Genomic DNA, 55868 nt, shown 5'->3' on the forward strand with positions numbered 1-55868 from the left:
CGGGTCGCCGCCAACATCCTGCTCGACCGTATCAGCGGCGGTGACGAGACCAGGAAAATACGGCCGGTCTACCTGCCGACACGGTTCATCCTGCGGCACTCCGGTGCCGCGCCTCGCGCGCCCTGATGGCGCGACGGGCTTCATCTCTACGCCCGGCGAACAACGCCGGCGACGAACGACCAGAACAAAAAATAAAACCCAGGGAGTGAGCAAAATGAAGTTACGCGCGATCGTGCTGTCGCTGCTTGCGCTGTCATGGATGACAGTTTCAGCGCACGCCGAGGAAACTGCCGACTACCCCTCCAAGAAGATCAAAATGCTGTTGCCGTTCGGGGCCGGTGGCGGGGGCGACGTGCTCGGCCGGCTGCTTGCCGACCGGATGGGCAAGCGCCTCGGCCAGACCATCTATGTTGAAAACCGCACCGGCGCCGCTGGCACCATCGGCGCGCAGCAGGCGGCAACCTCTCCGCCCGACGGTTACACCATCACGATCGGCGGCATGACTACCCACGTGCTCGCGCCGGCGGTCTATCCCGCCCTGCCCTATGATCCGATCAAGGATTTCACGACCATCGGTCGGATCGGAACGTCATCCATCCTTCTCATCGCCACGAAGGATTTTCCCGCCAGCGATCTGCGCGGGCTGACCGAGCTCTCGAAAAAGGGAGAACCGATCCAGTATGGCAGCTGGGGCGTCGGCTCGACCGGGCACTTCTGCGGTGAGATTCTCTCCCAGAAAGCGGGCGTCCGCCTGCAGCATGTCCCGTTCAGCGGCGCGGCCAAGCTCGCGAACGACCTGGTGGGCGGGCATATCTCGGTGGGGCTGGTCGACATGGCGACCGGCACGCCGCTGGTGAAGGACGGCAAGCTGAAGGCGCTTGCAGTATGCGGGGGACGATCGCCGAGCCTCCCGGAAGTTGCGAGCTACAAGGAGCAAGGCGTCGATTTTGAGCGCAGCCTGTCCTGGGTGATGTATGCGCCGGCTGGCCTTCCCGTTCCGATCGCGCAGAAAATTGCCGGCGCCTTGAAGGAATCGCTGGCGGAGGCCGACATCGCCGAGAAGCTGCTGGCGCTCGGCATCTCCGTGGACTTCATCGCCGGAGACCAGCAGCGCGACATCAATACGCGTGACATCGAGGCGTGGAAGAAGGTCGCCAGCGACGCAAAGATCGAGGTCAAATAGCGGCCAAATGCAAAAGGAGGGCCGAGCCAATCGGCCCTCCCGCTTTATCCCTCGAACCTCAGTTCGCCTTGCCGAACAGGAATGGCAATTGACGCGGGCCGCGCACGGTGCCTTCCGACCATGTGACCTTGCCGGCCGGATCAAGCCGGAAATCCGGAATCCGCTTCAGCCATTCCTCGATCGCGACCGTCATCTCCATGCGGGCGAGATTGGAGCCGACGCAGCGGTGAATGCCGAGACCGAACGCGGCGTGGCGATTTTCCTTGCGGTCGATCACCACCTTGTCGGCATCGGGGAACATCGCGGGATCGCGATTGGCGGCCGGGAACGACAGCAGCACCATGTTGCCGGACTTGACCGGGCAGCCGCTGACGGTCGTCTCCTTCATCACCTCGCGCGCCATCGTCACCGGCGAATAGGCCCGCAGCAGTTCCTCGACTGCGAGCGGCATCAGCTCCGGCTCCTTGACGAGGCGCTCGCGGTCCGCCGGCGTTTTCGCCAGATGCCACAGCGAGGAGCCGATCGCGCTCCAAGTGGTGTCGATGCCCGCAATCAACAGCAGCCGCAGCGAACCCAGGACGTGCTCGTCCGCCAGCGGATTGCCATCCTTGTCCTTCGCCTTCATCAGCGTCGAGATCAGGTCGTCGGTCGGATTCTGCTTGCGCTGCTCGAGATGGGCGGCGAAATAGCCGGTCATCTCCCTTACCGCTTCCATCAGCGCGTTGTCATCCTTGATGCCGAGTTCGAGGATGCCGTGAATCCACTTGATGAAGAGGTCGCCGTCCTTCTCCGGAATCCCGAGCATATGCGCGATCGCGCGAACCGGAACATGCTTGGTGTAGCGCGCGGCGGCGTCGCATTTGCCGTCGGCGATGAACTCGTCGATCAGCTCGTTGCAGATCGCGCGCACCCGCGGCTCCAGCTTCTTCATCGCGTCCGGCGTGAACGGCGGCAGCAGCAATTGCTTGGCCGGCTTGTGCTCCGGCGGATCGGACGTGATCGGCGGCGCCCGCGCCGTGATCTCCGGCCGTATGTCGCGCACAATGACGCGACGCGAGGAGAAGTGCTCGGTATCGTAGGCGATTTCCTTCACCGCCTGGTAGGTGGTCGGCATATAGCAGCCGAGAAAGCGCTCGGTGTGAACGACGGGCGAAGCCGCGCGCAGTTTTTCCCAGATCGGAAACGGATTTTCCGTCCAGGTCGGATCGGTGTGATCGAAATCGTTGACCCAGTCGGTGACCGGCGGGTGTTCGGGCATGATGCTGGCGGAATCGGACATCGGAGCAATTCCTCTGCTTGGTTCGTTCAGATCGTGATGGATGAAAGATCTCGCGACCGGATTATTCTTCGGTCACGTCGATGGCAATTTCCGGACAGTTACTCTGGGCAAGCCAGGCCTTGTCTTCCAAACCCTCCGGCACCGAGCCGTCGCCGACTTCGTGCGCGTTGCCGAATTCGTCGAGGTCGAACAGTTCGGGTGCCAGTGATTTGCAACGCGCGTGTCCCTGACATTTGTCCTGGTCGACGCGGATCTTCAGCTTTCCGGCCATCGCAGCGTTCCCCTCTTTCTGGTGCGCATTGTCTCGCGCCGCCTTCTTGCGGCATGCCGAGACAAACTCGCCGGCGTGCCGCGAAGTTATATCATATTACATTCGCGTTGCCGTTGTGCTGTCAAGGCAAAAGTTATAGATCATGGAACTGAATGCCGCCTCGACCCGCACGAAAAGCGCTCAATGCCTATCACCATGGGGATCTCCGTGATGCCCTGGTTCAGGCCGCGTTGCATGAGGTCGAGCTCGGCGGTCCCGAAGCAATCAGCATCAGCGCGCTTGCCAAGAAGCTCGGCGTCTCGCAGCCGGCGCCCTACAAGCATTTTGCAGATCGCGAGACGCTGCTGACGGCCGTCACCGCCGAAGCATTCCGCCAGTTCTCAGCCATGATGCGCGCGGCGATCGAAAAGCCGTCAAAGCAGTCGAAGCTGTCGCGCTTCGCCCAGCTCACGCTCGATTTCGGGCTGCGCCGCAACGGCATCTATCGCCTGATGTTCGCGTCGCGAACCATGGCCTGCGCGCCGAAAGGCAGCGAGCTGCAAACCGCGGCCATGGAGACGTTCGAACTCCTGGTGGAAGCGCTGGAGGCACCCGCCGTGGGACTGTTGCGCGAGCGCAGCGCGCTGAAAATCTGGGCCTCGCTGCATGGCGTGGTCATGCTCGCCGAACAGGGACTGCTCACCGGCCAGGTTGCCCATGTCAGCCGGGAAGAGCTGGTCGAGGACATCGTGAAGGAAACCAAGCTCGCGCTGTCCGTCGCAATAGAGGCCAGCGGCAAGACCGGCCAATGACAATCAAGGCTCCGGCATTCGAGGGTCCCGACACACGGGCCTCTATGGCGGCGCCGTTCTCGGTCTGGCCGCCATCGCGGCGCTTGCCGTTGCAAACTCGCCGTTTCGCGGCGCAAACGTGCCACACTGGCGACGAGATCGCAGCATGCGTCATGGCGGCTGCTTGAATTCTGGACCGGCAGGTGATCAGCTTTTCTGCTTCATGGGCATCGCCGGTTGAACAAAAATCCTGTCAAATCCACTGCGCGTCTCCGTCTTGAACTCGCACGACCCTGCTCCGCGAGAAGCGTCGCGTTGGGCGTCTTGGCCTCGCTATGCTTTTTCGGCGCGGCACTTGGAAAGGACGATGGCGACGATGAGGATGCGGCCGCCACCAAGCCGACCCTGCCGAACGTCTACCTCGATATGCGAACCATCTACTCGACGCTGCCTGCCGGCACGCTGTCGATCGGATTTAGCGCCCCGCCTTTGCTGGCGACGCTGGCGAACCTTTCCGCGCTCCGAACCCTTAACTCACCCTCCAGCCAAAGTGTCTCGATCGACCTGCCGTTGACGGTCGATGTCAACGATCAGCTCTCGGTCTATGGCGGCGTCAGTGGCGCTACGTCGCAGGCCGGCACCGATCCCTGGACCGCTTTCTCGATCTTCAGCTTTACGCTCGGATTCCAGGCCGACATCTATCAGCAGAACGGCGGAATGTTTCCGACCATCACCGTTCAATCCAATGTGTCGCGATCGACTTCGGACTCTCCGCTGGCCTCGACGACCTACAACACGATCCTGGAGGCCGGCTACGCGCTGAATGCGGATGAGACGCGAGGGCTGCTCGCGGGAATGCAGTACGCCAAGGTCCTGATCGATACCCCGCTTGCCCGCGTCAGCCCTGACGTCATGGGCTATGTCGGCGGCTATTATCAGTGGGACAACAACTGGAAGTTCACCGGCCGCTTCGGCGTGCAGCACTTCGGCGGCGCGCAGCTTCTGAACCTGACGCCGTTTCCCGCGTTCACGCAGCCGATCCTTCGGCTCGACCTCGACCGCATGGATGACAACGACAATCGGCTGTTCGGCATCACCGCGCAGATCGCTTGGACGCCGAAGCCGTCGTACCAACTAACGCTGCGAACGCCGCTCTACGCGATCAAGAATTAGCGGCCAGATTGCCGCAAGCTCATGCCGGCTGCGAATCCCGCACGGCCGCGCTGTGCAGCAGCTTGCTGATCTCCGGCTTGCACGCACCGCAATTAGTACCAGCCTTCAGACGCCGGCCGACGTCCTCGACGCTGGCTGCCCCTTTTTTGATTTCGGCCGAGATCTGATGCTGCCCGACACCGAAGCACGAGCAGACGATCGGCCCGACGTCCTGACCGGCATCGAGCGGCTGCCCCGTCAGCAGCGACATCCGCGCATTTGGTGACAATGCCTGATCCGCGAACAGGCCGGTCAGCCACGACCGCGATACCAGCTTGTGATCGGGTGCGATGAACACACAACCTTCCAGCCGGCCGTCGCGAACGGCTGCGTAGCGGAAGCGGCCAGCCTTCGGATCGCGATAGGCGATCCACTCGATGTCGTCATCTTCGACACGAAGCTGCGTCCGCGCCCAGTCGCGCCAGCTCGGCGGACGCTCGTCGCCGGCGAGTTCCATTCGCCAGCAGGTCCCCGAAAGCCCGCCGACCCAGTAACCCGCGGTGGGACGTTCGATCTCCTGGCGACTGAGGATGAAGGCGTGCCATTTCGGCGAGTAAGCGGCCGCCTTGACCGGCGTGTGCTTGGATTCAGGCTGTCCGGAAATCGGATCGGTCGCCGGATTGACCAGCGCATTGACCCGGCCGTCGCCGGCATACTCGCCATTCCAGTGCATCGGTACGAACACGCAGCCGCGCCGCTGCTCGGCGGTGACGACAACGCGCGCCACCATCTCGCCCCAGGCACTGGTCAGCCGCACGAGCCCGCCATTCTCGACACCGGCCGCGCGTGCATCGTCGGGATGGAATTCGGCATAGGGCTCGAAAATATGCGCCAGCAGCCGCGGCGATTTCCCGGTTCGCGTCATGGTATGCCATTGATCGCGGACGCGCCCGGTATTGAGCACCAGCGGATAGTCGCGGCTGGTCGCGTTGACGGCAGGGCGCGGCGTCACCGGCACGAAACGAGCCTTGCGGTCGGCGGTGAAGAATTCGCGCGTCTCGAACATCCGCGACGTGCCGGTCGGATATTCCCGCGTCACCGGCCACTGGATCGGGGTCAGCGCATCGTAGGCGCGATCGTCGAGCGTATTCAATGCGGACAGATCGAAGTCGCGCGTGCCCTCATTCTCGAAACTGGAAAGCCTTGCGTGCTCGCGGAAGATCTCGGCTACGCTTGCATAGTCAAATCCCGAATACCCCATGCGTTGCGCGACGTCGCAGATGGTCCGCCAATCCGCCCGTGCGGCGCCGGGCGCCGGCAGGAACGGCCGCTGCCGGGAGATCCGGCGCTCGGAGTTGGTGACGGTGCCGTCCTTTTCGCCCCAGGTCAGCGCGGGCAGCAACACGTGAGCATGACGTGTGGTGTCGGTATGACGCATGCAATCGGAGACGACGACGAGTTCGCAGGCATCGAGCGCGCGGCGCGCGCGGTCGGCATCCGGCAGGCTGACCAGCGGATTGGTCGACATGATCCAGACCGCCTTGATGCGGCGGTCGGCGATCGCGTCGAACATGTCGATCGCCTTGAGGCCCTGCTTGTCCGCGACGACAGGCGATTGCCAGAACCGCTGCACGATGTCGCGATGCCCAGGGTTTTCGATCTCCATATGGGCGGCAAGCTGGTTGGCCAGCCCGCCGACCTCCCGGCCGCCCATGGCGTTGGGTTGTCCGGTCAGCGAGAACGGCCCCATGCCGGGACGCCCGATGCGGCCGGTCAACAAATGACAGTTGATGATCGCATTGACCTTGTCGACGCCGCTGCTCGACTGGTTGATGCCTTGCGAATAGAGCGTGACGACGCGTTCGGTCCTGGCGAACCAGTCGAAGAACAGTGCCACGGCGCCCTCGGAGAGGCCGCAGATATCGGCGGTCTGCGCGACCGACTGGCCGGCGACCTGCTGCAGCGCGGCTTCAGCCCCGGTGGTGAATCCCTCCACGAACGCGCCGTCGGTGGCGTTGCGCGATGCAAGGTAGGCGAGCAATCCGTTGAACAGCACGGAATCGCTGCCCGAGCGAAGCGGCAGGTGCAGATCGGCGCCGTCGCATGTCGCGGTCCGCCGCGGATCGATGACGACGATGCGGCACGCCGGATTGCTGGCCTTGGCGGCCATCATGCGCTGGTAAAGGATCGGATGGCACCAGGCGGCGTTGGAGCCGACGAGAACCAGCAGATCGGCGCTCTCGAGATCCTCGTAGCAGCCCGGGACGGTATCGCTGCCGAACGCGCGCTTGTGGCCCACCACGCTCGAGGCCATGCACAGCCGCGAATTGGTATCGATATTGGCGGTGCCGATGAAACCCTTGGCGAGCTTGTTGACGACGTAATAGTCCTCGGTGAGGATCTGGCCGGAGACATAGAAGGCGACCGCGTCAGGACCATGCTCGCGGACGATTCTGCCAAATCCGTCCGCGACGTAGTCGACCGCCGTATCCCAGTCCGTCTCCTGCCCGTTGACCATGGGCGCGAGCAGCCGTCCCTCGAGGCTGATGGTCTCGGCGAGCGCCGAGCCCTTCCCGCACAGCCGGCCGAAATTGGCGGGATGCAGCGGATCGCCGCGGACGGTCACAGCGCCCGCGACATCCCTGTCAGCAATAACGCCGCAGCCGACCCCGCAATACGGACAGGTTGTTTTCACCGGCACGGGCGATCACCCTCACTCGGCAGGCACGGCCGCCGCCGTCTGGACGCTAAGCCAGACGACGCCATTTTCCACCTTGGTCGGATGCGCGCGTGTGCATCCCTCATCGGGCGCGACCGCCGTGCCGCTCTTCAGTTCGATGACGAAATTGTGCAGCGGACAGGTGACGCGCTTGTTGTGAACGATGCCTTGCGACAACGGTCCGCCCTTGTGCGGACAGCGATCGTCAAGCGCAAACACCTCGTCATCGCTGGTCCGGAACACCGCGATGTCTCCGGATGCCGTCCGCACGACACGCGAACCGAGAACCGGAATATCGTTCAGCGCCCCGATTTCGATCCATTTGGTCATGCGAGTTCCAGCTCCGCCAGGGGGGTGAATTCATTGCGGTCGACGCCGCGCTGGGCACGCGCCGCCCAGGGATCGCTCTGCGAAAATTGCTGCGAATGGGCGAAACGGCTGAACAGCGCCTTGCGGTTGGCGACGTCGTCGACCACCTGCTTGCGGATCGCGTCGAGACCGATCCGGTCGCACCATTTGTACATGCGCTCCAGATACCAGCCCTGCTCGCGATAGAGCTGCGTCAGCGCAGCGATGATCTCGAGCGTCTCCTCCTCCGTCGCCACCTTGGTCAGGAATTCAGTGCCCTTGATGTGCAGGCCGGCGGCGCCGGCGAAATGGATCTCGTAACCGGAATCGACGCAGACGACGCCGACATCCTTGCAGGTCGCCTCCGCGCAGTTGCGCGGACAACCTGATACCGCAAGCTTCACCTTGGCCGGCGTCCACGAGCCCCACATGAACTTTTCGAGCTTGACGCCGAGGCCGGTGGAATCCTGCGTGCCGAAACGGCACCATTCCGAGCCGACGCAGGTCTTCACCGTGCGCAGTCCCTTGGCGTAGGCATGGCCCGACACCATGCCGGCAGCATTGAGATCGGCCCAGACCGCGGGCAGATCTTCCTTCTTCACGCCGAGAAGATCGATGCGCTGTCCGCCGGTCACCTTGACGGTCGGGATATTGAACTTGTCCGCAACGTCGGCGATGGCGCGCAGTTCGTCCGGCGTCGTGACACCGCCCCACATCCGCGGCACAACAGAATAGGTCCCGTCCTTCTGGATATTGGCGTGAACGCGCTCGTTGATGTAGCGCGACTGTTGGTCGTCGCGATACTCGCCGGGCCAGGTCGCGAGCAGGTAATAGTTCAGGGCCGGCCGGCAGGAGTGGCATCCGTTCGGCGTCTTCCAGTCCATGAACTTCATGACGTCGGGAATGGTCTTCAATCCATTCTCGACGATGACGCGGCGCGCGTCATCGTGGCTGTGATCGGTGCAGGCGCACATCGGCTTGACCTTCGGCGCCGCCGAATAGTCGCCGCCGAGCGTGAAGGCCAGAACCTGCTCGACGAGACCGGTGCACGAACCGCACGACGACGATGCCTTGGTGTGGGCCCGCACGTCGTCGATCGTGAACAGCTTCTTTTCGCTGATCGCCTTGACGATGGCGCCCTTGCAGACGCCGTTGCATCCGCAGATTTCCGTCTCGTCGCTCATGGCGGCTACCGAGTTCTTGCCGCTATGGCCGCCGTCGCCGAGATTGGCGGCGCCGAACACCAGCCGCTCGCGCATGTGCGAAACGTCGGTGCCGTCGCGCAGGTGCTGGAAGTACCACGGACCGTCGATGGTATCGCCATAGAGCACGGCGCCGACGATCTTCTTGTCGCGCAGGATGATCCGCTTGTAGACGCCGCGGGAGGCGTCCTGCATCACGATCTCTTCCTTGTCCGCGCCCGGTGCGAAGTCGCCGGCGGAGAACAGGTCGATGCCCGTGACCTTCAGCTTGGTCGAAACCACCGACCCGTCATAGGTCGCAAAACCCTTCATGGCGAGGTGGTTGGCGCAAACCTTGGCCTGGTCGAACAAGGGTGCCACGAGACCGTAGGTCTGGCGCCGGTGCTGCACGCATTCGCCCACGGCATAGATTCGCCCGTCGTAGGTCTGCATGGTGTCGGAAACGACGATGCCGCGCTCGCAATGCAGGCCCGCCTTGCGCGCCAGCTCGACATTCGGGCGGATGCCGACCGCCATCACGACCAGATCGGCGGGGAGTTCCTCACCATCAGCGAAGCGCACGCCGGTCACGCGATCCGTGCCGAGGATCGCCTCCGTCTGTGCGGGCATCTTGAACACCATGCCGCGTTCTTCGAGCGACTTGCGGAGCAATCCGCCTGCGACCTGATCGAGCTGCCGCTCCATCAGCGTGTCGAGCAGATGCACGACGGTGACGTTCATGCCGCGCTTCATCAGGCCGTTGGCGGCTTCGAGGCCGAGCAGGCCGCCGCCGATCACCACCGCATTCTTGTAACTCGTCGACGCATGGACCATATGCTCGACGTCCTGGATGTCGCGAAAGCCGATGACACCAGGAAGATCCTTGCCCGGAAGCGGCAGCATGATCGGGTTCGAGCCCGTGGCGATCAGCAGGCGATCGTAGGGTACCCGCGCGCCTTCCCTCGTCACGACTTCGCAGGTACGCCGATCGATCATCTCGATCATTTCACCCTTGCGCAGCGTGATCCCGTTAGCGTCGTACCACTGCTCCGTGTTGAGCATGATGTCGTCGACGGTCTTTTCGCCGGCAAGCACGGGCGACAGCAGAATTCGGTTGTAGTTGCCGTATGGTTCGGATCCGAACACGGTGATGTCATAGAGATCTGGCGCACGGTCCAGCAGCAATTCCACCGTGCGAATGCCGGCCATGCCGTTGCCGATCACCACCAACTTTGGCTTGTTCACTTTATTGAGCATGCTCTGCCTTCCGATCCAGGTTCCGATGGCCCCGCTCGGCGACGCAGCTCTGCATCGTCGATTGGCAAGAAGTATCGATTGATTGGGATCGCCCATCGGCGGGCAGCGGACCATCGACTCTGACGATCGTGATCTTTCATATTCAAGAGACGTGCCAACGCCGAACCCGTAACTTTTCGGGCCCAATGCGGGGCTGCAGCCAATAAATCGTTAATTGAGCGCACTTGCGCGTGCACCAATGCCCAAAAAATCACCCACTCGGGCTATCCATTGTGCACCGCACGAACCTTCGCCGCCCCGGCGGCAACCGGCTTCCTGGAAACGGCACGATAGGGACCAGCGGATTTTCAGCAGCGCTTTTCCGTTAATATTTCGCACAGCATAATAAAACACCACACTGCACGTTCGAGCGGCTGGTTTTGCCAACGAACGGAGCACCGATCGCATTCGCAGCGCTTTATCCGTACCTGCCAAGGCCCTGCAAATACATGCAAACTAGCGCGCTTGTTTTTCTGGCACACGAATTGCTCACGTTGAGACCTGAAGTGCGTCTCAACGACGAGACGACTCGCTCCCAACATTCCGTCCCTTGTGCCGAGACCACCGCGCGCCGCGCGGTGTCGCGCGCCAATGTTCGAGGCTGCTCGATGAAGTTTGCTGAATTCAAGAAGGCCGGCCACTGGCCCACGCTGCTCGCCGCCTTCCTCTATTTCGACATAAGCTTCATGGCTTGGGTCGCGCTCGGTCCGTTGATCGTCTACATCGCGCACGACATGAACCTTGCCGTCGACGAGAAGTTCACCCTCGTCGCCATCCCGGTGCTGGCCGGCGCGCTGTTGCGGGTTCCGATGGGTCTGCTCGCCGATCTCATCGGCGCCAAGCGAACCGGAGTCATCGCGCAGATCGTCGTCATCCTTGCAACGGCGTGGGTTTGGTACTTCGGCCTCAACAGCAAACTCGCAATCGAGATATTCGGTCTCGCGCTCGGCATCGGCGGCGCGTCGTTTGCGGTAGCGTTGCCGCAGGCGAGCCGCTGGTATCCGCCGCAATATCAGGGCGTGGTGATGGGGATCGCTGGCGCCGGCAATATGGGTGTCGTGCTCGACACGCTGTTCGCCCCGACGATCGCCGAGCATTGGGGCTGGCAGGCCGTGTTCGGTGTGCTGCTGGTTCCGATGCTGCTGATCCTTGCCTACTATGTCTTCGCCGCCAAGGATGCGCCCGGCGAGCGCAAGCCGGTTTCGCTGAAAGGTTACGGCGCCCTGCTGCGCGATCCAGACAGCCGCTGGTTCATGTTCTTCTACTTCATCACCTTCGGCGGTTTCGTCGGGCTGGCCAACGCGTTGCCGCTGTACTTCACCGTGCAGTATCACGTGTCCGGCGTCGCGGCGGGCCTGCTGGTGGGGTTGATCGTCGCTTTCGGCTCGGGCTTCCGCCCCGTCGGCGGACTGATCGCCGATCGCATCGGCGGCATCCGCTCATTGTCGATATTGTTTGGCGTCGTCGTCGCGGCCTATCTCGTCATCGCCTTCATGCCGGAGGGGCCGGCTGCACCGACATCTACCGGCTGGACGTTCATGCAGATGCCGCGCATTGCCTGGATCTCGGTGCTGCTGTTCTCGATCGGAGTTCTGGCGCTCGGCATGGGAAATGGCGCCGTGTTCCAGCTCATTCCCCTGCGCTTCCGTCATGAGATCGGCCTGATGACCGGTCTGGTCGGCTGCGCCGGCGGCATCGGCGGCTTCTTCCTTGCCAAGGCGCTCGGCGTCGCCAAGGGAATGACCGGTGGATTCGGCGCAGGCTTCCTGTTTTTCGGCTTGCTGGCGTTGCTTGGCTTTCTGGGACTTGCCATGGTCAAGGTCCGCTGGCGCACCACATGGGGCGCCGCATCGGGAGCGCGGGTCTGACCACGCGCTGCCCGTAGCGTTTTCAAGCGAAGTGGTTACCGGTTCGCGTAAAGAAAACGCGTCCTAACAAAGGTCCGACAGGCCGCGCGGGTGACGATCGGTTCGCAACGAAATCTCGGGGTACGCGTCGGCTTCGTCAGCGAGACCGGCAAGCGGTCCGCCAATGAGGATTATGTCGGAACCTGTCTCGGCCGGTCCGGCGTAAGCAATCGCGATATCGTCGCCGCGGTTGCCGACGGCGTCGGCGGACACAAGGGCGGACGTGAAGCCGCCGAGCTCGCGATTCGTTGTTTCATCGACGCATACTATTCCCTTCCCGAAACGCTCGGCGTGCGTCGCCGGGCGTCGCGTTCGCTGGAAGCCGCCAATAGCTGGATCTACACCCAAGGCCGGACCGATCCCCGGCTCAGCGGCATGAGTTGCGCCTTCTCCTCGGTCATCCTGTCGCGCCGGCTCTGCCACATCATTCACATCGGCGACACCCGCGCCTACCGCCTGAGCGAGGGACGCCTGGAGCGGCTGACCACCGACCACATCGCCGGTCGCGGTGATCTCGCCCATCTGCTCAACCGCGCGATCGGCTTCGAGGATTTTGCCCGCTTCGATTACGCCACTGTCGGATTGCGCCAGCACGACCGGCTCTTGATCTGCAGCGATGGCGTTCATGGCGTGCTGCCCGATCACCGCCTGCAGGTGCTATTGAGCGCACGCACCTCGCCGGAAGAATCCGCCCGCGCACTCGTCGACGCGGCGCTGAATGCCGGCTCTACCGACAACATGACCGCGCTGGTGCTCGACGTCGTCGACCTGCCGCCCGCCGACCGCGACGAGCTCACCCACTCCATCGCGACGCTGCCGATCCTGGATCTGCCCGAGACCGGCGACGTCGTCGACGATTTCACGCTCGGCGAAATATTGTCGGATGGACGCTACAGCCGGCTGTTCAAGGCGACCGACAAGCGGCAGGGCCGCGAGCTCGTGCTGAAGTTTCCGCATCCGCGCGTCGCCAGCGAGGGCTCCTATCGCCTCGCCTTCGTGCGCGAGGCATGGGTCGCGGCGCGCGTGCGCAGCCTGTGGATTGGTGAAATCATCGAACTGCCCGTCGAGCGGCAGACCCGCCTCTATTCAGTGATGCCGCTTTATGAAGGCGAAACGCTGGAGCAGCGGCTCAACCGCTCGCCGCAGCTTTCGCTGGCCGAAGGCATCGGCATCGCGACCAAGCTGGCACGCGCGGTTGCGACCCTGCATCGGGCCGGCATCATCCATCGCGACATCAAGCCGGACAACGTGATCCTGCTGAAGGGCGGCGGGTTGCGGCTGGTCGATCTCGGCGTTGCGCGCGTGCCGCTGCTGGAGGATTTTCCGGCCGAGGATATTCCGGGCACGGCGAGCTACATGGCGCCCGAGCTGTTCGGCGGACGGCCTGGCGACGAGCTTTCCGATCTCTATGCGCTCGGCGTCACCGTGTACCGGATGTTCACCGCGGCCTATCCCTATGGCGAGATCGAGCCGTTCTCGCGGCCCCGCTTCGGCAAGCCCGCCTACCTCTCGCGCTATCGCCCCGACCTGCCGGCCTGGCTGGATGCTGTGATTGGCAAGGCGCTCAACGTCGATCCGGCGCAGCGCTATGGCGACGTCATCGAATTCTCGCACGAGCTCGAAAACGGCGCGATGTGGGCGAAGCCGGCCGTCACGTCGCGGCGCTCGCTCTATGAGCGCGATCCGCTGGTGTTCTGGAAGAGCCTGTCCGCAGGACTGATCGTGCTCGTCATCCTGCTGCTTGCCTGGATCGTAAAAAATTAGCCCGACGCTCCGGTGGAACGCCGGGCCATATCATGTGAGCGAAGCAAACTGCGTTGGCTTCGCGGCTTGGTTCACACCCCGGTCTGGGTGATGAACTTGGTGTTGAAATAACCTTCCATCGCCTCGATGCCGCCTTCCGAGCCGTAGCCGGAATCCTTGACACCGCCGAACGGCACTTCGGGCAGTGCGAGACCAAAGCTGTTGATCGAGACCATGCCGGCTTCGATAGCAGCGCCGATCGCGGTCGCCGTCTTGGTCGAACTGGTGAAGGCGTAGGACGCCAGACCGAACGGCAGGCGGTTGGCTTCCTCGGCCACCTCGTCGAAGGTCGAGAAGCGCGAGATCAAGGCCAGCGGCCCGAACGGCTCCTCGTTCATGGCGCGCGCATCCTTCGGCACGTCGCTGACGACCGTCGGCTCGAAGAAGTAGCCCTTGTTGCCGACCCGATGACCGCCGGTCTCGAGTTTTGCTCCTTTGCCCACGGCGTCCTGCACCATGCCTTCGATGGCGGTGACGCGGCGCGGATTGGCGAGCGAACCCATTTTCGAGTCAGGATCGAGGCCATTGCCGACCTTCATCGACTTGGCGCCTTCGACGAACTTGTCGACGAATTCGCGGAACACGTCGTCCTGCACCAGCATGCGGGTCGGCGAGATGCAGACCTGGCCGGCATTGCGATACTTCGCCGCCGCCAGAATCTTCGCCGCCGACGTGACGTCCGCGTCCTTGAACACGATGGCCGGCGCGTGGCCGCCCAGCTCCATGGTGGCGCGTTTCATGTGCAGGCCTGCCAACGCAGAGAGCTGCTTGCCCACGACGGTCGATCCGGTGAAGGAAATCTTGCGGATCACCGGATGCGGAATGAGATATTCCGAAATCTCCGACGGCACGCCGTAGACCAGGTTGACCACGCCATCGGGCACGCCCGCATCGACAAATGCCTTGATCAGTTGCGCAGGCGACGCCGGCGTTTCCTCGGGCGCCTTGACGATGATCGAGCAGCCCGCCGCGAGACCCGCGGAGAGCTTTCTGACAACCTGGTTGATCGGGAAATTCCACGGCGTGAAGGCCGCGACCGGGCCGACCGGCTCCTTGACGGCGATCTGGTAGATGCCGGGGCCGCGTGCGGGGATCACCCGGCCATAGGCGCGCTTGGCTTCTTCCGCAAACCACTCGATGACATCAGCGGCCGCCATGGCTTCCATCTTGGCTTCCGCCAAGGTCTTGCCCTGCTCCATCGTCAACAGCGGCGCGATCTCGTCATTGCGCTCGCGCATGATTTGAGCCGCCTTGCGCATGATCCTGCAGCGCTCGAACGGCGCCACCGCCCGCCATACCTTGAAGCCTTTGGCAGCCGCTTCCAGCGCCTCGTCGAGATCGGCACGATCGGCATGGGCCACGGTGCCGATGGTTTCCTCGGTCGCCGGGTTGAGCACGGCGATGGTCCTGCCCGACTGGCTCGGACGCCATTTGCCGTTGATGAAGAGCTGGGTATTCGAATATGCCACGAGACTTTCTCCCTGTCTTGTTGTGGGTCACCGAACGGCGAGCGATCCGGCTAATTTCAGGCGCGCCTTTATGATGGAAGCCCGCCCGGATTGCAAAGCGGATTCAGTTGCGTACGACCGCATGACCAGCGCAAGGCGCTTCCGCCTGTCTCACCGATCAGCTCCGATCCCACGACATCGCCCGTGAATTGCATCGTCACCATCGACGAAGTCGCGCGCGTCCTCGAAGTGTTCGCAGGTCCTGGAAGTTTTCGTCTCAGGCCAAGTGCTGCCGTCGATGTGGGAAGTGCTGGGTGGCGTGAATGCAGGCGGGATCGGATTTGTTGGTAGCAAAAACGCCGCCCCTGATCCCCGAAATATGAATCCCGTACTCGCCATTCAGCATGGCACCGCATCTCCGGACAGTCACTTGCATCTTCAGCACCCGTCCAGCGCTTCCTGGACCTCTTGAAGGCTTGTTGCAATTAGTTCGCATTTGCACTATTGATGCAAGTAATTCGCATTTGCAAAAAATGGGGAGGTTTTGATGCACGCATTGCGGGCGGCTTGGCCGAGCAAATTTGGCTCGCAGCATGGCCAATTCGAATTTGACAACGGATTCGATGGACCCTTCCCGTTCGGCTTGCACTGGTCCGGCGGGGGCCAATCAAGCGGGTCGCCCTGGTCGATCCATGGCCACCATCAGATTCGGGACTGGTGCCCGCAACCGCCGACGCCGGTCACGATCCAGTTCCGCAGCTTTGACGGTTCGGGAAACAATCTCTCCAGCCCCGGCCTCAATACCGCCGGCACGGCGGTCGACCGCATTGGTCCCGCTCATTTCGCGGACGGTGTTTCCGATCCGCTCGATGGCCCCAATCCACGCACCATCAGCAATGTCGTGGTTGGCGAGGGCGACGCGAACGTCCCGAATGAGCAAGGCGTGTCGGCATTCATGTACGCCTGGGGCCAGTTTATCGATCACGATCTGACGCTGACGCGCAGCGACGGCACCAACGACATCAGCATCCTGGTGCCCGACGGCGACCCGGTGTTCGGCGACGACGCGATCATGCCCATGACCCGCGCGATCATCGATCCGTCGAGCGGAACGGGCCCGGACAATCCAGCCACTCCCCCTCAATTTCAGCACCGGCTGGCTCGACGCCTCCATGGTCTACGGCTCCGACGCGGCGACGGCCGCGAGCCTGCGCCTGCCCGACGGGCACATGAAGACGTCGGAGGGAGGCAATCTGCCGATCGTCAACGGCCTATTCGCCGCCGGCGATCCGCGCGCTGCGGAGAACTTTGCGCTGACCTCGCTGCACGCGCTGTTCGTGCGCGAACACAACTACCAGGTCGACAAGCTGCATAAGGCGCATCCGAACTGGAGCGGCGATCAGCTCTATAATTACGCGCGCGCCATCGTCACGGCCGAGATCGCGAACATCACGTACAAGGAATTTCTGCCGAACCTGATCGGCGGCGACGCGATCGGGGCCTACCAAGGTTACGATTCGAGCGTCGATCCGCGCCTCTCGCTCGAGTTCAACATCGCCTTCCGCTTCGGGCATTCGATCGTTTCAGCGGAAACCGAGAGTCTGACGGAGAGCGGCGAGGTCGTCGAAGGATCGGAGCGCGAACTCAGAGACATCTTCTTCGCACCGCCGTCGGATTTTGTCGCGTCCGGCGGCGCCGATGGGCAGTTGCGCCATCTGGCAGGCGACCCGTCGCAGGCGATGGATGTTCGCATCGTCGAGGATCTCCGCAATTTCCTCTTCGACCCACCCGTGAGCATGGATCTTGCAGCGATCAATATCCAGCGTGAACGCGATTTCGGTATCGGATCGCTCAACGACGTGCGCGAATCTCTCGGCCTCGCCCGATACACGGATATCGACCAGATCACCAGCGATCCTGGAACGCGGGCGGCTTTGAAGATAGCGTTCTCGAACAACGTCGATCTGATCGACCTTTGGACCGGGGGCCTGGCCGAGAATCATGCCCCCGGCGCGCTGATCGGCGAAACTTTCCAGACCGTCATCGCGATGCAGTTCGAGGCCTTGCGCGATGGCGACCGGTTCTGGTTCGAAAATCAGGGCTTCGACGCCAGGACACTGCAGCAGATCAAGCAGACGACGCTTGCCGACATCATCCTCCGCAACACCGATACCCAACATATCCAGGATGATGTCTTCATCTCCTACACACGGCACACCGGGCTGAAAGGCGGCGTCGAATCGGAGGATCCCGAAGCGCGGCAGCTCGTCATCGGCTCGGACGGCAAGGACACACTCATCGGCGGGCCACAGGGAGATTTCCTGTTCGCCGGTACCGGAAAACAAACACTCACCGGATTGAGCGGGGCCGACCATTTCGTCTTCGACAAGGGCGCGACCAAGGCTGTCATCACCGACTTCCAACCCGGCATCGACAAGCTCGAGTTCAAGCATGCCGGAAATCTCGACTGGCATGATGTCTGCATTTCATCCGCGCATGGCAATGCCGTCGTGTCGGTCGGCGATGACAGCATCGAACTGGTTGGCATTCGTGCCTATGCGCTTCACAAATCTGATTTCATTTTCGATGTCTGAAGGCGTGGCGGAACGAAACCCGGCATGCTCTGGGAGAGCCGGGGTTGGTGGCGCGCGCCGTCAAGATCGGTGGAGAGGACGTGCGCGCGGTGCTCGACCGCAACCTGCTCTCACGCTGGCTCGAAGAATCCGGGATTTGTCGCGAGGTAACTTGCCAGGCGCGGATCGCTATATTTCCGCGCGACGCCGGCGCGGCGCAGGTCCTCGGCGTAGAACGCCAGCAGCATCGCGACGATCTCCGGATGTTTCGCCGCGACATTGGCGGTTTGCCGGGGGTCGACGCGCAGATCATAGAGTTCGATCGGCTCGCTCGGGGTGGCGTAGAGCAGCGACCAGTCCTGCGTGGTGATGGTGACAGGCTGCCACTCGACGACGGTCCGCATGAGATCATCGACCACTTCGACGGTCTCGCCGGGATTGGCGAGCGGAAGCGCCGTCAACACATGGTCGCGTCCCTCGAACGCCTGACCTGTTACGGCGGGAAGCAGCGAAAGGCCCTGCATCTCCGCTTGTCGCGGCAGGCCGGCGAGATCACAGATCGTCGGCGCGATATCGAGCGCGCAGGCGAGCTTTGACGTCCGGCCGGGCTTGGCGCCGGGCACGTGGATCAACAGCGGCACGCGCGCAATTTCCTCGTATAGCGGCGAGCGCATCCATGTCGCTTCACCGGGCGCGCGGCGGACCATCTTGCCCATCAGCCCGTGCTCACCGAGGAGGAAGCCGTGGTCGGAAACGAAGATGATCGCGGTCGTTTCCTCGATGCCGAGATAGGCGAGCTGGCCGAGCAGATGCCCGATCCAGCGATCGACAAGCTCGAGCTCGCCGCTATAAAGCGCGCGCGCTACCGCGATATCGCGTTCGGTCATGCCGTGCTTCTTGCATTCGCCATAGGGCGGATGCACGCGCTCGCCGGCATAGTCGGGAAGATAGTGTCTGACGTAATAGGCCGGCGGGTCCCACGGCTCGTGCGGATCCCAGGTGTCGACCAGCGCAAAAAACTTGTCCTCGTAGATTTCCTCCAGGCATTTTGCCGCCTGCACCATGGTGAGCGGCGCCGGGCAATCCATCTCTCCAGTGCGCGGATCGGGCTGCACCTTGCCGGTGATCGGCCATTGCGGCAGCTTGCCGCCGCCCTGGCGCTTGGTCTTGCCCGGCGCGCTGTAGGAGGAGTAGTGCGGCGTGCCCAGGAGCTGGGACTTCATGTCGTAGAAGTAGTTGAAGCCGCGATCGTACGAATAGCCGTTGACCTGGTAGAAAGGTGTGTCGACGACGCCGAGCGTGGTGTAGCCCGCATCCGTCAATGCACTCGCAATCGAGCGGTCGGCGCGCGGCAATGCGCCCCAGCCGACGCCGGCGAAAGCGGGCTTTCCGGTGAGATAGTCGTAGCGAGCGGGAACGGTCGGGAAGCTCGACGCATAATAACGGTCGAATACCATCGATCGGTCGGCAAGCCGGTCGAGATTTGGCGTTCTGACCTCGCCGCCGTTGTAGCCGAGCATGTCCCAGCGGACGGTGTCGGACACGATCATCAGGATGCGATCCACCACGGCTTACCTCCCTGTTTTTGTATTTAATAGTAATATATCACATATCACTTCGTCTTGCGTCAACAGTAATATGTTACACATTACATTTACTCGGCTGAGAATCTTGGATAGGCCGTGGGCATGGTGAGACAGGGCGGCGCACTCAGCTTGATGTCCGGCCCGAGCCTGCGCGAGCAGGCGCGGAAGGTGATCCGCGGGCTGATCATCACCGGGCAAATGCAGGCGGATCAGCTTTATTCGGTGCCGCGGCTCGCTACCGAACTCGGCGTTTCGGCCACGCCTGTGCGCGAGGCGCTGCTGGATCTGGCGCGCGAAGGTCTGCTTGAGCCGGTGCGAAATCGCGGGTTTCGCGTGGTTGCGCTCTCGTCAAAGGAGCTCAACGATATCTTCGCCATCCGCGTGCTGCTCGAAGTCCCGAGTGTCGCCGATATCGCGCGCGCCGGTCTCGCACCGGCACAACTTGCAGAACTGCGCGAGCTTGCGGCGGCGACCAAGCGCGCGGCCGATGCCGGCAATCTGATTGAGTTTCTCGAGACCGACCGCACGTTTCACGTCGGCCTGATCGGAACGCTCGGCAACAAGCCGCTTACCGAGCTGGTGGAGACGCTGCGTGATCGCGTCCGGCTTCGCGGATTCAAGAACGCCTCGGGCCGCGAGTATATCGCGCAATCGGCAGCACAGCATTTTCAGTTGCTCGATTTCCTGTCGAAACAGGACGAAGCCGGAGCCGTCGCGGTCATGCGGCGCCATCTGGAAAGGTCGCAACAGGTCTGGGACGACGGGCACGACGCATAGCGGCGCAACGATCGTCGGTGGCAACGCGATCGCGCTGGGCGGCGAATGCCTCACCTCATATCGTTCGGACGCGATGGCCCATGTGCAAGCGTCAGCAAAGCCGCAGCGAGTGCCGCAGGCGCCCTTTCGACGTGCCGAGCGGGCGCTTGGCAAGGCTGACGAAGAAAATCATGGAACGATCCTGATCCGCGATTGGAGCCTGGAGCATGATCCGGAAAAGTGGGTACCGGTTTTCCGAAAAGATCATGCTCAAATCAAAGAGATAGAGCCGGATGACGATTCAAAGAAAAGTCATCACGCTCTAGCCCCTTCGTGAATGCAGTGGACGCGAAAGCGGAAAGTCGCGGATCGAGGTTGCATGCTGCTTTTGCCTCCCAGGAGAACCATCAGAGGCTGCCGGTCCCCACGAGCACAAAAGGCGCCCATATGGCGGGTTGCGCGTTCTCGCCGCCCTTCGCGATCAAGGCCGAGAGCGAGCGGCGAAGCGCCTCGGCGCGGCCGACATCGGGACTCGCCTTCATGGCATCGATGGTGCCGGTGGTGATGGCGACCGCTGCGTCGGAGCTGACCGCCCAGTGCGAGACCAGGAGAGCGCGCGTGCCCGCATAGAAAAATGCCCGCGCAAGACCGGAGAAGGCCTCTGAATTGGAAGCCTGACCGCCAGCCGTATTGCAGGCCGACAGAACCACCCAATCGGCATCCAGCTTGAGGCCCGAAATCTCCGACGACGAGAGATAGCCGTCATCGGCTTGTGTGGCGGCCGGCGGCGGACTCAGGATCAGTCCCGGCTCGATCGATCCATTCACCTGCCCGGCCAGCGCTCCATGGGTCGCAAAATGCAGGATACGATATTTTGCGAGGTCGCCGCTTTCGCTGAGCGCCCTTATCTTCGTCTCGGTAGCGCTATTGCCGAGATAGACGTCGCCTTTGACCGGCGCGAAACTGTTTGCCACCGAGCACAATTCAAGCGCGGTTTCCGGTAGCGGCATCTGGCGCCTGAGCTGCTCGATATCGGCGGTGCCGCCGGACAGCGCGGTGACCGTGCGAAAACCTCTTTGCGCGACCTGGCTTGCTTGCGCTGGAATGGCTGCACAATTCTGGATCTGGCGCGTCAGCCTGGCGCGCGCAACCGCAAGATCGCTGCGGCCATCTCCATCGAGCAAGGGATTGCCGAAGCCGAGGAACGGCTTCGATGCGCTGCTCTTCTGCGCGATCTGGCGCAGCGCCTTGAGGCTGGAGACCGAGGGCAAGACGGTCGTCGCAAATCGCTTGACCAGCCAGGGCGCTTTCGAAAGGTCCGCGTTCGCGCCGTCCTTGCCGGCGTCCGGCGCAGGCTTGTCGGTCAGCAGCGTCCCGAAAGGCAGCATGGCCAGCGGACCGGACGGCACCAGGATCAGTTCCTTGCCGTCGATGTCGCGGGCGACCGGGCCGAGCAACGCCCGATAGAGCGCAAAGGACCGCTCCTGGTCGAACGGCAATGGCTCGCGTGCCGCCAGTGGGCGCTTCAGGCCAAGTTTTTCCGGACATGTGGACGCCTTGTCCAGCCACGCTTCCGCATCGAGGCCGCAGCGCAAGATGCCGACCGTATCGGCGAGCTGCTTCTCGCCGATATCGGCAGCGTGCCACCGCACGTCCGAACGCGTCACCGTCCAGACAAAGGTGAAGCGCAAGGTCGTCGTAAACAGCAGCAAGGCCTCGTTCGGATGGAGCTGCTTCTGAACGTCCTCGATCGAAATGGGAGCCTTGGTGGCCAGCGCCGAATAATCCGGGAACTGCGTGCGGATCTTGTCGTCCAGTTGCCGGATCTGTCCGGCGATGGCCGAGGCTCGGGCGCGAAGCGCCTGCTCCGCCACTTTGTTGCGCGCGGCATCAGGCTGCGAGAGCGCCGCGACCAGCATCTTGTCGGTGGCGATTGCCTGCTCGTCGAGGTCCTGCCGCTCGCGAACGCGCGCCGCCAGATCCCCGCTGCCTTTTGCGATGCGGGCCGACATTCCGGCAATCGCTCGCGCCGCCTTTTCGTCGCCGATCCATTGCGCCGCCTCGAACGCCTGCGATCGCAGCACGCTGGCCCGCCCGCCATCGGAGGCGCCTGCGAGATTGTAGGCGGCGACGATCAATCCCGGGAACGGATTGGTGTCGTCACGGGCTTTCAGATCGCTCCGGCCCCTTTCCTCGCGGCTGTTCTGGATGGCCGCCGCCCGGGCATACGCATCGTGGGCTTGCCGCCAATCCTTCACATCGAGATAGTGTGCGCCGAGATTGACGAAGCTGTTGGCGACGTCGGGATGCGCATCGCCGAGCGTCTGCAGGCGCATGTTCAGCGCCCGTTTCAGCAGCGGCTCGGCCTCCTGCGGCCGCCCGGTACTGTCCAGCACCACAGCCAGATTGTTGAGGCTGCTTGCGAGGAGCGGGTGAGAACCGCCGAGCGCGGCTTCGCGTATGGCAAGCGACCGGCGCGCCAGCGGTTCCGCTTCAGCGTAACGATCACCGTTGCCAAGCAGCGCCACGAGATTGTCGAGAGAAACGGCAACATCCAGATGGGTCGCACCGAGGCTCTTCTCGCGAATGGCCAGCGATTTCCGGAAGAGCTGTTCGGCTTCCTGCGTACGCCCCAGACGCATCCACGCTTCGGCAAGATTGTTCAGAGCCGTCGCCACCGTCGGATGCGCCGTTCCAAATGCCTTTTCGTGAATCGCAAGCGCACGGGCAAGCAGGCCCTCGGCTTCGGCTTCCCTGCCCTCGCGCGAGAACACCAACGCCAGATTGTTGAGGCTCGCTGCGACGTCGGAATGGTCCGGGCCCAGCGCTTTTTCGCGGATGGCCAGGGTCCTCCGGGCCAGTTGCTCGGCCTCCTGAAGTCGCCCCTGGGCGCGACGGAGCTCGCCGAGATTATTGAGCGTGGCCGCCAGATAGATGCTGTCGGCGCCATGCTTTTTTTCCTGGAGATCGAGCGCTTCGGCAAAGCGCGCCTCCGCCAATTGCAGCCGGCCCTGGGCCCGATAGACTTCGGCGATGTTGCTCAGGGTCACCGGGATCATGATGTCCGCCTGCCCCGGAGACTTCCTGAAGACTTCCAGCGCGCCGTTGAAAATATCGAGCGCCTCCGTCTCCTTCATTTGACGGTGACGGAGATTGCCGAGCTGCATGCGCGTCAGCGCCGTCGTGAGATGGTCAGGGCCCAGTGCACGCTCATTGATGCCAATCGCGCGCATAATATCGCGCTCGGCGTCATTCAGCCGGTTCTGGCCCAGCTCGATCTGGCCCAGCGTGACGAGCACGGCCGCAACATCGGGATGATTTGGACCGAGGCTTTTCTCACGGATGGCAAGCGCTCTTTTCAGGACACTTTCGGCTTCGGCGGTTTCGCCTTGCGTCTGCAGCACCTGGCCCAGCACGACCAGTATCGTTGCCGTCAAAGGCGACTGACGCCCGGACGTTCTTTCGGCCTCGCTCTGGAGCTTCCTCGCAAGACTGACCGCCTCGCCGTAGCGGCCCTCCTTTGCAAGCGCTGTGATGCGCTGCATCAGCGTCAGCATTTCCTGCGGACCCGCGCCGCAGGGCGACACCACGACGCTCACAAGAAACAGGACACCGAAAAACCGCCCGGCAAACCCCAGCCACCCTGCCCGCATGCTGCGCTTGCTCCCAATTCCCCGAACCTGCCATTTGGTAGGACACAGCAAGATGGAGGCCGTGTGACCGCGCCATGGCCTATTCCGGGGGCAGCAATGCGAGCCAAATGGCCGGCCGCCATCACCCGCACCTGGTATGGCTCAGCGGGATTTTCCAAACGTCGCAGCGATGTCGTGGACCGGCAGTCGGCGCCTGCGTATAGGTCGAAAGATCCGCCTGGATCACATTACATTGCGGGTGCTAAAGGCGTCGGCGATCAGCTACGCGGCATTGGAGCCCAGCGGCTATCCGCCCTCATGATTGAAGGCAACTTAGCCGCGCACCACTCGCGGCAATTGGACGAAATCGCTGAAAATCGTAGGCAGGGGCGCAAAATCGCAGATTTGGTAGCGAGAGAGGGACTCGAACCCCCGACCCCAGGATTATGATTCCCGTGCTCTAACCAGCTGAGCTACCTCGCCACGGTTCACCGTCACGGCCTACTATACCGCATTCGCGAACGCGCGGCATATAAGGAGTGGGTCGAGGACCTGTCAAGCAAAGCCAGCGGTCTAACCAAGCCTCTGCACAATAGCGCTATTTTGGCCGGATTGTCGGGTCGCCGCCGGGGCTGCCGGGCGGCGGAATCACCGGCGTCTTGCCGGCGTCGGGGGCCGGCGCGTGCATTTCAGGATCGATGCCGGGAGGTGGGCACAAAACACCATCCGAACGGGCCAATTTGTCGCCGAGCGGTTCGGCCCGCTGGCCGGTTGTCGTCCCCTCCGGAACCTTTTCGCCAGAGTTCGGCAACGGCTGCATCGGCGCGCAATTGGCCGCGCGCTGCGGCGACGGGGGCGCGGTCTGGGCCGGCGGCGTGGCCGGGGTCGGCGGTGCCTGTGCAACTGCCATGCTGGCCGTCGCCGCCCACACACACGAGATCAAAAAGGCGCGTTTCATTGCCATGCAAGGAAAACGGCCCGCGCTCGCGGAGGTTCCGCGGCTAGATTGTCGCGTTCTTTGTTGACGCGATTTCTTGACGCGAACCGACAGCTACTTCGCTCGAAAACGCTGTGCGTTCACGATTTCCGAAAGCGGATCAGCGAAAAGTGTCCCATCGGCGGCATCGGCCGCCGTTCGGTCAAGGTGACGCCGCCATGCTTGGCAGCCCAGTTGGTCAGGCGTTCCCACGGAAATTCCGGCCGCCAGCCCAGCCGTCGCGCCAATGGCGCGAACGCCAGTTCGAACATCCGGCGCGGCCCGCTTTCGGCGCCGATGTGATTGACCAGGATCAGTTCGCCGCCCGGCTTCAGCACGCGGATGAAATCATCCAGCGTCCGCTCCGGATCCGGCACCGCGGTGATGACATATTGCGCCACCACTGCGTCGAAAAACGAATCCGGGAACGCAAGATTCTTGGCGTCCATCACCGCGAGCGCCTCGACATTGGTCAGGCCGAACTCGCGCACGCGCTTGAGCGCACGCCGCAGCATCGGCTCGGAAATGTCGACGCCGCATAATTTGGTATTGCGCGAATATTCCGACAGCGATAGCCCGGTGCCGACACCGACATCGAGAACGCGTCCGCCGATCTTGTCGGCCTCCGCAATGGTCGACCGGCGACCCTCGTCGAACACCTTGCCGAAAACCAGATCGTAGACCGGCGCCCAGCGCCCATAAGCCTTTTCGACCCCTTCGCGGTCGATGTCCCCAGCCATTTCCTCTGCCCCGATTTTCTTTAAGTGCGCATCACCTCGGCGAGCGGCGCGGTCTTTTCCTGCGCCCCTGCCCTCGCCGCCACATGGCGTGCGGTCGCGCTCTTGATGAATCCGCCGCCGAGCACCCGCGCCTGTCCGGAAGGCGCATCGTAGAACACGCAGGCCTGGCCGGGCGATACGCCCTCTTCGCCGGCAACGAGTTCGACTTCATAACCGCCATCGACCGCGCGCAAGCACGCCGGCTGCGGCGCACGCGTCGATCGCACCCGCACGAACATCTCGATGCCGTCGCCGATGACGCGGTCGAGCGCGCCGTCGCCGATCCAGTTGACGTCACGCAGGCGGATGCGATCCATCCGCAGCGCCTCGCGCGGTCCCACCACGACGCGGCGGCTGGCCGCATCGAGCTTGAGGACGTAGAGCGGCGCACCGGAGGCGATGCCAAGTCCCTTGCGCTGGCCGACGGTGAAATGAACGATGCCCTGATGCTGGCCGATGACGCGGCCTTCGAGATCGACGATGTCACCCGGCTCGATCGCGCCGGGCTTCAAACGCCCGATGATGTCGGTATAGCGCCCGGTCGGCACGAAGCAGATGTCCTGGCTGTCCTGCTTGTCGGCGACTTCGAGGCCGAAGCGCCGCGCCAGTTCGCGCGCCTGCGGCTTGGTCATGTCGCCGAGCGGGAAGCGCAGATAATCGAGCTGCTCACGCGTGGTCGCGAACAGGAAATAGCTCTGGTCGCGATCGGCGTCCGCAGCGCACACCAGCGCCCGCGATCCGTTGGCAAGGCGGCGCGAAGCGACGTAATGCCCGGTTGCGAGCGCCTGCGCGCCGAGTTCGCGCGCGGTCGCGAGCAGATCGCGAAATTTGACCGAGCGGTTGCACTCGATGCAGGGCACCGGCGTTTCGCCGAGCGCGTAGCTGTCGGCAAAATTATCGATCACGGATTCGCGGAAGCGACTTTCGTAGTCGAGCACGTAATGCGGGATGCCGATCCGTTCGGCGACGTTGCGGGCGTCGTGGATGTCGCGCCCCGCACAGCACGCGCCCTTGCGATGGGTGGCCGCGCCATGATCGTAAAGCTGCAGCGTGATCCCGACCACGTCGTAGCCCTCGGACTTCAGCAAGGCAGCCGTCACCGACGAGTCGACGCCGCCGGACATGGCGACCACGACCCGTGTGTCCTGCGGGCGGCCTTCGAGATCCAGACTGTTTCGCATGCCAGGGGTCATCGACTTCAATCGCGAGCGCGCCGGGCGGTTCGCGGAACAGGGTTGAAAAGCCTTTTGCATATAAGGCCTTAGGGCGTCATTCGGCCATACCGGGCCGGATCGGGCGCCGCTCTTTAATATAGGCCGTATTCCCGTGAGGCAATCAGCCGACCCGCATTTTGAAGCGTGTCCAGGACGGCAAATCTTGCCGCCGGGCAGAAAAGGGGGCCGCCGTCCCGCGCTGACTTCCGGCCGCAACATTCGTAAGCGATTGAAATATAACGATATTTTTTGCCGCGGCAGGTGGCCCGGTCCTTGCTGAAGGATAGCGGAGAGCTCAGCGCGAGGGTTGCCCGTGGTTAGTGTCACGTCAGAAGTATCGGCAAATGCATCTTTTCAGACCGCAGCGGCGCGGTCCTCCCGTCCGGATGCCGAGCCATCCGCCGGAAACGACAGCTTCGCGGCGCTGGTCGACAGCAATACGGCGGCGAGCCGCGACAACCATCGCGCACCTGATACGGCGCCCGCCCCGCGCCGCTCCGACGACACGCCAGCGGCCTCCGACAACCGCTCGCGCGACAATGCTGCCGGTCCCGACAAGGCCGCGCGCAATGATTCGAATGCTCGCGACGCGGCGGCCAAGACACAAAACGACAAGACGCGCGGCGACAAGGCAAACGACGACGGCAACGTCGATACCAATGCCGAGGCCGGGACCAAAGACGTAAAGACCGGCCGCGCCAAATCGAAGTCCGACGCGCCGAAGTCCGACAAGGCGAAATCGGACGAGACGACGCAGGCCTCTTCCGGCGATGCTTCCGCGGCCACCGATCAGGCCGAGACCACGCAGGATGCAACGGTGACGGCCGACGCGATTGCCGTCACCATCTCTACCGCTGCAGCGCCGGCGCCGACGGCTTCGACGACACCCACAACCGACAAGGCGACCGCGCCGCTTGCCATCGCGGCGGCTGCGATCGCCGCCTCCGCTTCGCTCGCCGCCGAGACCGCGCCAGCGGCTACCGCCGCTGAAGGCACCGAAGCCACCGTCACCGCGCCCGCCACCGCAAACAACACGCAAGCGGACGGTGCCAAGGCCAGCGCGCAGGGCGGCGTCGGTCAGGCCGTCAGCGCCCAGGCCATATCCGCCGACGCGTCCGTCACGACGGGCATCGCTCAGGCCGCGTCGACGGTCGCCGCGACTCCTGCCGCCGGCACCAAACCTTCCGCACAGCTCAAGAACCCCGATCTCGCCAGGAAAGGCGCGACGACGGTCGTCGAGCAGACCAAAACCACCGCCACCGCCGCACCCGCAGCACCTGCCGCTGATACCACCGTGCCCGCCGTCACGGCGGCCGCCGAAGCCGCAGGAAAGCCGAACTCCGAGAACGGCATCGCCGACGCCGTGAAGGCCGATGCGTTAGGCAATTCCGTCGCGCCATCGGCTGCGAACGTCAACGCTAACACCACCACGCATTTTGCTGCCCCTGATATCGTCGGCCAGACGCCGCTCAACGCGTCCGGCAACGGCCTGCAGGCTTCCATCCAGACGCAGCAATCGGCCACTTCTGCCACGACAACGGCTGCAGCCGCTAGCCAACTCACCGCCACGGCAGCGACGAGCGCCGCGGTGCCGGTCAGCGGGCTTGCGATGGAAATCGCCGCGTCCGCCAGGAGCGGCAAGACCCGCTTCGAAATCCGGCTCGATCCCGCCGAACTCGGCCGCATCGACGTCCGCATCGATGTCGATCGCCACGGCCAGGTGACGTCGCATCTGACCGTCGAACGGCCGGAAACGCTGTCGATGCTGCGTCAGGACGCCAACCAGTTGCAGCGTGCGCTCGATAACGCCGGCCTCTCGACCGGCAATGGTGGTTTGCAGTTCAGCCTGCGCGATCAGTCCTCGCAGGGCCAGAACGACGGCAACCAGTCAAATCCAAATGCGCATCGCCTCGTCGTCAGCGAGGAAGACAGCGTGCCGGCCGTCGTCGCCGGCCGCAGCTATGGCCGCATGCTCGGCGCGAGCGGCGGCGTCGATATCAGGGTTTAGTTTAAAGGAGTTCGCCATGGCAGTCGATGCAACCATGCCGACGACGGTCGTCTCGGCGCCCGGGACCAATACCACCACCAGCAACACTACGTCGTCGACGAAGACGGCGGGGATTGCGGATAACTTCCAGACCTTCCTGACGCTGCTGACCACGCAGCTTCAGCACCAGAATCCGATGGATCCGCTCGACACCAACCAGTTCACTCAGCAGCTCGTGCAGTTTGCCGGCATCGAGCAGCAGCTCAAGTCGAACGAGCAGTTGAAGGCGCTGGTGGAAATCGAAAAGAGCGCCCAAGCGACGCAGGCGCTGGTCTATGTCGGCAACACCGTTGCCGTCGACGGCAGCAAGGCACAGTTCAACAAATCGGCGACCTGGAATTTCAATTCCGAGAAAGACACCAGCGCGACGATCACCATCACCAATTCGGCGGGACAGACCGCCTATACGGGCAACTATACGCTGAAGAAGGGCGGCTCCAGTTTCGTCTGGGACGGCAAGGGCAATGACGGCGTGCAGTGGCCGGCCGGCACCTACACCTTGACCGCCACCGGCAAGGACAGCTCCGGCAACAACGTCGCGATTTCCACCGAAGTCCAGGGCATCGTGGATTCGGTCGATCTGACCTCCTCCCCGCCGCTGCTGTCGATCGGCGGCCAGAGCTACACCACCGACAAGATCAAGCGAGTGGTCCGCCCGAGCACCTCCAGCTAGCGCACCGGCCAGCCCCCCAGCACCCCGGCCTTCCCGGCCCGGCAGCCTCCGAGTGAACGCAATTGCGTCCCCGGAAGCCCGGGCCGAAGCCGTTTTCGGTCATTTTCAAGGAGATTCGTATTCGAGCCGTATGCTTAGGCAAATTTTAAGCCGAGGGGCGTAGATTTACTACCGTGAGTTCAGTGGTTGAGAGTTTGTGAGTACGCCATGACAGAACCCCATCGCCCGAGGGTAAAATACGTCATCGGGCCTGACGGCAGTCCGTTAACAATTGCTGACCTGCCAGCGCCCGGAACCAAACGGTGGGTGATCCGCCGCAAGGCAGAAGTCGTTGCCGCGGTCCGCGGTGGCCTGCTTTCCCTCGAAGAGGCCTGCAGCCGCTATACCCTGACGGTCGACGAGTTCCTTTCCTGGCAGTTTTCCATCGACCAGCATGGTCTGGCAGGCCTGCGGACCACTCGGATCCAGCAATATCGCCAGTAAGCTCTCCTGAATCAAAAGATTTGATGAAAACCGGCTTCGTTTTACGAAGCCGGTTTTTTTCATGCCGGAACTATTCGGGGCGGCTTTAATGGTTGTTAACCATATGGAAACCATCCCCTAGGCAATAATTGCCCAGTCGGTCCCTGGGGCCGAATCCCTGGGGGTAGTTGGTGCAAAGTCTCGTTGCTTTCTTGAAAGGCCTGGGCGCAGCACGGCTGATGGCCATGGTTGCGGTCACCACCGCCCTGATCGGCTTCTTCGCTTTCGTCATCATGCGCGTCACGACGCCGCAGATGACCACCCTGTTCACCGACCTCTCCTTTGAAGATTCCTCCAGCATCATCAAGGATCTGGAACGCCAGGCCATTCCCTTCGAGCTGCGCAATGAAGGCGCGGTCATCATGGTGCCGAAGGACAAGGTCACGCGGCTGCGGATGAAACTCGCCGAAGCCAATCTGCCCAAGGGCGGCGGCGTCGGCTACGAGATCTTCGACAAGTCCGACGCGCTCGGCACCACGAGCTTCGTCCAGAACATCAATCATCTGCGTGCGCTGGAGGGCGAGCTCGCCCGCACCATCCGCGCCATCGACCGCATCCAGGCCGCCCGCGTCCATCTGGTGCTGCCGGAACGGCCGTTGTTCGCGCGTGAAGCGCCGGAGCCGTCGGCCTCGATCGTGGTGCGGGTGCGCGGCAGCCTCGAACCCCAGCAGATCCGCGCCATCCGCCATGTCGTCGCCTCCGCCGTCAACGGATTGAAGCCGCAGCGGGTCTCAATCGTCGACGAGGCCGGCCGCCTGCTAGCCGACGGCGCCACCAAGGATGCCGAAATCGCCATCGGTGACGAGCGCCGCACCGCCTTCGAGAAGCGCATGCGCAACGAAGTCGAGGCGATCGTCTCTTCAGTGGTCGGTCAGGGCCGCGCCCGCGTCCAGCTCACCGCCGATTTCGACTACAACAAGGTCACCCAGACCTCGGACAAGTTCGATCCCGAGGGCCGCGTGCTGCGCTCGACCCAGACCCGCGAGGAATCTTCCGCCAGCGCCGGCGACGGCGGCCAGGTGACCGTCAACAACGAATTGCCCGGCAACCAGGCCAACAGCGGCACGGCTACCGCCCGCGACCAGAGCAAGAAGAGCGAAGAGACCAACAATTACGAGATTTCCCGCACCACCAAGACCGAGGTCACCGAGGCCGGTCGGGTCAACCGGATCTCGGTCGCGGTGCTGGTCGACGGCGCCTATACCAAGAACGAAAAAGGCGAGATGGTCTATCAGGACCGCAGCAAGGAGCAGCTCGACCGTATCGCCACCCTGGTGCGCTCGGCGATCGGCTTCGACCAGAAGCGCGGCGACCAGGTCGAGGTCGTCAACCTCCGCTTTGCCGAAGCCCCCACCGTTCCGCCGGTTGTCGAGCCCGCCGGTCTGCTCGGCATGCTGCAGTTCACCAAGGATGACGTCATGTACGTCATCGAGCTCGGCGTCATGATGCTGCTCGGCCTCGTGGTGCTGTTCCTGGTGATCCGCCCGCTGGTCAAACGCATCCTGGCTGCCGAAGTCATCCCGGCCCTGGCCGAACCGGCGCCGGCCTTGATCGAGGGCAACGGGCCGAACGGAGAACTCGGTCCCAATCAGGCCTTGATCGCCGGCACCAGCGGCACCGCCCAGTTGATCGACGTCGCCCAGGTCCAGGGCCAGGTCCACGCCCAGGCCGTGCACCGGGTCGGCGAACTGGCCGAACGTAATCCGAACGAAACCGCTTCCATCGTTCGCCAGTGGCTGAGCGAACCCGCCGAGAGCTGACATGGCCGCAGTACCGCAAACCTCAAACGCAAACGACATCACCACCGTCATCTCGGCGCTGGCGAGCCGTCAGAGCAACCGGCCCAAGGGCCAGCCGCTGAGCGGCCCGAAGCGCGCCGCCATCCTGATGCTGGCGCTGGGCGAGCAATATGGCGGCAAGGTGTGGTCGCTGCTCGACGACGACGAAGTGCGTGAACTGTCGATCCACATGTCGACGCTCGGCACCGTCGAGGCCGACGTGGTGGAAGACCTGCTGCTCGAATTCGTGTCGCGGATGTCGGCGTCCGGCGCGCTGATGGGCACCTTCGACGCCACCGAGCGGTTGCTGCAGCAATATCTGCCGTCCGAGCGCGTCACCGGCATCATGGACGAAATCCGCGGCCCCGCCGGCCGCAACATGTGGGAGAAGCTTTCCAACGTCCAGGAGGAGGTGCTCGCCAACTACCTCAAGAACGAATATCCGCAGACCATCGCGGTGGTGCTGTCGAAGCTGAAGCCGGAACACGCCGCGCGCGTGCTGGCGATCCTGCCCGAAGATCTCGCGCTCGACGTGGTCGGGCGCATGCTGAAGATGGAAGCGGTGCAGAAGGAAGTCATCGAGCGCGTCGAGCAGACGCTGCGCACCGAATTCATGTCCAACCTGTCACAGACCCGGCGCCGCGATGCCCACGAGGTAATGGCCGAAATCTTCAACAATTTCGACCGCCAGACCGAGACCCGCTTCATCACCTCGCTGGAAGAGGAAAACCGCGAATCCGCCGAGCGCATCAAGGCGCTGATGTTCACCTTCGATGACTTGATCAAGCTCGACTCCGCCTCGGCCCAGACGCTGATGCGCAACGTCGACAAGGACAAGCTCGGCATCGCGCTCAAGAGCGCCAACGAGGAGGTGCGCGCCTTCTTCCTCGGCAACATGTCCTCGCGCGCCGGCAAGATGCTGATGGACGACATGGCCGCGATGGGACCGGTGCGGCTGCGTGACGTCGACGAGGCGCAGGCACTGCTCGTCAACCTCGCCAAGGACATGGCGGCCAGGGGCGAAATCACCCTGACCAAGAACCGCGCCGACGACGAGTTGGTGTACTGATGGCCGCGCCCGCAAAATTCCTGTTCGACACCGACTTCGCCGCGCCCGACAAGACGCGCGAGCGTGCCGCGACCGCCGCCGAGATCGCGCAAAAGGTCGCGGAGGCCGAGGCACGTGCCTACCGCGCCGGCTACGAGGCGGCCCAGCACGAGGCCAAGGTGGAAAGCGACCGTCGCTCGGCGCTGGCGCTGGAAGAGATTGGCATCGCCATCAGGGGCATCGCCACGCGCTTCTCCGGCATCGAAGCCAGAATGGAAACCGAGGCTGTCGATGTCGCGGTCGCAGTGGCGCGCAAGCTGTGCACCGAACTGGTCGCCCGCGAGCCGCTCGGCGAGATCATGGCGCTGGTCAGCGACTGCTTCTCGCATCTGGTTGCGACCCCGCATCTCGTCGTTCGCATCAGTGACCAGCTCTACGAGGCTGCCCGCGAGAAGATCGAGCGGCAGGCATCCCAAAGCGGTTTCGAGGGTCGGCTGGTGATCCTGGCCGAGCCCGGCATCGCCACCGGCGACTGCCGGATCGAATGGGCCGACGGCGGCGTGGTGCTGGAACGCGCGGCCATCGAAGCGAAGATCAGCGAACTCGTCGGGCGCTATCTGGCGTCCCGCGACCAGGCCGGAACGTGAAGGCCATGAGGACTGAACCATGAGTGACACCGACGCACAGGTACCGCTACCCGATCTCAACGCCGCGGACGCGCCGCCGATCGACGACCTCGCCTACAACGAGGACGAACAGGCCTCGCGCATCGCAGCCGACCTCGAAGCCGTGTTCGACGTGCCGGTGCAGGTCTCGGCCGTGCTCGGCCGCTCCAAGATGGATGTCGGCGAGTTATTGAAGCTCGGCCCCGGCACTGTGCTCGAACTCGATCGCCGCGTCGGCGAGGCCATCGACATCTACGTCAACAACCGCCTGGTGGCGCGTGGCGAAGTGGTGCTGGTGGAAGACAAGCTCGGCGTGACCATGACGGAAATCATCAAGGCCGAACGCAGCTAACAATTTTGGCGACACGCGCCCGAACGACGCGAACAGACGGACAGGAGACAGACATGCGGCTTCTCATCGTTGGCACATTGAAGGGCCAACTCACGACCGCCACCAAGATCGCGATGGCAAACGGGGCTTCCGTGACCCACGCCGAAGCGATCGAACAGGCGATGGCCGTGCTGCGCGGCGGCAAGGGCGCCGACCTGCTGCTGGTCGACGTCGCCCTCGACATCCGCGACCTGGTGATGCGGCTGGAAGCCGAACACATCCACGTGCCGATCGTGGCCTGCGGCATCTCCAACGACGCCCGCGCCGCGGTCGCCGCGATCCACGCCGGCGCCAAGGAATACATCCCGCTGCCGCCCGATCCGGAACTGATCGCCGCCGTGCTCGCCGCAGTCGCCAATGATTCACGTGATCTGATCTATCGCGACGAAGCCATGGGCAAGGTGATCAAGCTGGCACAGCAGATCGCGGGCTCGGATGCCTCGGTCATGATCACCGGCGAATCCGGCACCGGCAAGGAAGTGCTGGCGCGTTATGTCCATTCCCGCTCGAACCGTGCCAAGCGCCCCTTCATCTCGATCAATTGCGCCGCGATCCCCGAACACTTGCTGGAGTCCGAACTGTTCGGCCACGAGAAAGGCGCCTTCACCGGCGCCGTCGCCCGCCGCATCGGCAAGTTCGAGGAGGCCAGCGGCGGCACGCTGCTGCTCGACGAAATCTCCGAAATGGACGTCCGCCTGCAATCGAAACTCTTGCGCGCGATCCAGGAGCGCGTCATCGACCGCGTCGGCGGCACCAAGCCGGTGCCGGTAGACATCCGTATCATCGCGACCTCGAACCGCAATCTCTCTGAGGCCGTGCGCGACGGCACCTTCCGCGAGGATCTCTTGTTCCGCCTCAACGTCGTCAATCTGAAGATTCCTCCCTTACGCGACCGCCCGGCCGACATCCTCGAACTGGCGCAGCACTTTGCCAAAAAGTACGCCGAGGCTAATGGCGTGCCGCTGCGTCCCATCTCCGCCGATGCCCGGCGGGTGCTGACCTCGAACCGCTGGCAGGGCAACGTCCGCGAACTCGAAAACACCATCCACCGCTCGGTGCTGATGGCGCAGGGCGACGAGATCGGTCCGGACGCTATCGTCACCCCCGATGGCGACCGCCTCGATCTCGCCAAGACCGCGCCCGCAGTCGCGCACGCCACCTTTGCCGCCGAACAGGTCACACGTGCTCTGGTCGGCCGCACCGTCGCCGACGTCGAGCGCGACCTGATCCTGGAGACGCTGAAACACTGCCTCGGCAACCGGACCCATGCCGCAAACATCCTCGGCATCTCGATCCGCACGCTGCGCAACAAGCTGAACGAATATGCCGATGGCGGGATACCGATCACGCCGGCCGGCGCGGGTGAGCATCAGCGGTTTATGACGGCGGGCTAGGCTTTACGCCCGCCTCCGTCATTGCGAGGAGCGAACGACGAAGCAATCCATACTTCCTCGCCGGGAAGATAGCTTGCTTCGCTACGCTCGCAATGACGTTGAAAGGGCGGAATAACTCGGCGCGTCGGGCTTGCGGAAAATGTGAATGGGATCGCCGGGCTGCAGGTCGCGCCCGGTGAAAACCGCATAGGCATACAGCGCGAGATAGGCAATCGCGAGCGCGCCGACTGCGTAAAATGTCCAGGTTGCGAGACGCTTCATTCGCCGGGTTTAGATCGGCCGCAGCGAAAAAGCCAGCCCGATGGCGCCGGTCGGCCGCAGAGCAATTCCGTCAGATCTTCCGTGCGGCCTTCCGCACCGGCACGCTGACCTCGGCAAGCTTCGCCGCATCCTCGTCCTGATCAATGGCGACATAGCGCCCCTGCCAGTAGGCCAGCGCCGCGGTTCGGGTCGAAACCGCAATATCCAGCACCCGCCCAATGACGATCGCGTGCGAATGCCGTTCGACAACGTCCTCGACTTCGCAATCAATCACTGCCAGGGCGTCTGTCAGTAGCGGCACCCCTGATACACGCGTCGTCCAATGTGCGCTGGCGAAGCGTTCGGCGCCCTTCAGCCCGTCCTTGCCGGTAAAGCGTTCGGCGATATCGATCTGGTCCGAGGTCAGGATGTTGACGCCGAAGAAGCCGTACCGCCTCACGAGCGGCCAGGATGAAGATTCCCGGTTGATGCTGACGATCAAAGCTGGCGGATCGACCGACAGTGACGACACCGACGTAACCGTCATGCCCGAGATGTCCCAGCCTATACCTGCGGTGATGACGCTGACGCCTCCCGTCAGTCGGCGCATCGCACTGCGAAAGTCACCGGAGGAAACCTCGGAATCGATCGACACGGAACGAACAATGGAGTTCATGAGCACCTCACAGGTCGGAAGTATCTTCCGTACCTTCCAGCAGATTTTTCAGGATCGCGCCTTCCAGCGCCGCCAGTTCGGCCGAACCGCGCTGCCTCGGACGCGGAACATCGACGCTGAAATCCTCGGCGATGCGGCCGTCCTCGATGACAAGCACGCGATCGGCCAGGGCTACGGCCTCGGCGACGTCGTGCGTCACCAGGATCGCGGTAAAGCCCTGATCGTGCCAGACCCGTTCGAGCAGCCGTTGCATCGAAATGCGCGTCAACGCATCCAGCGCGCCAAGCGGCTCGTCGAAGGCGAGCACGCGCGGCTGGCTGACCAGCGCGCGGGCCAGCGCCACGCGCTGCTTCTGTCCGCCTGACAGGACCGCCGGCCACTGGGTTCGCTTGTCCGTGAGACCGACCTCGGCCAGCGCTTTCTCGGCCCGAGCCTGTGCATCGGCCGAGCTTCGCTCGCGTCCGAGACCGACCTCGACATTTGACAGCACCCGCGCCCACGGCAGCAGCCGCGGCTCCTGGAACATGACGCGGACGTCTTCCGGGCGCGCGTCCTCGCCGAGGCTGATCGTGCCGGCGGTGATGGTCTCCAGACCTGCAATCAGCCGCAGCAACGTGCTCTTGCCGCAGCCGCTGCGGCCGACAATCGCAACCGACTGGCCGGCGGGAATATGCAGGTCGATCCCGCGCAGCACCTCATTGTCGCCGAAGGATTTTCGCAATCCCCGGATGGTCAGCGAAAGCCCGCGGGCCTGCGCTTCCGGACTGCGCCGCAACTGACGCGCCTGTTCGACAAAATCCGTGCGCTTGACCGGCTCGGCATCCAGGGAACGAAAACGAAGGGCTTCTTGCATTTCTTGTCCTCAGTGTTTCTGGAAGGCCGGGTGCCAGGACAGCGTCAGCCATTCCAGCGCGCGCGAGGCGCTGTCGGCCAGTTTTCCGAGCAACGCATAGATCAGGATCGACAGCACCACGACGTCGATCAGCATGAACTCGCGGGCCTGCATCGCCATGTAACCGAGACCCGATGACGCGGCGATCGTCTCGGCCACGATCAGGGTCAGCCACATGATACCGAGTGCGAAGCGCACGCCGACGAAGATCGACGGCAACGCGCCCGGGAAGATTACCCGGCGGAACAATTCGCCATCGGTCATGCCATAGATGCGGCCCATCTCGATCAATTGCGGATCGACGGTGCGAATGCCGTGCAGCGTGTTGAGGTAGATCGGGAAGAACACGCCGAGCGCGACCAGGAACAGTTTTGCCGATTCATCGATCCCGAACCAAAGGATGACGAGCGGGATCAATGCAAGATGCGGGATGTTGCGCACCATCTGCAGCGTCGTATCTGTCAGCTTGCTGGAGGTCGGCGACAGACCGTTGGCAAGGCCGAGCGTGAAGCCGATGCTGCCGCCGATCAGAAATCCGATGCTGGCGCGCCAGAAGCTGACCCAGATGTTGCGGGCGAGCTCGCCTGACAAGAGGAGCTTCCATCCTGCCAGCGCCACGTCGCTTGGCGCCGGCAGCACGCGTGCCGATACGAAGCCGGTGACGCAGGCAAGCTGCCAGATCAGGATGATCGCGAGCGGCACGATCCACGGGATCAAGCCGTCGATCCGCGGCAATTTCGGTGCGCCGACGCGCGGAAGACTGTCGATCAGACTCATGATTGCGATGCCTGTTTCTGCGGCCGATATTCGTTACCGATGGTTTCGCCGAACGGCCCGGTGTTGACACGGATCGGCGTGACGTTGTTTTGCTGGTTCAGCGACAGCAGCGGAAACACCAATTCGGCGAAGCGATAGGCTTCCTCGAGATGGGGATAGCCCGACATGATGAAGGTATCGATGCCGATATCCTGATATTCCCTGATCCGCGCCGCGACCGTCTCGGGATCACCAACCAGCGCGGTGCCCGCGCCGCCGCGCACCAGGCCGACGCCGGCCCAGAGATTGGGGCTGATCTCGAGCTTGTCACGGCGGCCGCCATGCAGCTCCGCCATGCGCTGCTGGCCGACCGAATCCATCCGCGAGAAGATCTTTTGCGCCGAACCGACCGTCTCATCGGTGACGTGCTGGATCAATTCGTCCGCCGCCTTCCAGGCTTCCGCATTGGTCTCGCGCACGATCACATGCAAGCGGATGCCGAACGAGAGCTTTCGTTCCCGCGCGGCCGCAGCGGCCTTCACGCGATTGACCTTTTCGGCGACCTGCGCCGGCGGCTCACCCCAGGTCAGGTACTTGTCGACGGTATCGACGGCGACGTCGATGCCGGCATCCGACGATCCGCCGAAATAGAGTGGCGGCCGCGGTGACTGCACCGGCTGGAACAGCAATCTGCCGTCCTCGATGCGGATATGCTTGCCCTCGACATTGACAGTCTTGCCCGCGAGCAGGTCGCTGTAGACGTTGAGGAACTCGCGCGTCACCTGGTAACGCTCATCATGCGACAGGAAAATGCCATCGCCTTTGTTCTCGATGGGATCACCGCCGGTGACGACATTGATCAGCAGACGTCCGTTCGACACCCGGTCCAACGTTGCCGTCATGCGGGCGGCAACGCTCGGCGATTGCAGTCCGGGCCTGACAGCCACGAGATAACGCAGCCGCTCGGTCCACGGCGCCACGGCCGAAGCCACCACCCAGGAATCCTCGCAGCTTCGCCCGGTTGGCAAGAGCACGCCGAAATAGCCGAGTTGATCGGCGGCCTGCGCGATCTGGCGCAGGTAGTTGAAGTTCACCTCGCGTCCGCCAGTGGTGGTGCCGAGATAACGGCCGTCGCCATGGGTCGGCAGGAACCAGAGGATGTTGGCGCTTTGTTGCGTGCTCACGATCCGGACCTCCGGGCCACGTCAGAAATCTTGATTTGTTTTGGAATAAGTCCGATCGCGAAGAACGTGTCCGCGACCTGTTGCTGGTCGGCGACCACGCTCTCGGTGATCGGCTTGATGCCGTAGGATTGCCGCTTGAGCGCGACTTCGACGACTGGAACGGAAAGCCCGATCGCCGGCGCAAGTTGCTCGGCGACAGCATGGATGTCGCCCTTGGCCCAGTCGTCGACCTCGCTGAGCTGCGCCAATACAACATCGACGATCTTCGGGTCGCTCTCCAGGAACTTCTTTGACGAGAAATAGAACTGATAGTTCGAGACGATGCCGCTGCCGTCGGCAAGCGTGCGCGCGCCGGTGGCCGCTTCGGCGGCTGCCTGGAACGGGTCCCAAATCACCCAGGCATCGACCGCGCCGCGCTCGAACGCCGCGCGGGCATCGGCTGGCGCCAGAAACACCGGCTCGATCTCGGAATATTTGACGCCGGCCTTCTCCAGCGCCTTGACGAGCAGATAGTGAACGTTGGAGCCCTTGTTTAGCGCGATCTTCTTGCCTTTCAGGTCGGCGACCGAACTCAGCTTGCTGTCCTTCGGCACCAGGATCGCCTCGCCTTTCGGCGCCGGCGGCTCATAGGCGACATACTGGATCGGCGCGCCGGCCGCCTGCGCGAAGATCGGCGGCGCCTCGCCGGTATTGCCGAAATCGATCGCGCCGACATTGAGCGCCTCGAGCAGCGGCGGGCCGGACGGAAACTCCGTCCACACCACCTTGTAACCGGCGGACTTCAGCTTCTCCTCCAGCGTGCCCTTGCTCTTGAGCAGCACCAGCTTGCCGTACTTCTGGAAGCCGATGCGGACCACCTTGTCCTGGCCGTAGGAAGCGCCGACGGTCGCGGCGACCATGCTAATCGACAGCACGGCGCTCGCGAGCAAGCGTTGAAACAAACGCATCATGAGTTACGTCCTTTTGTTTGGAATTCAGCTCTGCGTATGACTCCAGACGATGTCGCGCACGGCGATCGGCTTCGGAATCAGGCCAAGCTTGTGAAAGCGATCGGCGACCGCCTGCTGCGTCGTGACAATCTCGTCGGTCACGGGGCCGATCAGGAATGAAGCGCGGTTGGCCGCGACGGCCAGGACCTCGAGCGGCACGCCAGTGACCGCCGCGAGCGCGCTGGCGACCTCGGCGCGATTGGCCTCGGCCCAGCGCGCGGCCTCCGCTAGGCCATCGATCACCTCGCGGGTTTCCTGCACATGGGCATTCGCGAAATCGCGGTTGGCCAGATAGAACGAGTTGGTCTTGGCGACTTCATAGGCGTTGATCAGGATCCGGCCGTTCTGGCGCTTCTCGCCGATCGCGAAATACGGATCCCAGATCGCCCAGGCCTCGATGCTGCCGTTGGCGAAGGCCGGTCCGGCGTCGGGCGGCGTCAGATAGACCGGCGTGATGTCCTCATAGGTCAGTCCAGCCTTTTCCAGCGTGGCGATCACCACGTTGTGCGCGCTGCTACCCTTGGTAAATCCGACGCGCTTGCCCTTCAGGTCGGCTATGGTGCGAATGCCGGAATTGGCGGGCACGAGAATGCCCTGCCCGTTGGTGATCCGCGATCCCGCGACATAAACAATATTGGCGTTCGCAGCCTGCGCGAAGATCGGCGGCGTATCGCCGACGGCGCCGAGGTCGACGCTGCCGATGCTCATGGCTTCCAGCAACGGCGGCCCCGACGTGAACTCGATCCATTTGATGCCGATTTGCCTGCCGGCAAACCGCTTCTCCAGCACGGCCTGCTGCCGCGCGATCACCAGCACGCCGGTCTTCTGGTAGCCAATCCTGATTTCCTTCACGGATGCTTGAGCGTACACCTCCGGCGATAACGATGCAGCCGCCGTTGCGCCAAACGACAGTTTAAGGAACTCACGACGCTTCATCACAATCTCCTGAACGATCGCTTCGTTGTTCGATGCGAGCAGGAATGATGATGATGCTTCCGACGGGTGTCGAGTGCTCTGCAGAAATAGCAATGACGGCACTGCGCGCTTGCCGTGACGCGACAGGTTTATTGCCGGATCTCGACCAGACGCGACGCATTTTTCTTTGGTTAGGGTGGGATGCACATTTTCCGATCACGCGCATTCAACCTGCACGACGTCGTCATCGAGGCGCCGATGGAATGATGAATGGTAAACGACTGAAATTTTTCATCTGCAATCCGAACTCGGTGTAGCAAGGTTGCATTCATAGCGCGCTGACAACGAATTGTGGTTCTATTGACTGAAGTCCTGCGCGCCTTAGCCTGATTGAACTCCTTCAATTCCATCAGGCAGAACAATTTCATGAATCATCGGATCAAGTCCGCGCTCGGCATCGCCGCAGCTGCAACGATCATTTCAGCAAGTTCCGCGAACGCACAAACGCAGGCTTCCGATACAATCCGTATCGGCTACCAAAAGTCGTCGACATTGACGGCGATCCTCAAGACCAACGGCGAACTGGAGAAGGCGCTGGCGCCGCTCGGCGTTCGTATCTCCTGGCATGAATTCACCAGCGGCCTGCCGCTGCTGGAAGCGATCAATACCGGCAATGTCGATTTCGGCGCCGACGTCGCGGATACCGTGCCGTTGTTCGCGCAGGCCGCGGGCGCCAAGCTTGCCTATATCGCGGAAGAAGCCGCTTCACCCTCAGCGCAGGCGATCCTGGTGGCTGCGGAATCGCCGATCCGGACGATTGTGGACCTCAAGGGCAAGAAGGTCGCCGTCACCAAGGGCGCCGGGAGTCATTTCCTGCTGCTTGCCGCGCTCGCCAAAGCGGGCCTCAGCTTCAAGGACATCTCCCCGGCCTACCTGACCCCGGCGGACGGACGCACCGCCTTCATCGGCGGTAACGTCGACGCATGGGTGGCGTGGGATCCGTTCCTCACCAGCGCGCAACGCCAGACCAATGCGCGGGTGCTCTCCGACGGCAGCAACGGCCTTGCGAGCTACAAGCGCTACTATCTGTCGTCGGCGGCGTTTGCCGACCGGCGCAGCGATGTATTGAACGCGATCTTCGGCAAGCTCGATGAGACCGGCAAATGGGTCAAGGCCCATCCAAAGGAAGCCGCGACGCTGCTGGGCGGCCTCTGGGGTATCGATGCCGCCACGGTGGAAGAAGCCAACAGCCATCGCTCCTACAGGATCGGCGTCGTAACGTCGCCGGGCCTGTCCGAACAGCAGCGCATCGCCGACGCGTTTTTCGCGGAAGGATTGCTTCCGGTGAAGGTCGACGCCGGCGCCGCAAAAATATGGACGCCGAAGCGGGACTGATCTCGTGCTCGTGGCATTCAGCAGACAAGCTTCGTCACTACTTCAAAGCCGAGACGTTCATTGCACGCTCGGCAAAATATTCAGTCAGCCATTTCATTGACTGCAGTGCCATTGCCCGTAGGCTTTGATGCATCGCTGATTGCGTCAGGCAACACAGCGGATGAAATGGAAAGATCAAGAACATGAGTGCAACCAAACTTGAATCGCGCGCCCGTACGCGCCTTCGTCGCATCGGCGCGACCTTGTTCAGTGCGGCAATCGGCGTGGCGATTGCCGCATCCGCACTGGCCGCGGAAACAGTGACGCTCCGCGTCGGCGACCAGAAGGGCGGCAACCGCTCCTTGCTCGAAATCTCGGGCTATGCGAAGGATTTGCCCTACAAGATCGAATGGTCGGAATTTCCTGCTGCCGCCCCGATCCTGGAAGCGTTGAACGCAGGTGCGCTCGATGTCGGCTACACCGGCGACCTCTCGTTCCTGACGGTGTACGCGGCCGGCGCCCCGATCAAGGCCATCGGCGGCACCCGCTCCGATGCCAGGACGCAGGCGATCCTCGTCCGCCAGGACTCGCCGGTCAAGTCTGTCGCCGACCTCAAAGGCAAGCGCCTCGCCGGAACGCGCGGCGGCTGGGGCCAATTCCTGATCAATGCGACGCTGGAAAAGGCCGGACACAAGATTGAGGAAGCGACCTTCGCGCCGCTAGGGCCGGTGGACGCAAAGATCGCGCTGGTCGCTGGCTCGATCGATGCATGGGCGGTCTGGGAGCCTTACGTGTCCTATGCCACGCTCAAGGACAATGCGCGGGTTATTGCCAACGGTGAAGGCCTGACGCCGACCGTCACCTTCATCGTCGCATCCGATAGCGCCATCGCCACCAAGCGCGCGGCAGTGCAGGATCTCGTGCAGCGTCTCAACAAGGCGCGGCTATGGTCGTTGGATCATCTGCCTGAATACGCGAAGAATACCGCCGAGCTCACCAAGCTTCCCGAAGACGTGCTGTTGAGCGCCTACAAGGCGCAACGCACCAGCCCGATCGCGATCGACGAAAACATCGTCAAGGAAGTTCAGGAAGCATCCGACCGCGCCACCCGCTACGGAATTCTTGCGAAGAAGCTCGACGTCAACAAGGCGGTCGATCGCAGCTTTACGGCAGCCGCAAACTCGAATTGACAGCCCGCGCCAAGGGCGCGGCGCGATCCCTCCCATCGCGCCGCCCCAGCTCTATATCCGCCGAAGCCACTATCCCGCCGCCACCTTCTGCGTTGGCGCGACATTGATCGCGAGCTTGCCGTAACGGTCCTTGAAGGCTTCGGTATCGATCTCTTCAAGCTGGATCGCGCCGCTCATCACCCCCTTCTTCCACGCGTCATGCTCGGGATCGTTCTGGAATTCGGGCATCACCTCTTTGGCGAACAGCTCAAGCGACTCGCAGATATGCTCATGGGTGTTCTTGCCGGCCTGGTTGAGCAGGATCACCTGGTCGATGTGGGAGGTGCGGAAGCGCCGCAACTTCTTACGGATGGTTTCCGGCGATCCGATCAGGCCGCCGCGCAGTGCCGCCTCCTGCGCCTCGGGATTGTCGCGTTTCCACTTGTTGTACTCGTCCCACATGTTGACCGTGCCGGGATCCGGCCGCTGCCGGTTCTGCGACGCACCGTAATAGCGCAACGCGAACTGGAAGAAGGTGGCGCCGTCGGCGCGGGCCCGCGCCTCCTCGTCGGTCTTGGCGCACATGAAGAACGACACCAGCGCCATGTTCGGATTGATCTCGTACTCCGCCAGCTTCTTCAGCCGCTTGGTGATCGCGTTGTAATAGGCATGCACCCAGGCATGCGCCGCGTCCGCGCTGACAAACTGAAAGCCGAGTGCGCCAAAGCCGTTCTCGCCGGCGCGTTCGATGGTCGGCAGTTGCGAGCACGCCATCCACAGCGGCGGATGCGGCTTCTGGACCGGTTTCGGCACCACGTTGCGCAGGGGGATATCAAAATATTTGCCGTGATGCTCGGTGCCCACTTTCGTGAACATCGGGAAGATCGCCTGCACCGCTTCCTCGAACACCTCGCGCTTGGTTTCCATGTCGCGGCCGAACGGCGTCAGTTCGGTGATCGAGGCGCTCTCGCCCATGCCGAATTCGCAGCGGCCATTGCTGAGGAGATCGAGCACCGCGACGCGTTCGGCGACGCGCGCGGGATGATTTGTCGCAAGCTGGAAGATGCCGTGGCCGAGCCGGATCTGTTTGGTCCGCTGGCTGGCGGCGGCGAGGAAGGACTCGGGAGCGGGCGAATGCGAGTATTCTTCGAGGAAATGATGCTCCACAACCCAGGCGTAGTCATAGCCGAGCCGGTCGGCGGTCTCGAGCTGCGTCAGCGCATTCTGGTAGAGCCGGAGTTCGTCGCCCTCCTGCCATGGGCGCGGCAGTTGCAGCTCGTAAAAGATGCCGAATTTCATGACGCCTCCCAAAACGCTTGTTGTTTTCGGGCAGTGTATTCTCGGCAAATCGCAAGTCCAGCCTTGGTAGCGAAATGGCAATTCCGCACCACGGAAGTTGTCTTGCATGGAACGCGCGAATGGTTAGCTTACGCCTATGTTGAGTCGCGGCCTTCCGCCCTTCTCTCCATCCGGACCCCATGACCACGTTCACGCCGCATCAGGATTCCGCGCTGAAGGCCGTTGCCGACTGGCTGAAGGCAAAGCCCGGCCGCAACGGCACGCCGCCCGTCTTCCGCCTGTTCGGCTATGCCGGCACCGGCAAGACCACGCTGGCGCGCCACATCGCCGAAGGCGTCGACGGCGGGGTGAAGTATGCGGCCTTTACCGGCAAGGCGGCGCTGGTGATGCGCAACAAGGGCTGCGACAACGCCTCCACCATCCATTCGCTGATCTACCGCGCCAAGGAATCCGGCGTCGAGCAGCCGAGTTTTGAGCTGTGGGACGACGCGCCGGCCTCCAAGGCCAAGCTGATCGTGATCGACGAATGTTCGATGGTCGACGCCGAGCTTGGCCGTGATCTGATGTCGTTCGATTGTCCGCTGCTCGTGCTCGGCGATCCCGCGCAGTTGCCGCCGATCCAGGGCGGCGGATTCTTCACTAATTGCGAGCCCGATGCGATGCTGACGGAAGTGCATCGCCAGGCGCAGGACGACCCGATCGTGCGGATGTCGATGGATATCCGCGAGGGCCGCGAACTCGAAATCGGCCGCCATGGCGAGAGCGAGGTGGTGCCGCGCAGCGAGCTCGACCCCGAGCGCGTGATGAGCGCCGACCAGGTGCTGGTCGGCCGCAACAACACCCGCCGCGCCTACAACATGCGCGTGCGCCAGAAGCAGCACATCGAGGACCCCTTGCCGGTCGCGGGCGACAAGCTGGTGTGTCTGCGCAACAACCGCAAGAAGGGCCTGTTCAACGGCGGGCTGTGGCGCGTGAAGTCGCGCACCCAGCCGCGGTCGAAATCACAGATCTTGAGCATGCGGCTCTCGCCCGACGAAGAGTTCGGCCACAAGGTCACCAAGGTCTCGGTGCGCCAGGATTGCTTCGAAGGCGGCATTGAGGCGATCCCGTGGGAGCAACGCAAGCCTTATGACGAGTTCGACTACGGCTATGTACTGACGGTGCACAAGTCGCAGGGCTCGCAATGGGACGATGTCGTGCTGTTCGACGAGAGCTTTGCGTTTCAGGACAGCCGGGCACGGTGGCTCTATACGGGGATTACGCGCGCGGCGAAAAGGCTGAGCGTGGTGGTGTGAGTTGGACCCGTCATTGCGAGCCAACGGGTCGCGCGAACGCGCGCCCGATGACAGGCTCCGCGAAGCAATCATCCCTCCGCGCATGAGGAGAGATGGATTGCTTCGTCGCTTACGCTCCCTTGCGCAAACGCTTCGCGTTTGTCGCTCGCAATGACGCCATCAACTATCTGCCCGCCACGAAGTAAAAATCCTCCCGCCCTGGCAGCGAGCCGTACGTGAAGGGCTGCTGCGTGCGGTTGGTGGCCTTCCAGACGTCATCGCGGACGATGTCGAACAGTTTTCGCACCTCGATCCTCGGTTCCTTGATGACGCGCGCGAGCACCGTCGCGAACGGGCTGTTGGCGGCATCGCCGTCGAGCGCGGTCTCGCCGTGCTTGGCGGCGTAGACGACCATGAAGCCGGCTTCCGGCTCGATATTGGAGAAGCCGCGATTGACCAGTTTTAGCGCAATCGTGCGCTGCATGGTCTTTTCAAAGGGATTGTCGCGGCAGGCGTCGAGCATCACGAGCCGCAATTTTTTCGCACCCGCAACCGCTGCGATCACCTGTTCAAGCGCGACCGCCTGAGTTTCCGCATCACTATCGGCCTTCAGCCGGGCGTCGACCGGGATCAGGTAATTCACCCCGCCGATCTCCATGCCGTGGCCGGCATAATAGACGACGGCCCAATCCGCCTTTTCGGCCTCCTGGCCGAATTCGTGCAGCGAGGCGAAGAATTTGTCCCGGCCGAGATCGGACGCCAGCGTCACGGTGGCAAAGCCGAGTTCGCGAAAGGTCGACGCGATCAGCTTGGCATCTCGCGCCGGATTATCCAGCGGCGCCACGTTCTTGTAGGCGCCGTTGCCGACGATCAGCGCGACCTTTCGCGGCCCGGCCGGCGATGGCGGCAACGGCGAGGCCTTGCCCGCAGACGACGGCGCAGCCGTGCCCAGCAAGGCTTCCAGCCGCTCCTTGGCAATGCCGCGCGCCAGCGTGGTGTCGATGTCTTCGCGCCTTGCCGCCACGGCATTGGCGGCTGAACGATAGTCGGCACGTGCGGCAGCGAGGTTGCGGCGTTTCTCGAAAAGCTGGCCGCGGCCGACATAGGCGCGGACATAGTTCGGATTGATCTTGAGAACCTGGTTGTAATCGTTGAGCGCGGCATCGAGATTGCCCTTGCCGAGATAGGCATTGCCGCGGCTGGTCAGCGCGTAGACGTTGTTCGGTGATTTCGCCAACGCGGCGTCGCAATCGGTGAGCGCGTCGTCGAACCTGCCCATGCCGGTGTAGGTAATGCACCGGTAGGCTGGAACCTGCGAGCCGTCGGGATTGATCCTTTGGGCCTCGGCGAAATCGGCGAGCGAGGCATCGTACTGTTTCATCAATCCTTGCAGGCGGCCGCGGTTGTAATGGTGCAGGTAGCGGCTCTGATCGTTGAAGATATGCTTGACCGCCAGATTGAACTCGTCGAGCGCCCGCTGCAGCTCTCCCTTGCGCATGAAGATCAGGCCGCGGTTGTTGTAGGCACTGCCGAACGTCGGACGAAGCTGCAGGCAGAGATCGTAGTCGGCGAGCGCACGCTCGTCGTCACCCTTGTAGCTGTAGGCAATGCCGCGCGCGTTGATAATGTTGATATTCTGCGGCGCGATCTCATGCGCGGCGGTGAACGCCGCGATCGCGCCATCGTAATCGCGCTTCTTCATGAGGGAGTCGCCACGGTAGCCGAAAGCGGCTGCGCGGGAAGGACCGGTGATCTTGTCGTCGGCGATCACGCTCTCGCAGGCGGCGAGGCGCGCCACCGGTTCCGCTGTGGAATTCCGGCAGGTGTCGATATCGCCCGCCGCCCACGTAGGGCCGGCAGCGGCGAGCATGACAAGACCCAGCAACAAGGCCTGCAACATCGGCAAAACGCTCCGGCGCATTGGTCGCGGCTCGCGACCACCGGTTCATAGTGGGAAAAGGGGGCCGCAGCGGTCAAGCGCGACCAATCGCCCTGCTTAAGGCCTTGCGCAGGCATCGCTTTATTCACGAACTCGTGTGACGCGCGCCGTAACAATATCGGCCCGGAGCCGTATCTTGGGCGTCGGCGAGAATCTGAGCCGATTTGCGAAATGCCGGTCCCGCTCTAGACTGTCCCCAACCAATGCCGAAAGAGGAAACCATGTCCCCTCGTCATTTCAGCCGCCTCTCGCTGTGCGCTGCCGCCATCGGCGCGCTGGCTGTCGCAGCCTTCGCCATCGGACCTTCGCGCGCCGCGGAGGAAGCCGTGGTCATTCCGCCCCCCGCCGTCGACGTTCAGGCGACCGACGGCATCCAGACCGCGGTGATCGCCGGCGGCTGCTTCTGGGGCGTGCAGGGCGTGTATCAGCACACCGCCGGCGTGCTCAACGCGGTTTCAGGCTATTCCGGCGGCAGCAAGATGACCGCGAACTACACCATGATCGGCACCGGCACCACGGGCCATGCCGAGGCCGTCGAGATCAAGTACGACCCGAAGAAGATCAGCTATGGCAAGATCCTGCAGATCTTTTTCTCCGTCGTGCACGATCCGACCCAGTTGAACCGCCAGGGCCCCGACGTCGGCACGCAATATCGCTCGGCGATCTTCACCGCCAATGACGAGCAGAAGAAGGTGGCCGAGGCCTATATCGCCCAGCTCAACGCAGCCAAGGTCTACAAGAAGCCGATCGTGACCAAGGTCGGCCCGCTGCAGGCGTTCTATGCGGCGGAAGACTATCACCAGGATTACCTGACGCTGCACCCGAACCAGCCCTATATTGTCTTCAACGATATTCCGAAGATCGAGAACCTGAAGAAGATCTTTGCGGAGAACTACATCGAGAAGCCGACGCTGGTGAGCAGCGCGAAGGCTACCAACTGACGCCTCGTCATTGCCTGCGACAAACGCGAAGCGTTTGCGCAAGGGAGCGAAGCGACGAAGCAATCCATCTTTCCCCGAGTGGGTGATGTGGGTTGCTTCGCTTTGCTCGCAATGACGATTAACCTGAAGGAGACTCCATGTCCGACACCAAAACATCCGGCAAGGTCGTCAAGAGCGAGGCCGAGTGGCGCAAGGAATTGACGCCGATGCAGTACGCCGTGCTGCGCGAGAAGGCGACCGAGCGGCCGTTCTCGGGCGAATATGAGCACGAGCACCGCAAGGGCACGTACACCTGCGCCGGCTGCGGCCAGACGCTGTTCGAATCCGATGCCAAGTTCGATTCCGGCTGCGGCTGGCCGAGCTTCACCGCGCCTGCCGTGGAAAGCCATGTCGACGAGGAGCGCGATGTCAGCCACGGCATGATCCGCACTGAAGTGTTATGCTCGAAATGCGACGGCCATCTCGGCCACGTCTTCCCCGATGGCCCCGGCCCGACCGGCCTGCGTTACTGCATCAATTCGGCGGCGCTGAAGCTGCAGCCGAAATAGTTCGAGTAACGCTCGAACCTGTGTTTAGCCCCGTGCGACCAAGGACTTGTCGCGCGGGGTTTTTATTTGGTGAGACGCTTTCCGGCCTGCCCGGCGCGCAGACAAGGATGAATTTCGACATGCTCATTTCCAAACGTCTGCTGCTCGGTCTCGGGCTTGCCACCTTCATCATGGAGAGCGTTGTGATCCAGCCTGCCCTCGCCGCCGACAAGGTCTCCCTGTTCAAGGTCATCACCACCAAGGACGAGATCGTGATCGGGATCAGCGAGGGCGATCTCGCCCAGATGGAGAGCCAGAATGCCGGCGGCGTTGCCAAGATGCTGGTGGCCAAGGGCTCAATGAGCGTGTGGCGATACGCGGTACGCAAGTCCGCCGGCGGTGATCTCGAACAGTCGCCGCTGCACAAGATCGGCCTGATCGCCAGCGACAGCCTTCGCGTCGAGCCCTATGCGACGCCGCTGCAGGTGCTGCCGATCGACGAGACGAAGAAGTGACTTCTTCCCTTCGCCCCTTGTGGGAGAAGGGAAGCCCCCTTTTTCGGCGGATCGGCCAACGACTCGCGGCCCGGAATATGCTTTGATCCGTGCCGCGGGAGCGTTTTTCTCGCCACCCGCGGGCCTTCGGAGCGCGCGTCATGACGCTTGGCACGATCCTCGTCATCATCCTGATCATCATCCTCCTGGGCGGCTTCTCCGGCCGCTTCAGGGGCTATGGCTATGGTTATGGCCATTCCGGCATGGGCCTCGTTGGCGTGATTTTGATCGTGCTGCTGATCCTGCTGCTGCTCGACAAAATCTGATCCCATTAAGCCATTGAAAAAACTTGACTAAATTTGTGTTCCCCGCAGCCATGCGCGGATTCATCATCACCCCCGATGGCGGACTTCAGGGGTCGCATTTTTGTCAAAGAAGCTTATATTGGGCTCTGAAATGACGTGCACGGCGCGGCCCGCCACTGTGGCCCCACCGTCATCCAATCCCCATTGCTCACACGCAAGAGCCGAAAAAGATTGAGGTCACCGTCCATGCGTCCCTTCAGCTACAACACCGCCGCCGAACTCTTTCCCGCCGCGATCCGCAAGAAGAAGCGCGCCGGGTTTGCCTATCGGCGTTTCGGCACCGCGGCAGAAGCGGTTCGCTTCGCGATCGAGGAGTTGCCGGCGGATTCGCTGAATGGCGCCTATCTGCAGGTCGAGGAAGCCCGCTTCGACCAGAGCGGCATCCGCTCGCTCTATGAAAGCGAAGCCTTCCCGCTGCCGCGCCGCCCGCGCCCGGCCGCGACCGAAGACAAGGCCGACGCGGCCTGAGTTTTTGGAAATTCAAACAGCGCGCCCCTGGAAATCAATTCCGGGGGCGTTTTTTATTGGCGCGGCTGCTTGTCGAGCCAGCGCCTGAGCATCCGCACATTGCGGACGTTGGCGCGGAACATGACGTCGAAGGCGTCGCCCGCCACCGGCACCAGGCCGACTGCGCCGTCGACCGCGACATTGGCGAGCATCCGCGCCGTGATGTGCCAGGGCGCCCCGAGCGCCCGCGCCTCGCGGACGATCCACAGCGAAATCGCCGTCGTGATGATATCGCCGACCACCGGGATCAGGCCAATAAGCCCGTCGATGCCGTAGCGGAAATTGGTGCCGGGCACGATGAAGGCGACGTCCAGAAGCTTTGCGATGGCGTCAAGCCGCGCGATCCGCTGCTCGCGCGTCAGTTCGCCGAACGGATTGGCGGCGGAATGACCGAAATCGAACCGCAATCCCTCGAACGGCGTGTGCAGGTTCGCTTCGGGAAGTTCGCGCCCCTCCTGGTCGATGACCGGGCCACGCCCGGCCGCACGCGTCCGGGAGGATGGCCCGGAGCGTGATCGCGGCGGCGTATAGAGATCGTCGTTCGACATGGTCATCAGGTGGTAACGCGTATGCGAGGTACAAGTTGCGTCAAATTATCGCTTGTCACATCGCTGATGCGCGTTCCGCCGACAACGACTGATCTCTTCGTCGCTTCGCTCGGCTCCCTACGTCGAATGCACCGGCTGCGGCGCGTCCGCGTATTTGTGCGCTAGCCAGGACGACAGCACCGCTGGCACCATGCCGACGAGCCCATAGAGCAAAAACTGCACCACGCCGGTGTCCGGCCCGCGCGAGCCATAGAGCAGCGATGATGCGGCAAAGCCGATGATGGCCACGAACAGCAGCCGCGCCACGAAAGAAATGCGTCTGACGTGATAGAGAATGTCGTCGATGGCGCCGACCATCAGCGCCGGCACGAGGCCGAACAGATAGCTGTACTGCAGCGTCTTGACGAAGGCGCCGAGAAACTTGCCGATCTCCGACCAACTGGTGTCGGTCCAGTAACCCGATGCTACCGTGGTCGCGACCAGCATCAAGAACCCGCCGACGAGCGGGCCGATAGCCCCGAAGATCAGATAGCGTTTCATGGCGACCTCTGCGTCGAGTCGATGTGTCGAAGAAGCAAGGCTCTCCATCGGACCAACCGTTCACGTTCGAAAAACCGGACATGATCCGATGTCTCACCCGCGCTTTGGCCGCGGGCAATTTCAAATCCGGTCAAGGGAGAGTCAAGGGCCGTCAGCCTGCGCGATCGCAGCCGGATGGAGCCAACCGTCGCGCGCCCGATGACAGGCTCCGCAAAATCAGGGACCCGTGCTCGCAGGATGAACGGATCGCTAAGCCGGTTGCTTCACTTTGCCCTTGGCGGCCGGGGCTGCCGCGGCAGTCTCGCCGCTCTTTCCAAGGATCCGGTCGGAGCCGAACCGGATCGTCCATTGCGCCACCGAGAGCAGCAGGGTCTCGTACACCGCGACGCATTGTTCGAGTTCCCGGTCCGTGGATGGCGGACAGTTGGGGCGGTTGCGAACGATCATCGTCGTGGTCGACCAGGTCAGCCGGGCGGCCTTGCACGCGACGATCAATCCGTACACCCGGTCGGGCTCGAGGAAGGGTTCGATGGCCTCGACCTTGACGTCCGCCTTCAGCGCCAGCGCAGCGACCACGTGGGTGTATTCGCCCCTCACCGCAAACCGGTTCACGATGGAATCGTTGAGCTTGCCGGTGCGATTGAGTGCAACGACCTCGTTCTGCGCCTGTGTATAGTCGATCGCCTTGCGGGCCGGACTGGCCTGTCCGGCGGTCGCTGCGGCAGAACCTTTCCGTGCGACAGGCCGCGACGCCGTCAGGAACCGGGCGCGGACTACGTCGGCCACCCGGCCAAGCAGCTCCCGCAGCAGGTTGCCAGGAATGTCCAGGCGAACGCCGAGCTTCTCCGCGAGGTTTTCATCCTTCTCCGCCCGCCCGACCAGCGTCGCATAACCGCATTCGGAAAAGCGGGCGCCCGCATTCCGCGCCAGCGCGTTGGAGACGTTAACGTCGCCAAATCGCATCAAGGCGTCCGTCAGCGTCTCATTGAGAGTCTTCCGGTCAGAGATCGCCAGCAAATGCTGCTGGCTGCGGGTCTGGATGATCTCTAGGAGATCCTTTTCCGACAGGCAGATGGAATGTCTCAGAACGGGCGCGGCGACCAGAGCGTTGTCATGAAAGGCCAGGTTGCGGATCGTCTGGCGTGGCGCCTGCTCGATGGTGCAGAGGGCCTCGCTGAGCTGTTGCAAGGTCGCGGCTTCCACCCGCCCGACCAGTTGAGCGAGGACACCATCGACGGCCCCGATCTGGGATTCACTCAGCCGATCGACACTGGACAGGAAGAGGTCGGTCACCTCCTCCAGCATTTGGGCGTCGTGCTCGGGTCCACCCTTTTCGGCGCCATTCAATTCGGCGCGCAGGTCAGACGATGCGGCAGGCATGGTTATCCCGGCTCCATCCGGATCGCCTCAGCGCACCGCAATGCTTGCTGCAGCGGCCATTCCACCGCACGGATGGCCGGCAGCTTTATGGACATATCGGCAGCGGAACGAACGAGCATGTGAGTGCCACCCGAGGCTGATTTCGGCAGCCCTTTGACCCCAACGAAAGCAATGCGGCGCGCGCGAGCAATAGCCGCTGATCGTAACTCAGTCTTCCCTAACGGGTGGTTGTTCCGAACGGCGGATTTTCCGCATTTGTACGGACTTTTGCGAAGCGGAAGGGCTAGCGCGGCCGGCTGCTGGCAGCCGGACCGGCCAGCGCCCGCTTTCGAAGGCAAGCGGACGCGGAGATCAGGGATGGCGCGCGACCCATCGCGCCAGTGGCCGTCTGAGGCGCCGTTCGATGAAGATGAGAACGACGAAGCAGAGAGACCCCGCGCCCGTTCCGTCTTCGGAACTCGTCGACCCGGCGAAGGCGTGGCGTCAAACGCCTCCTCGACTCACCTCCGCGCTTCGCTCGACGTGGCGCGCTCGCAACAGTCTAGAGAAGTGTTGACGCAAGCATTGCAGCTTCGCCGCATTGGCGCATAATTCGTGGTGGAGCGGCGCAGCACTTTTCGATTCGGACATTGGCAGAAATCGAGCAACCACACACGGGGCTATTCCCGTGTGAAGGATGACGTGTGCGGCAGTGCAAACCGCGTGCAGCGCCCCCAATCAACAGCGGCCAGCACCGCGCGCAACCCTTGGGGATCGGCTCAAATGACTTTCCATCATACAAGCAGAATCGCACTTCTCTTTGCCATCGCCTGCGCGGCGACGGCGCTATCCGCAGGCCCAGGCCTCGCCTTCTCGGAGGCGCAGCAGATGTGCACCGGCGACGCCATGCGGCTATGCGGCCATGAAGTCCCCAACGTCCAGCGAATCACCGCCTGCATGGTCAGGAACCGCGCCCATGTCAGCCCGGGCTGCCGCGCCGTGATGGACCGCGAAGGCGCCGCGCGGAGGCGCGCCGCCGCCGCCGAGTGAGGCGGTCGCCTCGCTCGATCCCGAATGCAAACGGCCTCAGCAGAGCATGCTGAGGCCGTTTTTTATTGAACTATTACGTCAAGTCGCGCGGCGATCGATTTCCAGGAGCAACGAGATCAGCTCGGGCTTGATAGCGCCCTCACTGCCCCCAAGTCTACTCCCCCCACGTCGCGAACGCGTCATTGAACGCGCGTTCGCCGGGGGCGCCCTTTTCGATCGCGATGATGGCGCGGCGCTGGTTGACATAGACCAGCGGCACGTCGAACCAGGAACGCTCCTTCAGGAGCTGCAGATTGCGGGCGCGGTCGGAATCGACGTTGGAGAGGCCGACCAGGAAGAACCCGTCCGTGACCTTCACCGCGAGACCGGCGAGCGGCGTGCCGCGGGCCTGCTCGTTGGACTTCATCAGAATACCCGGCACGTTGCCGACGCCGCCGCCCGTAAAATCCTGCGGCAGGATGAAGGTCAGCTCCGCAGTGTGGCTCGCCGGCAGCGAGGAATCGGTGTTGCGGCGGAACGACATCGTCATCTTGAACTTGCGGTCCGGGATTTCGATGTCGGCGCGCACGGCGATATCAGGCTTCTGGTTGCCCGACGCCTTGATCGGTTCGGTGCGCCAGATCACCGAGCCGACATACTGCTTGCCCTTGGGATCGGAGGGGTCCTCGTCATAGAGCACGACGCGCTGCGCCACCGGCGCCACGTTCTCGCTCGACGACGGCTGGCCGACGCGATCGGGAATCTTCGGGCGCGACTGGGGCGCGGCCGGATCCTTCGGCGCTTCCACCACGGACGTGGATTTGAACAGGCCGCTGACGGTCGAGACGACCTGCTTGCCCCATAGGATGCCGGCGCCCACCAGAATGAGCACGATGCCGACGGCGATTGCGCTCTTGAACGGAAACGCGGCGCCGGTGCGGGCGCGCTTGTTCGGCGGCTCGCGATCCTGCGAGAGCCGCGGGCGCTCGCGCGACGGCGGCATCGGCGGCGGCGGCGCGTAGCGGTCGGCCTCCGGCTGCGATTCGTCGTACGAATAGGGCGCGTCGGGATCGGCGCCGCGGTTTTCCATGCTCGGCTCGAGCCGGTCGAATTCCGGCGAGGGCGACGGCACGTTGGCATAGGTTTTCCGCGCGTTGCGGTTGGCTTGCGCCGCGGCGCGGCCGAGATCGTCGGCGTCCGCCGCGATGTCTCGGAAGCCGCGCATGCCCGGTGGCTGCGGCGGCGTCGGCGGCGAGCCGTTATTGTCAGGACCACGGCGCGGACCGCCGCCGCGCTCGCGGGGCGGCGGTGGCGGCAGGCCGGCATCCTGCATCGGAATCTGCGGCGGACGCGGCGCACCGGGCGGCGGCGCATCGGCGCGCAGATTGCGCGGCGGGCGTTGCTCGTCCTGACCAAGCGGCGGACGGGCCTCGCGCGCGGGACCTGGCGGCCGCGGACGC

At 63.2% G+C, this 55868-nt stretch carries 51 protein-coding genes, 1 tRNA gene and 1 pseudogene (1 of these 53 only partly in view); 28 read left to right on the forward strand and 25 right to left on the reverse strand.

Translation table 11 applies throughout. The features are described 5' to 3' along the window. Positions 1–126, forward strand: partial view of a LacI family DNA-binding transcriptional regulator gene (locus AC0QUY_RS09265; RefSeq protein ID WP_475386608.1) — the 3' portion only. The gene continues 939 nt to the left of window position 1, outside the view; the window shows 126 of its 1065 coding nt (coding positions 940–1065); its start codon lies beyond the left edge, outside the window; it ends in the stop codon at positions 124–126. A gap of 88 nt (positions 127–214) precedes the next feature. After that, positions 215–1183: a Bug family tripartite tricarboxylate transporter substrate binding protein gene (locus tag AC0QUY_RS09270; RefSeq protein ID WP_475386609.1), complete on the forward strand. Its 969-nt coding sequence runs from the start codon at positions 215–217 to the stop codon at positions 1181–1183. Positions 1184–1241: 58 nt separating this feature from the next. Here AC0QUY_RS09270 and AC0QUY_RS09275 read toward each other — a convergent pair whose 3' ends face one another. After that, on the reverse strand, positions 1242–2462 hold the full coding sequence (locus tag AC0QUY_RS09275) for a cytochrome P450 (protein WP_475386610.1): 1221 nt from the start codon (positions 2460–2462) through the stop codon (positions 1242–1244). Between the two features lie 61 nt (positions 2463–2523). After that, positions 2524–2733: a ferredoxin gene (locus AC0QUY_RS09280; protein ID WP_161849574.1), complete on the reverse strand. Its 210-nt coding sequence runs from the start codon at positions 2731–2733 to the stop codon at positions 2524–2526. Between the two features lie 152 nt (positions 2734–2885). Between AC0QUY_RS09280 and AC0QUY_RS09285 the strand changes: the two genes are divergently transcribed. Then, positions 2886–3524: a TetR/AcrR family transcriptional regulator gene (locus AC0QUY_RS09285; RefSeq protein WP_475386611.1), complete on the forward strand. Its 639-nt coding sequence runs from the start codon at positions 2886–2888 to the stop codon at positions 3522–3524. Between the two features lie 294 nt (positions 3525–3818). Beyond that, positions 3819–4676: a hypothetical protein gene (locus AC0QUY_RS09290; protein WP_475386612.1), complete on the forward strand. Its 858-nt coding sequence runs from the start codon at positions 3819–3821 to the stop codon at positions 4674–4676. Between the two features lie 19 nt (positions 4677–4695). On the opposite strand, the gene AC0QUY_RS09295 is transcribed toward AC0QUY_RS09290, so the two are convergent. The 3 genes from AC0QUY_RS09295 to nirB are packed head-to-tail and all read right to left on the reverse strand — an operon-like array spanning position 4696 to position 10160. Continuing rightward, entirely contained in the window at positions 4696–7356 is a 2661-nt protein-coding gene (locus tag AC0QUY_RS09295; protein WP_475386613.1) for a nitrate reductase, read from the reverse strand. A 12-nt stretch (positions 7357–7368) separates the two neighbouring features. After that, the gene (gene nirD / locus AC0QUY_RS09300) at positions 7369–7704 is read right to left on the reverse strand and encodes a nitrite reductase small subunit NirD (RefSeq protein WP_161849577.1); all 336 of its coding nucleotides are present in this window, start codon (positions 7702–7704) and stop codon (positions 7369–7371) included. Next, positions 7701–10160, reverse strand: coding sequence for a nitrite reductase large subunit NirB (gene nirB, locus AC0QUY_RS09305; protein ID WP_475386614.1), 2460 nt, complete (start codon positions 10158–10160; stop codon positions 7701–7703). The genes nirD and nirB overlap by 4 nt, the downstream gene beginning before the upstream one ends. Positions 10161–10807: 647 nt before the next feature. Here nirB and AC0QUY_RS09310 point away from each other — a divergent pair. Continuing rightward, on the forward strand, positions 10808–12067 hold the full coding sequence (locus AC0QUY_RS09310; RefSeq protein ID WP_161849579.1) for an MFS transporter: 1260 nt from the start codon (positions 10808–10810) through the stop codon (positions 12065–12067). A gap of 90 nt (positions 12068–12157) precedes the next feature. Next, on the forward strand, positions 12158–13870 hold the full coding sequence (locus AC0QUY_RS09315; protein ID WP_475386615.1) for a bifunctional protein-serine/threonine kinase/phosphatase: 1713 nt from the start codon (positions 12158–12160) through the stop codon (positions 13868–13870). A 71-nt stretch (positions 13871–13941) separates the two neighbouring features. Here AC0QUY_RS09315 and AC0QUY_RS09320 read toward each other — a convergent pair whose 3' ends face one another. Next, on the reverse strand, positions 13942–15378 hold the full coding sequence (locus AC0QUY_RS09320) for an NAD-dependent succinate-semialdehyde dehydrogenase (protein WP_475386616.1): 1437 nt from the start codon (positions 15376–15378) through the stop codon (positions 13942–13944). 526 nt (positions 15379–15904) lie between these two features. Here AC0QUY_RS09320 and AC0QUY_RS09325 point away from each other — a divergent pair. Together AC0QUY_RS09325 and AC0QUY_RS09330 are read left to right on the forward strand one after the other, a co-directional pair. Next, positions 15905–16414, forward strand: a pseudogene (locus AC0QUY_RS09325) (peroxidase family protein); the annotation flags it as partial. A 115-nt stretch (positions 16415–16529) separates the two neighbouring features. Continuing rightward, entirely contained in the window at positions 16530–17951 is a 1422-nt protein-coding gene (locus AC0QUY_RS09330; protein WP_475386617.1) for a peroxidase family protein, read from the forward strand. A 110-nt stretch (positions 17952–18061) separates the two neighbouring features. Here AC0QUY_RS09330 and AC0QUY_RS09335 read toward each other — a convergent pair whose 3' ends face one another. Beyond that, a complete protein-coding gene (locus AC0QUY_RS09335; protein ID WP_161849583.1) occupies positions 18062–19498 on the reverse strand; it encodes a sulfatase family protein in 1437 nt (478 codons plus the stop codon). Between the two features lie 120 nt (positions 19499–19618). Here AC0QUY_RS09335 and AC0QUY_RS09340 point away from each other — a divergent pair, with 120 nt between their 5' ends. Both AC0QUY_RS09340 and AC0QUY_RS09345 read left to right on the forward strand, forming a co-directional pair. Continuing rightward, on the forward strand, positions 19619–20293 hold the full coding sequence (locus tag AC0QUY_RS09340; RefSeq protein ID WP_246738627.1) for a GntR family transcriptional regulator: 675 nt from the start codon (positions 19619–19621) through the stop codon (positions 20291–20293). Between the two features lie 73 nt (positions 20294–20366). Further along, entirely contained in the window at positions 20367–20609 is a 243-nt protein-coding gene (locus tag AC0QUY_RS09345) for a hypothetical protein (RefSeq protein WP_475386618.1), read from the forward strand. Between the two features lie 70 nt (positions 20610–20679). Here AC0QUY_RS09345 and AC0QUY_RS09350 read toward each other — a convergent pair whose 3' ends face one another. The 5 genes from AC0QUY_RS09350 to mnmA form a co-directional block, all read right to left on the reverse strand. Continuing rightward, positions 20680–23925: a tetratricopeptide repeat protein gene (locus AC0QUY_RS09350; protein ID WP_475386619.1), complete on the reverse strand. Its 3246-nt coding sequence runs from the start codon at positions 23923–23925 to the stop codon at positions 20680–20682. A gap of 385 nt (positions 23926–24310) precedes the next feature. Then, positions 24311–24387: transfer RNA gene (locus AC0QUY_RS09355), tRNA-Met, on the reverse strand. 115 nt (positions 24388–24502) lie between these two features. Next, the gene (locus tag AC0QUY_RS09360) at positions 24503–24814 is read right to left on the reverse strand and encodes a hypothetical protein (RefSeq protein WP_371419353.1); all 312 of its coding nucleotides are present in this window, start codon (positions 24812–24814) and stop codon (positions 24503–24505) included. A 167-nt stretch (positions 24815–24981) separates the two neighbouring features. Continuing rightward, on the reverse strand, positions 24982–25620 hold the full coding sequence (locus AC0QUY_RS09365) for a class I SAM-dependent methyltransferase (protein WP_475386620.1): 639 nt from the start codon (positions 25618–25620) through the stop codon (positions 24982–24984). 20 nt (positions 25621–25640) lie between these two features. Continuing rightward, positions 25641–26840 (reverse strand): tRNA 2-thiouridine(34) synthase MnmA, encoded by a 1200-nt coding sequence (mnmA, locus tag AC0QUY_RS09370; RefSeq protein WP_475386621.1) that lies wholly within the window; start codon positions 26838–26840, stop codon positions 25641–25643. A gap of 346 nt (positions 26841–27186) precedes the next feature. Between mnmA and AC0QUY_RS09375 the strand changes: the two genes are divergently transcribed. From AC0QUY_RS09375 to flbD, 8 genes are all read left to right on the forward strand, one after another. Continuing rightward, entirely contained in the window at positions 27187–28881 is a 1695-nt protein-coding gene (locus AC0QUY_RS09375; protein ID WP_475386622.1) for a flagellar hook-length control protein FliK, read from the forward strand. A 16-nt stretch (positions 28882–28897) separates the two neighbouring features. Further along, positions 28898–29593 (forward strand): flagellar hook assembly protein FlgD, encoded by a 696-nt coding sequence (locus tag AC0QUY_RS09380; RefSeq protein WP_161849592.1) that lies wholly within the window; start codon positions 28898–28900, stop codon positions 29591–29593. A gap of 207 nt (positions 29594–29800) precedes the next feature. Continuing rightward, positions 29801–30076, forward strand: a complete 276-nt coding sequence (sciP, locus tag AC0QUY_RS09385) for a CtrA inhibitor SciP (RefSeq protein WP_002714638.1) — start codon at positions 29801–29803, stop codon at positions 30074–30076. A gap of 170 nt (positions 30077–30246) precedes the next feature. Next, positions 30247–31875, forward strand: a complete 1629-nt coding sequence (gene fliF, locus AC0QUY_RS09390; protein WP_161849593.1) for a flagellar basal-body MS-ring/collar protein FliF — start codon at positions 30247–30249, stop codon at positions 31873–31875. Position 31876: 1 nt separating this feature from the next. After that, positions 31877–32962: a flagellar motor switch protein FliG gene (gene fliG / locus AC0QUY_RS09395; protein WP_161849594.1), complete on the forward strand. Its 1086-nt coding sequence runs from the start codon at positions 31877–31879 to the stop codon at positions 32960–32962. Then, positions 32962–33588, forward strand: coding sequence for a FliH/SctL family protein (locus AC0QUY_RS09400; RefSeq protein WP_475386623.1), 627 nt, complete (start codon positions 32962–32964; stop codon positions 33586–33588). The genes fliG and AC0QUY_RS09400 overlap by 1 nt, the downstream gene beginning before the upstream one ends. Before the next feature lie 19 nt (positions 33589–33607). After that, entirely contained in the window at positions 33608–33958 is a 351-nt protein-coding gene (fliN, locus tag AC0QUY_RS09405) for a flagellar motor switch protein FliN (RefSeq protein ID WP_108521346.1), read from the forward strand. Between the two features lie 53 nt (positions 33959–34011). Further along, on the forward strand, positions 34012–35391 hold the full coding sequence (flbD, locus tag AC0QUY_RS09410) for a sigma-54-dependent transcriptional regulator FlbD (RefSeq protein WP_161849596.1): 1380 nt from the start codon (positions 34012–34014) through the stop codon (positions 35389–35391). Between the two features lie 81 nt (positions 35392–35472). Here flbD and AC0QUY_RS09415 read toward each other — a convergent pair whose 3' ends face one another. The 7 genes from AC0QUY_RS09415 to AC0QUY_RS09445 form a co-directional block, all read right to left on the reverse strand. Further along, positions 35473–35652, reverse strand: a complete 180-nt coding sequence (locus tag AC0QUY_RS09415; protein WP_161849597.1) for a hypothetical protein — start codon at positions 35650–35652, stop codon at positions 35473–35475. A 70-nt stretch (positions 35653–35722) separates the two neighbouring features. Beyond that, entirely contained in the window at positions 35723–36307 is a 585-nt protein-coding gene (locus AC0QUY_RS09420) for a flavin reductase family protein (RefSeq protein WP_161849598.1), read from the reverse strand. A 7-nt stretch (positions 36308–36314) separates the two neighbouring features. Then, on the reverse strand, positions 36315–37160 hold the full coding sequence (locus tag AC0QUY_RS09425; RefSeq protein ID WP_475386624.1) for an ATP-binding cassette domain-containing protein: 846 nt from the start codon (positions 37158–37160) through the stop codon (positions 36315–36317). Between the two features lie 9 nt (positions 37161–37169). Continuing rightward, complete coding sequence (locus tag AC0QUY_RS09430; protein WP_475386625.1) at positions 37170–37976, reverse strand: ABC transporter permease subunit; 807 nt, start codon at positions 37974–37976, stop codon at positions 37170–37172. Continuing rightward, a complete protein-coding gene (ssuD, locus tag AC0QUY_RS09435; RefSeq protein ID WP_475386646.1) occupies positions 37973–39142 on the reverse strand; it encodes an FMNH2-dependent alkanesulfonate monooxygenase in 1170 nt (389 codons plus the stop codon). Before ssuD ends, AC0QUY_RS09430 begins: the two co-directional genes overlap by 4 nt. After that, positions 39136–40089, reverse strand: coding sequence for a sulfonate ABC transporter substrate-binding protein (locus tag AC0QUY_RS09440; RefSeq protein ID WP_475386626.1), 954 nt, complete (start codon positions 40087–40089; stop codon positions 39136–39138). The genes ssuD and AC0QUY_RS09440 overlap by 7 nt, the downstream gene beginning before the upstream one ends. A gap of 24 nt (positions 40090–40113) precedes the next feature. Then, complete coding sequence (locus tag AC0QUY_RS09445) at positions 40114–41064, reverse strand: sulfonate ABC transporter substrate-binding protein (RefSeq protein ID WP_475386628.1); 951 nt, start codon at positions 41062–41064, stop codon at positions 40114–40116. Between the two features lie 44 nt (positions 41065–41108). On the opposite strand from AC0QUY_RS09445, the gene AC0QUY_RS09450 reads away from it, so the two are divergent. The 3 genes from AC0QUY_RS09450 (at position 41109) to AC0QUY_RS09460 (ending at position 43607) form a co-directional block, all read left to right on the forward strand. After that, positions 41109–41360, forward strand: a complete 252-nt coding sequence (locus AC0QUY_RS09450; protein ID WP_475386629.1) for a hypothetical protein — start codon at positions 41109–41111, stop codon at positions 41358–41360. A 109-nt stretch (positions 41361–41469) separates the two neighbouring features. Beyond that, entirely contained in the window at positions 41470–42438 is a 969-nt protein-coding gene (locus tag AC0QUY_RS09455; RefSeq protein WP_475386630.1) for an aliphatic sulfonate ABC transporter substrate-binding protein, read from the forward strand. 182 nt (positions 42439–42620) lie between these two features. Continuing rightward, positions 42621–43607, forward strand: coding sequence for an ABC transporter substrate-binding protein (locus tag AC0QUY_RS09460; RefSeq protein WP_475386631.1), 987 nt, complete (start codon positions 42621–42623; stop codon positions 43605–43607). Positions 43608–43676: 69 nt separating this feature from the next. On the opposite strand, the gene AC0QUY_RS09465 is transcribed toward AC0QUY_RS09460, so the two are convergent. After that, positions 43677–44885 (reverse strand): LLM class flavin-dependent oxidoreductase, encoded by a 1209-nt coding sequence (locus AC0QUY_RS09465; RefSeq protein WP_475386632.1) that lies wholly within the window; start codon positions 44883–44885, stop codon positions 43677–43679. A 179-nt stretch (positions 44886–45064) separates the two neighbouring features. Between AC0QUY_RS09465 and AC0QUY_RS09470 the strand changes: the two genes are divergently transcribed. Further along, positions 45065–46180 (forward strand): ATP-dependent DNA helicase, encoded by a 1116-nt coding sequence (locus tag AC0QUY_RS09470; RefSeq protein ID WP_475386633.1) that lies wholly within the window; start codon positions 45065–45067, stop codon positions 46178–46180. Positions 46181–46343: 163 nt separating this feature from the next. On the opposite strand, the gene AC0QUY_RS09475 is transcribed toward AC0QUY_RS09470, so the two are convergent. Further along, entirely contained in the window at positions 46344–48059 is a 1716-nt protein-coding gene (locus AC0QUY_RS09475) for a caspase family protein (protein WP_202639166.1), read from the reverse strand. A 260-nt stretch (positions 48060–48319) separates the two neighbouring features. Here AC0QUY_RS09475 and msrA point away from each other — a divergent pair, with 260 nt between their 5' ends. The 5 genes from msrA to AC0QUY_RS09500 all read left to right on the forward strand — a co-directional run bounded on the left by msrA (position 48320) and on the right by AC0QUY_RS09500 (position 50893). Beyond that, positions 48320–49039 carry a peptide-methionine (S)-S-oxide reductase MsrA gene (gene msrA, locus AC0QUY_RS09480; protein WP_161849607.1) on the forward strand — a complete coding sequence of 240 codons (720 nt, stop codon included), beginning with the start codon at positions 48320–48322 and terminating at the stop codon, positions 49037–49039. Between the two features lie 137 nt (positions 49040–49176). Beyond that, positions 49177–49587, forward strand: coding sequence for a peptide-methionine (R)-S-oxide reductase MsrB (gene msrB / locus AC0QUY_RS09485; protein WP_161849608.1), 411 nt, complete (start codon positions 49177–49179; stop codon positions 49585–49587). Positions 49588–49694: 107 nt separating this feature from the next. Next, on the forward strand, positions 49695–50081 hold the full coding sequence (locus AC0QUY_RS09490; protein WP_475386634.1) for a hypothetical protein: 387 nt from the start codon (positions 49695–49697) through the stop codon (positions 50079–50081). Between the two features lie 140 nt (positions 50082–50221). After that, positions 50222–50386, forward strand: a complete 165-nt coding sequence (locus tag AC0QUY_RS09495) for a DUF3309 family protein (RefSeq protein WP_161849610.1) — start codon at positions 50222–50224, stop codon at positions 50384–50386. A gap of 225 nt (positions 50387–50611) precedes the next feature. Continuing rightward, positions 50612–50893 carry a hypothetical protein gene (locus AC0QUY_RS09500; RefSeq protein WP_057836034.1) on the forward strand — a complete coding sequence of 94 codons (282 nt, stop codon included), beginning with the start codon at positions 50612–50614 and terminating at the stop codon, positions 50891–50893. A 53-nt stretch (positions 50894–50946) separates the two neighbouring features. Here the strand turns inward: AC0QUY_RS09500 and AC0QUY_RS09505 are convergent, their stop codons facing one another. The 3 genes from AC0QUY_RS09505 to AC0QUY_RS09515 form a co-directional block, all read right to left on the reverse strand. Beyond that, entirely contained in the window at positions 50947–51486 is a 540-nt protein-coding gene (locus AC0QUY_RS09505) for a DUF4112 domain-containing protein (RefSeq protein WP_475386635.1), read from the reverse strand. 111 nt (positions 51487–51597) lie between these two features. Next, positions 51598–52020 (reverse strand): DUF5413 family protein, encoded by a 423-nt coding sequence (locus AC0QUY_RS09510; RefSeq protein WP_475386636.1) that lies wholly within the window; start codon positions 52018–52020, stop codon positions 51598–51600. Positions 52021–52269: 249 nt separating this feature from the next. Then, complete coding sequence (locus AC0QUY_RS09515; protein WP_475386637.1) at positions 52270–53400, reverse strand: DUF2336 domain-containing protein; 1131 nt, start codon at positions 53398–53400, stop codon at positions 52270–52272. A gap of 762 nt (positions 53401–54162) precedes the next feature. On the opposite strand from AC0QUY_RS09515, the gene AC0QUY_RS09520 reads away from it, so the two are divergent. Continuing rightward, positions 54163–54429 carry a hypothetical protein gene (locus tag AC0QUY_RS09520; RefSeq protein ID WP_161849614.1) on the forward strand — a complete coding sequence of 89 codons (267 nt, stop codon included), beginning with the start codon at positions 54163–54165 and terminating at the stop codon, positions 54427–54429. A 154-nt stretch (positions 54430–54583) separates the two neighbouring features. On the opposite strand, the gene AC0QUY_RS09525 is transcribed toward AC0QUY_RS09520, so the two are convergent. Then, positions 54584–55868: hypothetical protein (locus tag AC0QUY_RS09525; RefSeq protein WP_475386638.1), on the reverse strand; the 1285-nt coding region annotated here is incomplete at its 5' end.

Source organism: Bradyrhizobium sp. WYCCWR15520 (genome assembly GCF_056174665.1).

Bases quoted from the DNA above. Each gene is read 5' to 3' on its own strand.
- AC0QUY_RS09270 (WP_475386609.1), top strand. From the start codon at position 215: ATGAAGTTACGCGCGATCGTGCTGTCGCTGCTTGCGCTGTCATGGATG.
- AC0QUY_RS09275 (WP_475386610.1), bottom strand. From the start codon at position 2,462: ATGTCCGATTCCGCCAGCATCATGCCCGAACACCCGCCGGTCACCGAC.
- AC0QUY_RS09280 (WP_161849574.1), bottom strand. From the start codon at position 2,733: ATGGCCGGAAAGCTGAAGATCCGCGTCGACCAGGACAAATGTCAGGGA.
- AC0QUY_RS09285 (WP_475386611.1), top strand. From the start codon at position 2,886: ATGCCGCCTCGACCCGCACGAAAAGCGCTCAATGCCTATCACCATGGG.
- nirD (WP_161849577.1), bottom strand. From the start codon at position 7,704: ATGACCAAATGGATCGAAATCGGGGCGCTGAACGATATTCCGGTTCTC.
- nirB (WP_475386614.1), bottom strand. From the start codon at position 10,160: ATGCTCAATAAAGTGAACAAGCCAAAGTTGGTGGTGATCGGCAACGGC.
- AC0QUY_RS09310 (WP_161849579.1), top strand. From the start codon at position 10,808: ATGAAGTTTGCTGAATTCAAGAAGGCCGGCCACTGGCCCACGCTGCTC.
- AC0QUY_RS09330 (WP_475386617.1), top strand. From the start codon at position 16,530: ATGGTCTACGGCTCCGACGCGGCGACGGCCGCGAGCCTGCGCCTGCCC.
- AC0QUY_RS09340 (WP_246738627.1), top strand. From the start codon at position 19,619: ATGGTGAGACAGGGCGGCGCACTCAGCTTGATGTCCGGCCCGAGCCTG.
- AC0QUY_RS09345 (WP_475386618.1), top strand. From the start codon at position 20,367: ATGGCCCATGTGCAAGCGTCAGCAAAGCCGCAGCGAGTGCCGCAGGCG.
- AC0QUY_RS09350 (WP_475386619.1), bottom strand. From the start codon at position 23,925: ATGCGGGCAGGGTGGCTGGGGTTTGCCGGGCGGTTTTTCGGTGTCCTG.
- AC0QUY_RS09360 (WP_371419353.1), bottom strand. From the start codon at position 24,814: ATGGCAGTTGCACAGGCACCGCCGACCCCGGCCACGCCGCCGGCCCAG.
- AC0QUY_RS09365 (WP_475386620.1), bottom strand. From the start codon at position 25,620: ATGGCTGGGGACATCGACCGCGAAGGGGTCGAAAAGGCTTATGGGCGC.
- mnmA (WP_475386621.1), bottom strand. From the start codon at position 26,840: ATGCGAAACAGTCTGGATCTCGAAGGCCGCCCGCAGGACACACGGGTC.
- AC0QUY_RS09380 (WP_161849592.1), top strand. From the start codon at position 28,898: ATGGCAGTCGATGCAACCATGCCGACGACGGTCGTCTCGGCGCCCGGG.
- sciP (WP_002714638.1), top strand. From the start codon at position 29,801: ATGACAGAACCCCATCGCCCGAGGGTAAAATACGTCATCGGGCCTGAC.
- fliG (WP_161849594.1), top strand. From the start codon at position 31,877: ATGGCCGCAGTACCGCAAACCTCAAACGCAAACGACATCACCACCGTC.
- AC0QUY_RS09400 (WP_475386623.1), top strand. From the start codon at position 32,962: ATGGCCGCGCCCGCAAAATTCCTGTTCGACACCGACTTCGCCGCGCCC.
- fliN (WP_108521346.1), top strand. From the start codon at position 33,608: ATGAGTGACACCGACGCACAGGTACCGCTACCCGATCTCAACGCCGCG.
- flbD (WP_161849596.1), top strand. From the start codon at position 34,012: ATGCGGCTTCTCATCGTTGGCACATTGAAGGGCCAACTCACGACCGCC.
- AC0QUY_RS09415 (WP_161849597.1), bottom strand. From the start codon at position 35,652: ATGAAGCGTCTCGCAACCTGGACATTTTACGCAGTCGGCGCGCTCGCG.
- AC0QUY_RS09420 (WP_161849598.1), bottom strand. From the start codon at position 36,307: ATGAACTCCATTGTTCGTTCCGTGTCGATCGATTCCGAGGTTTCCTCC.
- AC0QUY_RS09425 (WP_475386624.1), bottom strand. From the start codon at position 37,160: ATGCAAGAAGCCCTTCGTTTTCGTTCCCTGGATGCCGAGCCGGTCAAG.
- AC0QUY_RS09430 (WP_475386625.1), bottom strand. From the start codon at position 37,976: ATGAGTCTGATCGACAGTCTTCCGCGCGTCGGCGCACCGAAATTGCCG.
- AC0QUY_RS09440 (WP_475386626.1), bottom strand. From the start codon at position 40,089: ATGATGCGTTTGTTTCAACGCTTGCTCGCGAGCGCCGTGCTGTCGATT.
- AC0QUY_RS09445 (WP_475386628.1), bottom strand. From the start codon at position 41,064: ATGAAGCGTCGTGAGTTCCTTAAACTGTCGTTTGGCGCAACGGCGGCT.
- AC0QUY_RS09450 (WP_475386629.1), top strand. From the start codon at position 41,109: ATGATGATGATGCTTCCGACGGGTGTCGAGTGCTCTGCAGAAATAGCA.
- AC0QUY_RS09455 (WP_475386630.1), top strand. From the start codon at position 41,470: ATGAATCATCGGATCAAGTCCGCGCTCGGCATCGCCGCAGCTGCAACG.
- AC0QUY_RS09460 (WP_475386631.1), top strand. From the start codon at position 42,621: ATGAGTGCAACCAAACTTGAATCGCGCGCCCGTACGCGCCTTCGTCGC.
- AC0QUY_RS09465 (WP_475386632.1), bottom strand. From the start codon at position 44,885: ATGAAATTCGGCATCTTTTACGAGCTGCAACTGCCGCGCCCATGGCAG.
- AC0QUY_RS09470 (WP_475386633.1), top strand. From the start codon at position 45,065: ATGACCACGTTCACGCCGCATCAGGATTCCGCGCTGAAGGCCGTTGCC.
- AC0QUY_RS09475 (WP_202639166.1), bottom strand. From the start codon at position 48,059: ATGTTGCAGGCCTTGTTGCTGGGTCTTGTCATGCTCGCCGCTGCCGGC.
- msrA (WP_161849607.1), top strand. From the start codon at position 48,320: ATGTCCCCTCGTCATTTCAGCCGCCTCTCGCTGTGCGCTGCCGCCATC.
- msrB (WP_161849608.1), top strand. From the start codon at position 49,177: ATGTCCGACACCAAAACATCCGGCAAGGTCGTCAAGAGCGAGGCCGAG.
- AC0QUY_RS09490 (WP_475386634.1), top strand. From the start codon at position 49,695: ATGAATTTCGACATGCTCATTTCCAAACGTCTGCTGCTCGGTCTCGGG.
- AC0QUY_RS09495 (WP_161849610.1), top strand. From the start codon at position 50,222: ATGACGCTTGGCACGATCCTCGTCATCATCCTGATCATCATCCTCCTG.
- AC0QUY_RS09500 (WP_057836034.1), top strand. From the start codon at position 50,612: ATGCGTCCCTTCAGCTACAACACCGCCGCCGAACTCTTTCCCGCCGCG.
- AC0QUY_RS09505 (WP_475386635.1), bottom strand. From the start codon at position 51,486: ATGACCATGTCGAACGACGATCTCTATACGCCGCCGCGATCACGCTCC.
- AC0QUY_RS09510 (WP_475386636.1), bottom strand. From the start codon at position 52,020: ATGAAACGCTATCTGATCTTCGGGGCTATCGGCCCGCTCGTCGGCGGG.
- AC0QUY_RS09515 (WP_475386637.1), bottom strand. From the start codon at position 53,400: ATGCCTGCCGCATCGTCTGACCTGCGCGCCGAATTGAATGGCGCCGAA.
- AC0QUY_RS09520 (WP_161849614.1), top strand. From the start codon at position 54,163: ATGACTTTCCATCATACAAGCAGAATCGCACTTCTCTTTGCCATCGCC.